This is a genomic window from Kitasatospora sp. NBC_01250 (assembly GCF_036226465.1).
Taxonomy (GTDB): Bacteria; Actinomycetota; Actinomycetes; order Streptomycetales; family Streptomycetaceae; genus Kitasatospora.
In genome coordinates this window covers 4,855,690-4,911,493 of record NZ_CP108476.1, presented here as the reverse complement: position 1 = coordinate 4,911,493, position 55,804 = coordinate 4,855,690, and the positions used below count along the sequence as shown (strand labels likewise).

The following is a 55,804-nucleotide window of genomic DNA, read 5'->3' as shown; positions in this document are numbered from 1 at the left end:
GGCGCCGACCTGAGCATCACCGTGGCGGCCTGGCGGATCTGGGACGGCGCCCGCACCCTGTCGCCCCTCGCCCTGCTGCTGCCGACGGCCCTCGGGCTGGCCGTGGTGCTGGTGGTGGCGATCAGCAGCGGCCAGCAAGGCAGCCGGAGCCCGGCGAGGGAGGCCGCGGGAGTCGCCGACGTCACCGGGGCCGAGGCCCGCAGCGGCAGGCCGGCGGTGGTGCACCGGGACGACGACCGGTACTGGCGCCTCGGCGGCCTGTGCTACGTCAACCGCGCCGACTCCGCCGCCTTCGTGCCCAGGCGCTTCGGCATCGGCTGGACGATCAACCTGGGCAGCCCGTACGGGATCCTCTTCCTCGCGCTGACCATCGCGCTCGCGGTCGGGCTGCCGCTGCTGACCGGCTGACCGGCTGACCGGCTGACCGGTCGACCGGCAGCCGCTGCTCACCGGCTGACGTCCTGGATCAGGAGCCGAACCAGCCCGCCACGTCCAGCCGGAAGAACTCCGGCGACGCCATGGTCCGCAGGTCCTGCTCCAGGGCGCGCACCCGGCCCTCGCCCAGCTCAGCCGCCCAGCGGCCCCGCAGCTGCTCGAAGACGGCGGCCGAGCGGGCCAGCACGTCCAGCCCGCCCGGGGTGAGCCGGACCAGCTTGCGCCGGGCGTCGGCCGGGTCGTCCACGCGCTCCGCGTAGCCGAGCGCCTCCAGCCGGTCGATGGTCTTGCCGGCCGCCTGCTTGGTGACGCCCAGCCGCCGGCCCACCTCGCTCGCGCTCGCGCCCCGCACGCCGATGGCCTGGAGCGCGAAGCCGTGCGCCGGGCGCACCTGCGGGTGGCCCTGGCGGGCCAGTTCGGTGTGCAGCTCGTCGATGATCGAGCGGAAGCCGGCGAAGAGCAGCAGCGGCAGCTCGAAGCCGTACCCCGCCCGGTCGCCCGCGCCGTCGTTCGTCCGGTCGCCCGTCCCGTCGCCCGCGCCGCCGTCCGCCCCGCCGTTCAGGTGCTCAGCCATCGCTTCTCGCTCCGTCCTTGCCAAGATAGACAACCTGGTTTACGTTTTTAGTCAACCACGTTGTCCATTTTACGACGCACGAGGAGACCGATCCATCATGTCCTGCGAGCACTTCCCCACCCACACCCCCGAGACCGCCCCGGCCGCCGCCCGGCCCGCCATGGCCGCGACCGCCAGCCACCTCGGCTACCTGCCCACCCCGGTGCGCACGATGGCCGAGTCCCCGGAGCTGCTCTCCGGCTTCCTGGAGCTCAACAAGCGCTTCGAGAGCAGCACCCTGGACGCACTCGCCCGCGAGGTGCTCGTCCTGACCATCGCCACCCGCAACGCCTGCCACGTCTGCGTCGCCATGCACACCGGCCGGCTGACCGGCATGGGCGCCGACCAGTCGCTGATCACCGCCCTGCGCGCGGGCGCCGCGCTGGACGAGCCCCGACTGGAGGCGGTCCGGCTCTTCACCCTGGAGCTCCTGGCCACCTCGGGCGCCGCATCCCCCGAAGCGCTGGACGCCTTCCTCTCCCACGGCTACACCCCGCGCAACGCCCTGGAGGTGGTGCTCGGCATCGGCACCTACACCCTCTCCACCCTCGCCAACCGCCTCACCGACGCCGAACTGGACGAGCAGCTCGCCCCGTTCGCCTGGGCGTAGGAGCCGGAAGACCCTAGGGACTGTCCGGCGGATCTTGCCGGACGGTCCCTAAGCCGACCCGGGCCCGCGCCTCACAGCCGTGCCGACCAACGCGCCCGGGTACCACGGCGGTTCGGGCCCGGCTCGTGCCAGGCGTCGCCGCCCAGGTGCTCGGCGCGGCGGCGCAGATTGGCCAGCCCGCTGCGCCGCCCGCCCGCCGGGATGCCGACGCCGTCGTCGGTGACGGTCAGCAGCACGCCCGGACGGCCCGCGCGGTCCGGGACCTCGGGATCACCGGAGACGGGGTGGCCCTGGTCGTCCAGGTGGACGGTGGCGTCCAGTTCGACCCCGACCCGCGAGGCGCGCGCATGACGTGCCGTATTGGAGAGCATCTCCCTCAGCGCGGCGAGGAGTTGACGGGCCGTCGCATCGCCGACCAGGTTCTCCACCGGCCCCATGAAGGTGATCGACGGCTTGAAGCCGAGCGCAGCCGCCGCCTGGCTGCCCTCGCGCAGCACCCGGGTGCGCAGGGTGTCCGGCTCGTCGCCGTGGTCGTCGTGCTGGAGGGCGTAGATGGTGGTGCGGACCTCCTGGATGGTGGCGTCCAGCTCGTCCACCGCGTGTCCGAGCCGGTCCACCTCCTCGGGTACCTGCGCCTTGCGGGCCGCGCTCTCCAGCATCATGCCGGTGGCGAAGAGCCGCTGGATCACCAGGTCGTGCAGGTCCCGGGCGATCCGGTCACGGTCCTGGAAGACCGCCAGCCGCTGCTGGTCCCGCTGCCCCTCGGCCAGCCGCAGGGCCAGCGCGGCCTGGGAGGCGAAGGTGGCCGCCAGCTCCTTCTCGCTCTGGCTGAACGGCCGCGCCCCGTGCCCGCGCCAGACCACCAGCCCGCCCAGCACCCGGCCTGCCGCGACCATCGGCAGCGCCATCGAGGGGCCGTAGCTGCGGGCCAGGCGCATCACCAGCTTCGGGTCCTTGGACATGTCGTCGATGAAGATGCTCTCCCCGTCGCGCAGCCTGGCCGCGTACCCCGACCCCGGCACCAGCTCGCCGACCACGTACTCCGCGTCCGCACCGGAGGCGTGCGAGACCCGCATGCTGCCGTCACTGGTCGGCAGCATGATCATCCCGAGCTCGGCGTCGGCCAGCTCCCGCACCTGCTCGGCCGCCACCGACAGCGCCGAGTGCGCCTCGTCGGTGGAGAGCAGTGCGGTGGTCACGGCGGCGGCCCCCGCGATCCACCGCTCCCGGCGCCGGCCCGCCTCGTACAGCCGGGCGTTCTCGATCGCCACCCCGGCGGCCACCGCCAGCGCGTGCACCACCTGGGCGTCCTCGGGCGTGAACCCGCCGCCGCCGCGCTTCTCGGTCAGATAGAGGTTGCCGAACACCTCCCCGCGCACCCGGATCGGCTCCCCGAGGAAGGAGCTCATCGGCGGATGCTGCGGCGGGAACCCGGCCGACCGCGGGTCCCGGCTCAGATCGTCGAGCAGCAGCGGCTCAGGATGGTCGATCAGCACCCCGAGGATCCCCCGCCCCTGCGGCAGATCACCGATCCCGGCGGCCGTCGCGTCGTCGATGCCCACGTGGATGAAGTCGCTCAGCCCCTGCCCGAACGGCGAGACCACCCCGAGCGCCGCGTACCGCGCGTCCACCAGCTCGGCCGCCCCCGCCGCGATCCGCTCCAGCGTGGCGTGCAGGTCCAGCCCCGCCCCGACCGAGACCACCGCCTCCAGCAACCGCTGCATCCGGTCCGCGGCCACCTGCAACCGCTCGGCCACCTCGGTCACCAGCTCGTCCAGCCCGAGCGAGGAGATCTCGGGCACGCGATGGGGGGTCGCTTCGGTGACGGGGACGGCGGTGGCGTCGGGCTCGGGGGTGCTCGGCATGCTTCGAGCGTAGGCGGTGGGCAGCGGAAGCGACGGGAGGAACTCAGCGTCACCACGGGCCACCACAGAGCGTGACTCGCCCCTCCCGGTGCCGTTAAGCAGATCATGAACACTCACATCAACACTCGACGCATCACGACCGCACTGGCCGCCCTGGTCGGCGCCGCCCTCCTCTCGGCGGCCGTACCCGCGGCCGGCTACGCCGCGGTGGCCGGCTCGACCCCGGCGGCCACCGCCGGCACCCGCGCCCCGGCAGAGACCCGGAACCCGAAGACGATCAAGCCCGCCGACTACAACCAGGCCCGGAGCATCCTGGCCAACGCCGGAAGCCAGACGGCAGCCAAGTCGCACCCCGTCCACGGCAAGGACGACGTGCCGGTCAACTACGGAACGAACCTGCTCACCGCGGCCCGCGACGAGTTCCGCCAGGCCGACCGGGGCCTGCCGGCCAAGGACAAGAAGTCCGACATGTCGATCCCGCACTACAACGCCGTCCACTCCGCCGCGAAGGCGATGGGCATCGACCGCTGGTGACCGCCTGACCACCACCCCGGCGAGCCCCGACCACCCCACGTCGCGGCTCGCCACACCCCCGGAGCCCGCCATGAGTACCGTCCTGTGGATCAGCACCGAGACCTGTGCGCTCGGCCCCTACCGTGCCGACCTCGTCGAGACGTACTGGCGCTGGGAGCAGGACCCGGCCCTGCTGGTCGGCTACGGCCGCCAGAGCCCGGAGTCCCTGGAGGCGCGCACCGAGGGGATGGCGCACCAACTCCGGGGCGGGAACCTCCGGTTCACCGTCTACGGGTTGGGTACGGGTGAGCCCGTCCCGGTGGGAGTCACCACCCTGCTGCCCGACCACGCCGTGCGGACCGCCGAGTACGTGGTCATGCTCGCCCCCGAAGCCCGCGGCCACGGCCTCGGCACCCAGGCCACCCGCCTCACTCTCGACTACGCGTTCCACATCACCAACCTGCGCATGGTCTGGCTCAAGGTCCTCGCCCCGAACAGGGCCGCCGTCCGCGCCTACGAGAAGGCGGGGTTCCGGCAGGTTGGCACCCTGCGCGAGGCCGGCTACTGGCTCGGCGAGGTCTGCGACGAGGTCCTGATGGACGCGCTGGCCGCCGACTTCACCGGCCCCTCGGTGATCACACCGCTGGTGCCGCCCGGAGTTGAGTAGGAGTACTCAGGCCCGCCGCCCGATTCACGATCACCCTTGACCCATGGAGAACCACCCCTGGGGCCAGGGCACCCCCGTCAGCCGCCGAGCCCGCACGACGGCCGCAGCCTCACACCTGTCGCTCCCGCCTCGCTGGTGGCTGCCCTTCGGGCGAACGGCCCTCTGGGCCGCTGCGGCCGCCCTCGGCGCCCTGCTGGCAGGTGCCGTGCTGCTCGGGGTCTCGGGGCTCTGGATCTTCATCGGTTGGATGTACGTCGGCGACTGAGCGAAGCGCCGAGGCCAACTGCCCGAGATCCCGGGCCACCTGCTCGGTGATGCACTCATGGAGTGCACGCATCGAGGCGAGCACGTCGGCCAGGGTGCTGATCGAGGCCCCTTGGGCGGCGGCCTGGTCGAGCCGCCGGCCGAGGGAGCGGAGTTCGGCGTGTGCCGCGTTCATCGCGGGGCCTGTGGAACGGCGAGGGCGTAGCGGGTGCTGGTGGTGGTCCAGGTGGTGAGGGCGTGGCGGAAGCGCTCGAGGGCGCGGGCGAACTGGCGCGTGGCAGTGGCGAGTTCGTCGTCGCGGACGGCTGTGCAGAGCCACCAGAAGCGGCGCTCCTCGGCGTCGAGCAGCGCCCGTACGTGCGCGTGGGCCTGGGGCGGGGGCAGTGGGTGGCTGGCGCGTAGGGCGTCGACGGCGGTGAAGGTGTCGGCGGCGTCGGCGGCGAGGCCGTTGGCCAGGCACCCGATGGTCGAGAAGCTGTGCAGCAGGGACTGCACCAGGGCGTCGTTCCAGTCGGGCGTGACACACCGCCCGGCGAGTTCGCACCACATGGCGGCGAGCAGCATCCCGCCGTCGGTCGGCCGGATCGTCAGGTACTGGCGGAGAGTTGGCGTGCGGTGCGGCTGGACGAAGTCGAGCAGCTTGGCGGAGGCGGCATGGACCCACTCCTCCAGGTGCGTCAGATACCGCTGCCACCAGAGGGCAGGCATCATCGCCCGGGTGTCCGCCGCCAGATCCGCGAGGGCGCGCACGGCGGGGTGATCGCCCGGCGCGGGCCGGGCACTGCCACCGGCAACCAGGAGCAGGGTGAGCGTGAACTCACCCACCACCTGCGGGGATTCGCCCAGCAGCTCCGCGTCGAACACGTCGTCGACGATCCACGTCCACAACGCCCAACGGGTAGCGAGATCCAGTTCGGCGCCGCACGCGGTCGGCCACCCGGCCAGACAGAGATCCACGTACCCGTGCGCGAGGTAGCCCGCCGGGTCGGGATGGAGACCGTACTGGGTGAGGAAGGTGGCGGCTGAGACGTAGAGGTCGGTGTGGCGGGCATCGGTCCCCATCAGGCCACCGCCCCCGCGCGCCGCTTCTTGCAGTGGCACGCAGTGCAGCGGCGGACGCGCTCGTCCCGCACCACGCCGTCGGCCACCCTGGACGTCCGGACCTCCCCACGGTGTGGAGCGTTCGATAATCCGCAGTCGGCGCAATGCTGCTGAGTGTCAGTCAGGACATCGTCCACGGACGGCAGCTTAACGAGGGGCTGTGGCACGGACTCCGCAAGATCTGCCATGACAAGGACGGTAGGGACGGCGTGCAACGAACCTCTACCGTCTTGCGTGTTCTTGCGCGCGCGTCACCCGAGGGCGTGAATCGCGGCCTGGATCAATGCTCTTGCCGTTTGTCCGTAGACCGCCATGTGGCCCAACTCGATGAATGCACGCTGATAGAGGCGGATTTCCGTCGGAACCGTAATGCTGATCTCGGCAGACAATGATTCAATGCTCACACGCTCGTCGTCGAAGATGTACATGGCTTCCAGCGGCCACATGGCGAGCCGGTCAGCGGTGAACGGAATGACGCCAAGCGCCACGGAGGGGAGACCGATCACCTCCAGAAGGCAGCCGAGTTGGCCTCTCATCACATCGACTCCACCGATCCGGTACCGGAGAACAGACTCTTCCAACAGCACAACGAACCTGCGCCCCCCGGAATAGAGCGCCCGCCGGCGCTTCAGACGCTCCCGCACAGACTCCTCGACATCGTCCGGAGTCCCTTGGAAGCAAGTGATCGCCGAGAGCAAGGCGGTTGCGTACTCCGCCGTTTGAAGGAAGCCAGGGATCACGTTCGAGCAGTACACGCGCTGTACGTGCGCCCTCTCCACGAGCGACAGGATGTCCTGCTGCTTGAGCAGGAGACCGCTGCGGTTCAGTTTGCGCCACTCGGTATAGAGCTGATCGGCCTGTCGGTTCGCGGCGATCAGGTCCTCTGCATCATCAGGGACCCCGCACGCAACGCACCAGGCACGGATATCAGAATCGGATGGAGCCGCCAACGCGTGCTGCAGCCGCGATGTCTTCGACGGGCTCCAGCCACATCGCTCGGACAGCTCCTGACTTGTGATTCCCGCATCGAGGACAAGATCACGAAGCTTTCCTGCCACACGCTTACGGGCCGCCTGAGCACTGGAAGATGGAGACTGAGCCATGATCTGCGGTCACTGGGAGATATTTGGTCAGCGAATGTCGTAGTCCTGGTGCGGGATCGCACGCTGCCACACAACCTCAAATGCTTCCTGGCAAAGCTTGATCACCGCTTGTTCGGTGCGAGTCTCGGTGCCATGGCTGGACCATTCGCCGTCTCCGGTGAAGTGATTGAAGACGACCATGGAGCCATCGAACAACCAAAAGTCGTTGCCGGGTAGTGCGATATCGGAGGCGCGCGAACGCGGTAGCCAGCGGACCTGCTCGCCCACAGCAAGGTTCACGCTCGTACCTGCGTGCTCGTAACGGATGTACTCCGTGACTGGCTCTGAGACGATACGTGCCCGACGCATGACGACGCCACGGGCGACCAGATCGCGGACGACGCTGGTCCAGGGCCGCCACATGTCCGAGTCAGGGTCGACATCCGCTTCCCCGGTCTCCCGCCACGTGTCGAACGGCCCGGACTCGTTGCCGACCGCGTAATGGTCGCGCATCTCCAAGTGGACCGCCGAGACGCGAGCTGCGCGGAACGGTTCAATCCAGTCGCTCTGCGACATCACACGCCTTCCGTAGTGCCGGCACCATGCGGGCCGGAATCCTGACGAGCTCCTCGCCATCCGGGATTCCTGCAACGTGGCCAGGGGCCGGTGTCGCAGTGACCTGGCGCCGAAGCTCCTGGCTTGCGACCCAACCTTGGATGACCAGCTCTCTGGTGTCTTCGTCTACCCAAACGGTCGGCGATCCATAGCCGTTGGTCTCAGGGTCGATACCGATGAACCGTAGCTTCATGATGATCTCCCACGTCAAGTGAGTTGCGCGAGCTTGCATGACCTTCACTCAGGCGGACAGTGCAGTCAAGAGCGCGATGGTGTGCGGTGGTGTCGCAGTTCGCCACCCGTGCGCTCCCGCACGTAGGCGACCGGGGACCTCCCCAGTCGGCGTGGCTGGGAGTGAAGCTGCACGATCGAGTTGGAGCGAGTGCATTCCCGAGGCCGAGTGGCTATCGCTTTGTCCGTTGTTTCGTTTCGCGGATGAGGGTGCGGGACAGGTCCGCCCAGGCGCGGATGCGTGTGGTGGGGGTTCCGTTTGGTTCTTGGACGCTGCATCTGCCGCTGTGCGACATTCGGCAGGTCGGGCATTCCGGCATAGGCTCCGGCTCTGGGGGGATGCGGTCGATCAATCGCTTGCGGGTGAAGGCTCCGGCGCACTGGATGGTGGTGGGGAGGCCGTTCGTCATCGCGTAGCGGAACTGTTCGACCGTCACGTTGCGGGCGAACCACGCGGCCGCCAGGGGCTCCAACTCCTCGCACTCGTTGGCGGAGAGCATCATCCGCTTGTCCGCCGCGCCGAGGGAGGCGAGGGCGCGGTAGGCGATGGAGTGCGCAGGGGGCGCGGGGGTGGTGTCCGCGCTACCGCTGGTGCGGCGGTCGGCGAGGAAGCGTTGCCACCACACCACCGGGCGGGCGGTGCGGGAGAAGTAGGTGCGGGAGACCCAGCGGGTGAGGCCCTCGCCGGCGCGTTCGCGGATGCGCAGGAGGTGGCCGAGGTCGGCGAGTTTGCGCAGGGCGGAGCGGACGGCCTGCTGGCCGTAGCGGGGTTGCTCGCGGGCGAGGGTCTTGGTGTCGATCGCCGCGCCGTCGGGCAGACGGTCGATGTAGGCGGCGAGATAGGCCTCGCGTTCGGGAAGGTGGGAGAAGTCACTCTGGGTGCGCGGACTTTGGGACGGCGCGGAACGCTTGCCGTAGCCGGGCGCAGCGGTAGGGTGGCAGGCAGCCACTGGATCGACCTCGATCTCGATCAATGTTGGTCAGACCCCCGTTCGGTGTTGTCAGCACCGGCGGGGGTTGTTTATTTGCGCGAACCGTACACCGTAATTGCCGAGCGCCGTCAAGTTATGACGATAAGTCATATTCATTGACCGGCAAGGCCATTGGGTGGGTGGGCGGGATCTGGTTCCCCACCGTTCCTCAGAGAGAACGCTCGAATCCCGACGCCCGAAGCTCGGGTTCGCGCGCCCTCGGCCATTCGGGTGAGGCGCTTGTGGGCGACGAAGGTCAGCACCCGCCCGTCGCCCCCATGGAAATGGTCCAGGGCATCCCCGGGCACAGCCTGAACCTCGCGCCGGGTCCAGGCCGATCTGGACCCGCAGCGCCGGACCCGGGCGCAGGCCAGCGGGGCGGCCGGACAGGAGTTCTCGCACAGCCACCGGTAGCGACGGGCGTCCGGGCCTAGGCTTGTCCTCAGGTACAGGCCTGCGGGTCGTGAGACAGAGGAGCTGATCATGAGCACCGCCCCGAATCTGCCACGCTCGCCCCATCGGCCCGAGGAGCCTCATCCGCTGCGGACGATCCGGGAGATCCGGGATTCGTTGCCCAAGGATCAGGTCGAACACTTCGATGCCGAACTGGCCGACACTGATATCGACGCCCTTCCGGCCATACTGCACCGCTGGGCGACGCTCGGAAGTGATGGGTTTCTGGATCACCTGCTGACAACGCCGTTCGATGGGTTGGAGTTCGGGGCGCGGTCATACGACGATGCGGCGGACGACGAGTGATCTTCCTTCTCGATACCAATGTGATCGCTGAGCGAGTGCCGGGGCAGGCATTGATCCGCCGGACGCGCTGATCGCGGCGACGGCCATCGCGAACGGCTGGACCGTGGTCAGCCGCAACATCAAGCACCTCCACCGAACCGGTGCGCTCGTGCTCAATCCTTGGGAGTACCAGGCATAGCGCTGCCCTGACTCGCCACCCCGGCCTACACCCCCACCAGCTCGTCCGCCGCGCGCTCCAGCTCCCACAGGGCGCGTAGTCGGCCGCCCTCGCGGGACGCCAGCTCCGTCCAGTTCCCCCGCTCGACGACCCTGCCCGCGTCCAGGACCACGATCTCGTCCACGTCCGCCGTCGTCAGGCCGGCCAGGCGGTGGGTGATCAGGAGGGTCGCGCGGCCTGAGGTGGCGGTCAGCAGGTCGGCGGTGAGGGCGTCCGCCGTCGGGAGGTCGAGGTGTTCGGCGGGCTCGTCGAGGATGAGCAGGGGGAAGTCGGCGAGCAGGGCGCGGGCCAGGGCCAGGCGCTGGCGCTGGCCGCCGGAGAGGCGGGCGCCGTGTTCGCCGACCATGGTGTCCAGGCCCTCGGGGAGGGTGTCCACCCAGTCGAGCAGGCGGGCGGCGGCGAGGGCGGCACGCAGGTCGGATTCGAGGGCATCGGGCCGGGCCAGGCGCAGGTTCTCGCGCAGCGAGCTGTCGAAGACGTGCGCGTCCTGGGCGCAGAGGCCGATCGCCGTGCGCACCGCGTCGCCGTCCAGCGCGCGGCTGTCCACAGCCTGTGGACAGCCGGCGCCGAGCACCACCGAACCGTCGCTCGGGTCGAGCAGCCGCAGCAGCACCTGCGCCAGCGTGGTCTTGCCCGAGCCCGACGGGCCGACCACCGCGATCCGGCGCCCGGCGGCCAGGTCCAGGTCCACGCCGTCCAGGGCGTGGGCCTCCTGTCCGGGCCAGCGGGCCCGCAGGCCGCGCACCGCGAGCGGGAACGGGTCGGCGGGCAGCGGCGCGGGGTCGGCGGGCTCGCGCACCGGGTCCGGGGTGTCGAAGACCTCGGTGAGCCGGCCGGCCGCGGCCCGGCTGCGTTCGCGCACCTGGACGGCGCCGGGCAGCCCGGTCACCGCTTCGAAGGCGGCGAGCGGGGTGAGGATGACGACGGCGAGGCAGAGGCCCGAGAGGCTGCCGGAGCGCACGCCGAGCACGCCCACCACCGCGCAGCCGACCACGGTGAGCCCGGTGAGCAGCGCCATCAATCCGGCGCCGAGCGCGGTGGTGCCGGCCGAGCGGGCGGCGAGCGCGGTCAGCCGGGCGTCGACGGCCCGCACCGCGCCGAGCCGGTCGGGCAGCGCACCGGCCACCGTCAGCTCGGCGGCGCCGGTGCAGGTGTCGACCACGGCAGCGGCCAACTCGCCGCGAGCCGGAGCCTGTTGACGCTCGGTACGGCCGGAGGTCCGGGCCGTCAGCAGCGGCAGCGCCAGGCCCGCCAGCAGCAGGCCGAGCGCAAGCGTCAGCCCGGCGCCGGGAAGCAGCAGTGCCAGGCCCGCGGAGGCGAGCAGCGAGACGGTGACCCCGACGGCGGCGGGCAGCCGCCAGCGCAGGTACCAGTCCTGCACCGCGTCGACGTCCGCGACCAGCCGCGACAGCAGGTCGCCGCGCCGGAAGGCGGGCAGCGCGGTGGGCGCCAGCCGCTCCAGGCGGCGGTAGACGGTGACCCGCAGACTGCCCAGGGTGCGCAGCACCGCGTCGTGCGAGATCAGGCGCTCGCAGTAGCGGAAGAAGCTGCGGCCGACGCCGAAGGCGCGCACCGAGGTGACGGCCATCATCAGGTAGAGCACGGGCGGCTGTTGCGAGGCCTTGGAGATCAGCCACCCGGAGGTGGCGAGCAGCGCGACGGCGCAGCCGAGCGCGAGGCTGCCGAGCAGCACGGCGAGCGCGAACCGGCGGCGCGGGCGGCCGGCCTCGGCGGCGGCGAAGAGCGCGGCGACCCGGCGCAGCGGGGCGCCGGTGGCGGGGACGAGGACAGGCGCGGCAGGAACGGCAGGCGCGGCAGCGGCGACCGGGGTCGCAGGTGCGGAAAGAGCGGAGACGCCGGCCGAAGCAGCGCCAGCAGCGGCAGGCCCCGCCGCAGGAGCCGCCAGCGCCACCCGCCGGTCGGCCACCGCGAGCAGCGCCGGCCGGTGCGCCACCAGCAGGACGGTGCGCGCCGGGTCCTCGGCCAGCGTCCGGACGGCGGCCACGATCGCCGCCTCGCTCTGCGCGTCCAGGTTGGCGGTCGGCTCGTCGAGCAGCAGCAGCGGACGGTCCGTCAGCAGCGCGCGGGCCAGGGCGAGCCGCTGCCGCTGCCCGGCGGACAGGCCGGTGCCGCCCTCGCCGAGGGGGGTGTGCAGGCCCTGGGGCAGCCGCTCCACGAAGTCCAGCGCGTGCGCGGCGGCCAGCGCGGCCCGCACCGCGTCCTCGGGGGCGTCCGGGCGGGCGAGGCGGACGTTGTCGGCGACCGTGCCGGCGAACAGGTGCGGGTGCTGCGGCACCCAGGCGATCTGCGCGCGCCAGGACTCGGGCGACAGCTCCGCCAGGTCGTGGGCGCGCCCGTCGGCGGCGGTGACCGTGACGCCGCCCGCGTCGGGGCGGACGAAACCGAGCAGCACGGCGAGCAGCGTGCTCTTGCCCGCGCCGCTGGGCCCGGTGAGCGCGGTGGTGGTGCCGGGGGCGAGCTCCAGGCGGGTGCCGGCGAGCGCGGGGGCGGTGCGGCCCGGGTGGGTGACGGTGAGCGGGCCCAGGGTCACGGTGGCGCCCGCGAGCGCGGGGGCGGGGACGGTGCCGGCGGCGGGCAGCGGGGTCTCCAGCACGGCGAAGACCTCCTCGGCCGCCGCCAGGCCCTCGGCGCTGGAGTGGTAGAGCGCGCCGACCTGGCGCAGCGGGAGGTAGACCTCGGGGGCCAGGACCAGCACCAGCAGCCCGGTCTCCAGCGGGAGGCTGCCGTCCACCAGCCGGAAGCCGATCGAGACGGCGACCAGGGCGACCGAGATGGTGCTCAGCAGCTCCAGCGCGAAGGAGGAGACGAAGGCGATCCGCAGCGTGCGCAGGGTGGCCCGGCGGTACTCGTCGGTGACCCGCCGGATCGCCTCGGCCTGGGCCTTGGCCCGGTTGAAGACCTTGAGCGTGGGCAGTCCGCCGACCACGTCCAGGAAGTGGTGCGAGAGCCGGGCCAGCGCGCGCCACTGGCGGTCCATCCGGTCCTTGGTGGCCCAGCCGATCAGCACCATGAAGAGCGGGATCAGCGGCAGCGTGCCGGCGATGACCGCCGCGCTCTCCCAGTCGGCGCCCGCGATCCGGGCCAGCAGCACCACCGGCACCACGACGGCCAGCGCGAGCTGCGGCAGGTAGCGGGCGAAGTAGTCGTCCAGCGCGTCGACGCCCCGGGTGGCGAGCGTGGTCAGCTCGCCGGTGCGCCGGCCCGCCAGGTAGCCGGGGCCGAGCGCGGTGGCGTGCTCCAGCAGCCGGCCGCGCAGCTGCGACTTGACCCGGGCCACCGAGCGGTGGGCGGTCAGCTCGGTGAGCCAGGCGACCAGCGCCCGGCCCACCGCGACGGCCGCCAGCAGTACCAGAGGGGTGGCCAACTGGCCCAGGCCCTGGCCGCGTTGGAAGCAGCGGACGATGATCTCGGCGATCAGCGTGGCCTGGGCGAGCAGCAGCAGCGCGCCGGTGCCGCCGAGCAGCACCGAGCCGGCCAGGAAGACCCGGGTGGTGCGGGCCTGGGCGAGCAGCCGGGGGTCGACGGGCTTCATGGCTCAGGCCTCGGCAGCCGGCAGGGCGTGGTCGGCGGCCGGGATGTGCTGGACACCGATCCGCTTGCGGAACACCCAGTACGTCCAGCCCTGGTAGAGCAGCACCAGCGGGGTGAAGACCGCGGCCACCACGCTCATCACTTTGAGGGTGTAGGCGGAGGAGGCGGCGCTGCTGACCGTCAGGCTGTAGGCCGGGTTGAGCGTGGAGGGCATCACGTTCGGGAAGAGCGCCAGGAAGAGCATCGCCACCGCGGCCACCACGGTCAGCCCGGAGAGGCTGAACGCCCAGCCCTCGCGGGCCAGTTGGTTGGCCACCAGGGCGCCCAGCAGGGCGAGCACCGCGACGGCGAACGCCACCAGGCTCCAGCCGGTGCCCTGGTGCGCCTGGGTCCAGCCGAGGAAGGCCACCGCCAGCACCGCCGTCACCAGGCCCAGCCACCGCGCCATCGCGCGGGCCCGGCCGCGGATCTCGCCGACCGTCTTGAGCGCGGCGAAGACCGCGCCGTGGAAGGTGAACAGCGCCAGCGTGACCAGCCCGCCGAGCAGCGCGTAGGGCTTGAACAGGTCGCCGACCGAGCCGACGTAGTTCTTCTGCTGGTCGATCGCCACGCCGTGCACGATGTTGGCGAAGACCACGCCCCACAGGAAGGCGGGCAGCAGCGAGGTCCAGAAGATCGCCAGTTCCCAGCCGCGCTGCCAGCGCTCCTCGCCGCGCTTGTGCCGGTACTCGAAGGCCACGCCGCGCACGATCAGGCAGACCAGGATCGCCAGCAGCGGCAGGTAGAAGCCGCTGAACAGGGTGGCGTACCAGTCGGGGAAGGCTGCGAAGGTGCCGCCGGCCGCGGTGAGCAGCCAGACCTCGTTGCCGTCCCAGACCGGGCCGATGGTGTTGATCAGGACCCGCCGCTCGGCCCGGTCCCGGGCGAGCAGCCTGGTCAGCACGCCGATGCCGAAGTCGAAGCCTTCGAGGAAGAAGTAGCCGGTCCACAGGACCGCGATCAGGACGAACCAGACGTCGTGCAGGTGCATGTCTCTTCTCTCCCCGGCTCAGTAGGCGAAGGCGAGCGGCTTGTCGGCGTCCTCGTCCGAGGCGGGGCCGCGCAGCGTGGGGTCCTTGGCGGGCGGGCGCTCGTCGACGTCCGGGCCGGCCTTGGCGTACTTGTGCAGCAGCCGGACCTCGACCACGGCGAGGACCGCGTAGAGCGCGGTGAAGGTGCTGAACGCGATCACCTGGGTGGTCACGCTGACGTTGGGGGAGACGGCGTCGGCGGTGGTCATCAGGCCGAAGACCGCCCAGGGCTGACGGCCCATCTCGGTGAAGATCCAGCCGAAGCTGTTGGCGATCAGTGGGAAGCCCATGGTCAGGATGCCGATCCGCCAGCTCCACTTGGTCAGCTGCGGGCCGAGCTCGCGGTTCTTCGTGAGCATCAGGCGCGGCGGCTCGTCCTCGCCGGTGCGGAACTCCGGCGCCAGGAAGAACTTCTTGCGGGTGGTCCAGAGCCCGATCGCGCCGGCCACGAAGGAGGTCATCCCGAAGCCCATCATGAGGCGGAAGCCCCAGTAGGTCACGAAGATGTTGGGGATGTAGTCGGTGGGCTTGCCGCCGTACTTGGCCGCCTCGGCGGCGGCGGTGTCGTTGATGCCGGGCACCGGGGAGCTGAAGTCGCTGTGGGCCAGGAAGGAGAGTATCCCCGGGACCTCCAACTCCACCGAGTTGTGGCCCGCGTTGACGTTGCCGATCGCGAAGATGGAGAACGGCGCGGGCGCCTGGGTGTCCCACAGCGCCTCGGCGGAGGCCATCTTCATCGGCTGCTGCTCGAACATCACCTTGCCCAGCGTGTCGCCGCTGATCGCGGTGCCGAGGCCGGCGACCACCGCCATCACCAGGCCCAGCCGCAGCGAGACGCGCATCGAGGCGGTCCTGCGGGTGTCGGCCCCTTCCGGGCGGCGCTTGGTCTTCCACAGGTGGTACGAGGCGATGCCGACCATGAAGGCGGCGCCGGTCAGGAAGGCCGCGGTGAGCGTGTGGAAGGCCACCACCAGCGAGGTGTCCTGGAAGAGCACCTTGGTGATGTCGGTGAGCTGGGCCTTGTGGGTCACCGGGTCGATCGTGTAGCCGGCGGGGTGCTGCATCCAGGAGTTGGCCGCCAGGATGAAGTAGGCGGAGAGCACGGTGCCCAGCGCCACCAGCCAGATGCAGGCGCAGTGGATCTTCTTCGGCAGCTTGTCCCAGCCGAAGATCCACAGCCCGATGAAGGTGGACTCGAAGAAGAAGGCGATCAGCGCCTCCATCGCCAGCGGCGCCCCGAAGACGTCGCCGACGAAGCGTGAGTAGTCCGACCAGTTCATCCCGAACTGGAACTCCTGCACGATCCCGGTCACCACGCCCATGGCGATGTTGATCAGGAAGAGCTTGCCCCAGAACTTGGTGGCGTGGAAGTACTTGTCCTTCCCCGTGCGCACCCAGGCCGTCTCCAGTCCGGCGACCGTCGCCGCCAGACTGATCGTCAGCGGGACGAAGAGGAAGTGGTAGACGGTGGTGACGCCGAACTGCCATCGCGCGATGGTCTCGTGAGCGATCGCTAGCTGCACTTCGCCCTCTTCCTTCGATCCGTTGTCCGGTCCGCCCTGGTTTCACCCAGGATCTTGCCCCACACAACCGGACAAAGGCACCGTTCAGCACGAACCGCACCAATGCCGGTCAAGCTTGCGAGCTTGTGAACGTGAACACTTTCACAAGCGCCGCACTGAGGACAGTATGCCGCACACCTGTGCGGCTGCGAGTGGCGGGGGGTGGGGTGAAGTGCAGGTGAAGACGGCGTAAGGACGCAGGCGGCGGGGTCGCCCGCGCTACTCGCCGCTCGACCGGGGCAGGGTGAGGCGGAAGGTGGCCCCGACGCCGGGGGTGGTGTCCAGCGCGAGGGCGCCGCCATGGGCGCGGGCGAAGGCGGCGGCGATGGCCAGCCCCAGACCCGCGCCGCCGCCCTCGTGGCGGCTGCGGGAGGCGTCGACGCGGTAGAAGCGCTCGAAGACACGCTCGGCCTGATCGGTCGTCAGACCTGGTCCGGAGTCGGCCACTTCGAGCACACAGCCGTCGGGCCTGGTGCCCACGCCGATCCGGACGGCGGTGCCGCGCGGGGTGTGCTTGACCGCGTTGCCGACCAGGTTGGTCACCACCTGGCGCAGCCGGGCCTCGTCGCCCAGCACGGCCGCCGCGCCGGGCGGGCCGCTGCCGCCGGGGCCGGTCAGCGCGACCGGGCGGGTGGGGTCCAGGGCGGTGAGGTCGTGCAGCGCGTCGGCGGCCAGCGTGCGCAGGTCCATCGGGGCGAGGTCGAGCGGGCGCTCCTCGTCGAGGCGGGCCAGCGTCAGCAGGTCTTCGACCAGGCCGCCCATCCGCACGGCCTCGCTCTCGATCCGGTCCATGGTGCGCTTGACGTCGGAGTCGGAGGCCAGCGCGCCCATCCGGTAGAGCTCGGCGAAGCCGCGGATGCCGGCCAGCGGGGTGCGCAGCTCGTGCGAGGCGTCCGCGACGAAGCGGCGCATCCGGGCCTCGGAGGCGGCCTGGGCGGCGAACGCGGACTCGATCTGGTCCAGCATCCCGTTCAGCGCGAGCGAGAGCCGGCCGACCTCGGTGCTCGGCGGCAGGGCCGGCATCCGGTAGGAGAGCTCACCGGCCGCGATCAGCTCGGTGCCGCGCTCGATCCGGCGCAGCGGCAGCAGGCCGGCCCGCACCGCGAAGGCGCCGAGGCCGGCTATGAGCAGCAGCACGGCGGCGCCGATCGCGAGGAAGGCCTGGGCGAGCTTGCTGGCGCTGGTGTCCACGTCGTCGAGGTTGACCGCGACCAGGACGTAGGAAGAGGGGCCGGAATTCGGGTCCGCCGTGCTGCCCTGCGGTGACGGGCCCTGCGACGACTGGCCCTGGGGGGACTGGCCCTGGGCGGTCGAGTCCGCGCGGGCGGGGCCGGAGCGCTGGATCGGCATGATCCGGACCAGCCACCGTCCGCCGTCCTCGCCGTGGACGACGAAGGCCCGGTTCAGATGCGCGGCCAGGGCCGGGCCGGTCAGCGGGGGCAGCACCGGCTCCGGGTCGCTGGGCGCGATCGGCTGCCGGTAGGTCCGCCGCACGCTTCCGTCGGCGTTGAGCATCCGCATCTCGTACATGCTGGGCAGCTCGGACTGGCTCGGCGGCCGGATCTGCTTGTCCCCGGCGGAGGCGTCGGGGCCGGGCGAACTCTGCGCACCGGGCGAACTCGGCGCACCCGGCGCACCCTGCGGACTCTGCGCACCCGGCGAACTCTGCGCACCGGTCGAGCCCTGCGGACCCTGCGCCCCCTGGCCGCCGTCGGCGGTGGAGCCCGAACCGGACCGGTGCCAGCTGCGCTGCGCCTGCGCGTTGCCGAACTGCTGGAGCTGCTGGTCGAGCCGGCGGGTCAGCTGCGAGCGCACCACGCCCAGCACCATCAGGTCGCTGGCCACCAGCCCCGTGGTGACCAGCACCAGGGTGAGCGCCAGCAGCCGGGCCCGCAGCGACAGACGCCCGGTGCCGCGCAGCAGCGCGAGCGGGCGCAGCACCCGGCAGCGCGCCAGCAGACGGCGCGGGAAAGGCGCCTGACGATCCGTCAGGTCGCTTTCCGGGTGCCGTCGCCGCCGCACCGCCGGTCAGTCCTGCGGCTGCTGCGGCGGCCGGCGCAGCGCGTAGCCGATGCCGCGCACGGTGTGGATCAGCTTCGGCCCGTGGTCGGGGCCGGAGTCGAGCTTGCGGCGCAGGTAGGAGATGTAGGACTCGACGATGCTCAGGTCGCCGCCGAAGTCGTAGGCCCAGACGTGGTCCAGGATCTGCGCCTTGGAGACCACCCGGCCGACGTTGGCCATCAGGTAGTGCAGCAGCTTGAACTCGGTCGGCGAGAGCGAGATCGGGCGGCCGTCCCGGGTGACCTCGTGGGCCAGCGGGTCGAGGGTGAGGTCGGCCACGGTGAGCCGGCCGTCCTCGGCCGGACCGCCGGCCCGGCGCAGGATCGCCCGGATCCGGGCGATCAGCTCCTCCAGGCTGAACGGCTTGGTCACGTAGTCGTCGGCGCCGGAGGCCAGACCGTGCACCTTGTCCTCGGTGCCGTCCTTGGCGGTGAGGAAGAGCACCGGCAGGTGGTCGGCGGGGCGCGGGCGGCCCGGGCGGGCGGCCAGGCCCGCGGGGTTGGCGATCTGCTGGCGGCGGGTCTGCTCGCGCAGCCGCTCGACCACGGTGAAGCCATCCAGGTCCGGGAGCATCACGTCGAGCACCACGAGGTCGGGGCACTCGACGGCGATCGCGGCCAGCGCCTCCTCGCCGGTGGCCGCCGACTCCACCCGGAAGCCGGAGAAGCGCAGCGAGGCGGAGAGCAGCTCGCGGATGTTGGGCTCGTCGTCGACGACGAGGAGGAAGGCCTCACCGGAGGTGCGGCCGATCGCCGCCGAGCCGGCACCGCTGAGCTGCGTCATCGCACCGGAGCCGGGCGGAGCCGTCGGGGGAGCCATCGAGGGGGCCATCGAGCTGGGCACCGCGCCTGTGGTCACAGTCCCTGTAATCGTCACGGGGTCCGCCTCCCGGGTTCTGGGTTTGTCGGCCGATCAGATGATGGTCCCGGGAGGCTACGCGCGCTAGATGAGAGACGTATGAAGGCTGTGTGCCCCCTTCATCCGCGGGGCACACGGACCTCAGGCCGCTGCCGCACCCTCCGGGGCCACGGGCGCACCGGCCGCGCGGCCACGGGCCTGGGCCCGGCGGGCATAGCTCATCGTCCAGAAGACCAGCCCGGCGGTGAACGCGTACGGAAGGATGTTGTTGACAGTGACGGCCTGCCCGTTGGAGAGCGAGTAGACGCAGACCACCCGCACCGCGGCCTCGACCAGGTAGCCGGTGCCCCAGCCGATCGTCAGGTTGCGCTGCACCCGGCGGAAGCCCTCGAACTGCCACAGGCCGTTCCACCAGGCCACCTGCTCCGGGGTGCCGTCGGTGGCGAACTTGCGGCCGAAGTAGAACATCAGCGGCCGGGCGGCGGCCAGCGAGGCCAGGCAGACCAGCCCGAACAGGCCGGTCACCAGCGAGTCCTTGGCCAGCAGCAGCTTGGCGTCGTGCGGGCCGACCAGGGCGGCGATGCCGCTGAGCGCCAGGAAGATCAGCGAGACGATCGCGAACTCGTCGGCCCGGCGGTGCCAGGCCAGGTAGACGGCGATGTCGACGAGCGGGCCCAGGCCGGAGAGCAGGATCGCGGTGAAGTCGCCGGCGCCGTGGGCGTGCGCCTGGTTGTAGATCAGGATCGGCGCCACGACGTTGAGACCGATGCTGAGCAGCCAGCCGACGGCCGCGGCCTTCTGCTTGCGGGCAGGGGCGGGCGGCGAAGTGGTACTGGACACGTGTGTTCCCCCGGGTACGAGCTACGGCGGCCCGGTGATCAACATCCGGGCCGCCGGACATTCTGGCTGATCACCGGGGGCTCCGCCTATCCCCCGGCAGCGCTGGGCTGCGGCCGCAACGCCGACGGCCCGGCCGGGAGCGCTCTCCCGGCCGGGCCGTGCACCGCGGTGGTCACCGACGCGCGGCCCGGCCGCGGGCGGCTCACCCGCCCTGGGCCGCACCGCCACCGGCACCGCCGCCTGCACCGCCACCGCCGAAGCCGCCACCGAAACCGCCGCCACCGGCACCGCCCGCCGCGCCGCCCTCGGTCAGCTGGGTGGCCGCGTAGCCGCCGTTGCCGTCCGGGGTGCCGACCACGGTCACGCTCTGGCCGGGCTGCAGCTGGCCGACCTGGCCGTCCTGGGTCACCGAGACCTTGGTGGAGCTGCCGGTGGTCACCTTCACGATGTTGCCGCTGGCGTCGGTCAGGTAGACGGTGCTGCCGTCCACCAGCTTGACCGTGCCCCGGGTGAAGCCGGCCCCGCCGGCCGCGCCGCCGCCACCGCCCGCACCGCCCGCACCGCCCGCGGCGCCACCGCCGCCCGCACTCGCGCCCCGGCGGCCGGCCGCACCGCTCTGGCCGGCCTTCTGGATGGCCGCGGTGATCGCACGGCTGGTGCTGGTGGTGTTGTTGCCGTGGTTCTTCTGGTACCAGGCGCCCCCGGTGAAGGCCGCCGCCGCGAGCACCCCGCCGGCCAGCAGCAGGGTCACCCAGGGCAGCTTGCGCCGCGGCGGGGCCGCCAGCTCCGCCGTGATGTCGCGCGCGTCGGGTGCGGTGGCGAGCAGCTCGGCGTGCGCCGCGGCCTCGCCGGCGAGGGCGCCGCCGGCGCCGGCCGAGGGGGCTGCCGAGGGCACCGCGGCGGGCAGCCGGACCGTATCGTCGGCCCGGACCAGGTCACTGTTGTTGGTAGGCATGGGCTCTACTGCTCCCGGTCGTGTCGCTGGGTGATCATGACGGATCCGTCTGGACCGATGTCCATCGCGGGCTCACTCGTGCCGCAGGGCGTCGATGGGGCGCAGCGAGGCGGCCCGGTTGGCCGGGTAGCTGCCGAAGAACAGGCCGATCGCCACGGCGATGCCGAAGGCGCCCAGCACCGAGGAGGGGATCACCACCGGCTTGATCCCGACCACGCTGAAGTGCGAGCCGAACAGGCCCACCGCCACCCCGAGCCCGGCACCCAGCACCGAGAGCAGGGTCGACTCGGCGAGGAACTGGCCCAGGATCACGGCCTTGGGCGCGCCCAGGGCCTTGCGGATGCCGATCTCCCGGGTCCGCTCGGTCACCGTGACCAGCATGATGTTGGTGATCCCGATCCCGCCGACCAGCAGCGAGATCGCGGCCACCGCACCGAGCAGCACGGTGAAGGTCTGGCTGGTGCTCTCCCGGGCGGTGAGCAGCGAGGTCTGGTTGCTCACCCGGAAGTCGAGCTTGGTGGGGTCGGTCAGCGAGTGCGTCCCCATCAGGATCTGGGTGATCTCGCTCTGCGCCTGGGTGGTGGTGTCGGCCGAGGTGGCCTGCACCAGGATCTGGCTGACCGAGCTGAAGCCGGTGAAGGCGTTCTGCACGGTCGGCAGCGGCGCGATCACCACGTCGTCCGGGTCGGTGAACCCGGTGGCGCCCTTGGTCTGCAGCACGCCGACCACGGTCAGCGGGGTGCCGCCGAGGGTGATCGTCCTGCCGACCGGGTTCACGTTGTCGAACAGCTGCTGCGCGGTGGTGGAGCCGATCACCGCGACCTTGCTCGAGTTGAGCACGTCGTCGTTGCTGAAGTAGTCGCCGGAGGCGATCTTCTCGTTGGCGGTCTCGAAGTACGCCGGGTAGGTGCCGATCACCGAGCCCGGGGTGTACGAGATGTCGCCGTAGTCGGCGGTGGCGGTGGTGGTGACCACCGGGGCGACCGACTTGATGTCGGGCGCCGCGCTCGGGTCGGCCAGCGCGCGGGCGTCGTCCACGGTGAGCTTCTTGACCGTGCCCGCGGTCCGGGCACCGCCGCTGGTGCCCGAGGTGACGGTCAGCGAGTTGGTGCCGAGCGAGGTGATCGAGTTCTTCACCGCGGCCGAGGAGCCGTTGCCGACCGCGAGCAGCAGGATCACCGAGGCGACACCGATCAGCACGCCGAGCATGGTGAGCGCGGAGCGCACCTTGTTGGCGGCCAGGCCCGCGCAGGCGAAGCGAATCATCTGCCAGACGATCACGGCCGGCCTCCGATCAGCGCGGCCGGGCCGCTGTGGCCGCCGCCGGGATGCCCGGCGACGGAGCGGCCGGCGAGCTGGCGGGCCAGCACCGGCGGCGGACCGACCACCGGGCCCTGCCGCACGTCGGAGATGATCTGGCCGTCCACCAGGCGCAGGACGCGCTTGGCGTGCTCGGCCACCTCGTCCTCGTGGGTGATCAGCACGACCGTCCGGCCGGTGGCGTTCAGTCCGTCGATGATGGTCAGTACCTCTTCGGTGGAGCGGCTGTCCAGGTTGCCGGTGGGCTCGTCGGCCAGCAGCATCGCCGGCGCGGTGACCAGCGCGCGGGCCACGGCCACACGCTGCTGCTGACCGCCGGACAACTGGTTGGGCTTGTGGTCGGCCCGGCCGGACAGGCCCACCAGGGCGAGTGCGGCCAGCGCGCGCTTGCGCCGCTCGGAGGCCTTCACGCCCGCGTAGGCGAGCGGGAGTTCGACCTGGGCCAGCGCGGTGGTGCGCGGCACCAGGTTGAACGACTGGAAGATGAAGCCGATCTTGCGGTTGCGGACCAGCGAGAGCTGGTTCTCGTCCAGGTGGCCGACGTCGGTGCCGTCCAGCAGGTAGCGCCCGCCGGTCGGGATGTCCAGGCAGCCGAGGATGTTCATCAGGGTCGACTTGCCGGAGCCCGAACTGCCCATCACCGCGACGAAGTCACCCTGGTCGATGTCCAGGCTGACCCCGGCCGGCTGCCCGGTCTGCGGGTCGTCGGGGCCGCGCAGGGCGTGCACCGTCGCGTCGCCGTGGCCGTAGGACTTGGTGAGGTGACGGACCTGGATGACCGGGGGCGGCGCCTGCGGGCCCGCCCCGGCTGCGGCGTCCCCGCCGGCCGGTGCCTGCGCACCGGCGGCGTGGGAGCGAGAACGGCGACCCATCAGGCACCGCCCCGGGCGCCGCCGCCACCGCCGCCGAAGCCGCCGGCGCCACCGCCGAGGCCCCCGCCACCGCCACCGCGGGTGCCGCCGCCGGCACCGCCCGGGAAGGAGCCGCTCGGGAAGCCGTTGCTGCCGCCGCTGGTCGCGGAGGCCAGCTGCACCTTGTCGCCCGCGTTGAGGCCGGAGAGCACCTGCACGGTGGAGTCGCCCACCACGCCGACCGTCACGGAGACCCGCGAGGTGGTGCCGTCCGGCTTGACCACCGTCGCGGTGCGCGTGGTGCCGGTGCCGGAGAGCGCCGCGGCCGGCACCGAGAGCGCGCTGTCCGCCTCACCGGTGACCACTGCGACGGTGGCGCTCATGCCGGTGCGCAGCGAGCTGGTGTCGCCGTCGATCTGCAGCACCGCGGCGTACTGGACCGCGCTGCCGGCCGCGCCGGAGCTGCTGCCGCTCGAGACCGGGAGCGAACTGACCGACAGCACCGAGGCGTTGAGGACGGTGGAGGACTGCGCGTTGAGCGTGACCGTGGCCCCCTCGCCCTTCTTCAGCTTCAGCGAGTCGAGCTCGGAGAAGTCGGCGGTGACCTGCATGCCGGTCGGGTTGGTGATGACGATGAAGCCGCTGGGTCCCGAACTGGTCGAGGTGGAGCTGGTCTTGCTGCTGCTCGATCCGGAGCTGGACGAGCCGCCCGCGCCACCGCTGGAGTCGGTGCTCGCACCGGTGCCCGAGACGGTGTCGCCGACCTTGTTGGAGATCGAGGCGACCGTGCCGCCGACCGAGGCGGTCAGCGTGGTGCCGGACAGCGCCGTCTGCGCGTTGGTGACGTTGATCTGCGCGGTGGCCACCTGCTGCTGGGCCTGGGTGACCTGCTGCTGGGCCTGGGCCACGGCGGCGGGGTCGACCTTGGTGGTGGTGATGGTGGTGGTCTGCGGGGCCGGGACGCGGGAGTTGCCGCTGCTGTCGCCGGAGCCGCCGCTGCCGGAGTTGCTGCCACCGGAGTTGCCGCCGCCACCGGAGTTGTCCGTGCTGCCGCCGCCGGAGGCGCCCGTGTTGCCGGTGCCGGAGTTGTCCGTGCTGCTGATCGGCGAGGCCGGGACCGCGGTCGAGCCGCTGTGGCCGCCGCTGCCGTGCGAGGCGGAGGTGCTGGGGGCCGCGCTCGGCGACGGGGTCGCCGCCGGGCTGCCGGAGGCCGAGGCGCTCGGAACCGCCTGGATCCACGCGGACTGGAGGGCGGCGCCGGTGCTGCCGACCGGCACGGTGGTGGTCGTGGTGGTCCCCGCCTGGGCCTTCGTCAGGTTGGCCTGGGCCGAGGCCAGCGCGGCCTGCGCCTCGGTCAGCGCGCCGTTCGCGGCGTCCAGCGCCTGCTGGGCGGCCGTGGTGTCGACGGTGGCCAGCACCTCGCCCTGGGTCACCGTGTCGCCGACCGACACCTTGACCGCGGTCAGCCTGCCCCCGGTGACGAAGTTCTCGCCGGCGTCGGTGGGCGAGGAGAGGCTGCCGGATCCGGACACCGTGGCCAGGACCGTTCCCTTGGTCACGGTGGCCGTCCTGGCAGCGGGCTTGCCGGCCGCGGCGCTGCTGGAGCTGTTCACGGTGGTGTACGCCAGGGCGCCCCCCGCCAGGAGGGCCACACCGAGCACTGAGTTGACGAGGACGGCGCCACGCCGTCGCGGGAGGACCTTCATGACGCACAAGCGTCGCCGGGTGCTCTTGCGAAGGACTGGGCGCCACCTGGGGGGACGCTGGGGCAGGCGTGCCCGGCGATCACGTCAGACAGCGACAAAAGGGGCATAAGGCAGGGCATTCTCAGATCGCCCTCAATGCAATCCCCAGGAACTTCCCAGCCATCTCGGGCGGCGCGTTCACGCCGCCCCGGCCGCGCGCCCACCGCGGCCCACTGCGTTCCGCAGCGACCCGATGACAGGACGCTAGCAGACCTCGAACGCCCGTGGCCCGGGCGGCGAGTTGACGGTCTGCCATGATGACGGGCAGCCCCCGTCGGCGAACAGGAGCCCGCCTTGTCATCCCTCGTCCGCAGCATCACCTTCGACTGCGCCGACCCCGCGGCCGTGGCCGCCTTCTGGCAGCAGGTGACCGGCCGGCCGGTGGTCAACGACGGCACCGAGAGCGAGCCGGAGTACCTGCTGGCGCCGCTCGACGGGACGGACGCGGGCAACCTGCTCTTCCTGCCCGTCCCCGAAGGCAAGACCGTGAAGAACCGGATCCACCTGGACCTGCAGCCCACGGACCGCAGCCGCGACGAGGAGGTCGCCCGCCTGCTCGCCCTCGGCGCCACCCTGCTCGACGACCGCCGCAACCCCGACGGCACCGGCTGGGCCGTGCTGGCCGACCCCGAGGGCAACGAGCTGTGCGTCCTGCGCAGCGCGGCCGAGCGGGCGGCCACCGGGCACTGAGCACCCGCGACGAAGGAGGGCCGCGATGTCCTGGCAGCTCGCACTGACCCTCGACCGCGACTGCGGGCGCCCGCTGGCCGCCCAGGTGCGCGACGGGATCCGGCAGGCGATCAGTGACGGCACGCTGCGCCCGGGAACCCGGCTGCCGTCCAGCCGCAGCCTCTGCGCCGACCTCGGCGTCTCGCGCAGCGTCCTGGTGGAGGCCTACGCGCAGCTGACCGCCGAGGGCTACCTGACCACCCGCCAGGGCTCCGGCAGCCGGGTCGCCGCACCGCCCCGGCAACTGCGGGCCGAGACCCGCTCCGCGCTCACCGCTCCCGGCCCGCCACCGGCGGCCGATCCGGCCCTGTGCGACCTGCGCACCGGCACCGGCGCGGTGCGCTCCTTCCCGCACCGGGACTGGCTGCGCTGCGCCGCCGCGGTGATCCGGCAGGCGGACGCGAGCGGGCTCGGCTACGGGCCGACAGCGGGCCACCCGCTGCTGCGCCAGGTCCTGGCGGGCCACCTGGGCCGGGTGCGCGGGGTGCGGGTGGCGGCGACGGACGTGATGGTGACCAGCGGTTTCGCCCAGGGGCTCGCGCTGCTCTGCCAGGTGCTGAAGGCGCGCGGCCTGGACCGCGTCGCGGTGGAGGACCCGAGCCACCCCGGCCAGCGCGACTTCATCCGCAGCTCGGGACTGGCCGTGCTGGGCATCCCGGTGGACGGCGAGGGCCTGCGGGTGGACGCGCTGGCGCGCAGCGGCGCCCGGGCGGTGCTGGTCACGCCCGGCAACCAGTTCCCCACCGCCGTCCCGCTGAGCGACCGGCGCCGGGCCGAGCTCGTCGACTGGGCCGCACGGGCCGGCGGCCTGGTGATCGAGGACGACTTCGACGGCGCCTTCCAACCCGCCGGACGGCGCCGCCCGGCGCTCCAGTCGCTGGACCCGGACCGGGTGGTCCACGCGGGCACCACCAGCAAGACGCTGGCCCCGGCGCTGCGGCTGGGCTGGCTGGCCGGGCCGCCGCAGCTGATGGGCGAGCTGGAGGGCGTCCGGGTGGGCTGGGACCTGGGCTGCTCGGGGCTGGAACAGCTGACCCTGGCCCGGTTCCTGGACACCGGCGGCCTGGACCGGCACCTGCGCCGGCTCGGCACGGAACTGGCCGAGCGGCGGACGCTGGTGCGCGAGGCGTTCGCGGGGCTCGGCGGGCTCACCGGCGCCGGGGCGGGCGAAGGCGGGCTGCAGGCCTACCTGCGGCTGCCGGCGGGCGTGGACGAGCAGGCGCTGGTGCGCGAGGCGGCCCGGCGCCGGGTGCTGGTGCGCGGCGGGCGGCACTCGGCGCGCAGGAGGCGGCGCTGCGGGTGGACCCGGCACCGGCCGCCCCCGCGCTGGTGGTCAGCTACGCCACCCCCGGCCGGTCCGCGCTGGCCGACGGCCTCGCGGTGCTGGCGGAGCTGCTGCGGGGCTGACCGGCGCGCCGGCCGGCCCCGCAGCCCGGGGGCTCGGCGGGGCCTCAGCCCGCGAGCAGCTCCTTGCGGAACGCCTCCGCCGCCGCGAGGAACAGGTCGTTGCCCGCCACCTCGCCGATCGTCACCCGCACGCCCTCGCCCGGGAACGGCCGCACGATCACGCCGGCCGCCGCGCAGGTCGCGGCGAAGTCCAGGGTCTGCTCGCCCAGGCGCAGCCAGACGAAGTTGGCCTGCGAGTCCACCACCGGCCAGCCCTGGGCGGTCAGCGCCGCCAGCACCCGGGTGCGCTCGCCGACCAGCGCCTCGACCCGCACCATCAGCGCGTCCTCGGCGCGCAGCGAGGCGACCGCCGCGTCCTGGGCGAGCTGGCTGACACCGAACGGCAGGGCGGTCTTGCGCAGCGCGGTGGCCACGTCCTCGTGCGCGATGGCGAAGCCGACCCGCAGGCCGGCCAGGCCGTACGCCTTGGAGAAGGTGCGCAGCACCGCGACGTTGGGCCGCTCCCGGTAGAGCTCGACGCCGTCCGGGATCCGCTCGTCGCGGATGAACTCGCGGTAGGCCTCGTCGATCACGACCAGGATGTCGCTCGGCACGGCGTCCAGGAACCGCTCCAGCTCGGCGGTGTGGATCGCGGCGCCGGTCGGGTTGTTCGGGTTGCAGACGAAGATCAGCCGGGTCCGCGGGGTGATCGCGGCGAGCATCGCGTCGAGGTCGTGCTCCTCGGTGGCGGTCAGCGGGACCGGCACCGGGGTGGCCCCGGCCACCTGGACGATGATCGGGTAGGCCTCGAAGGAGCGCCAGGCGAAGATCACCTCGTCGCCGGGGCCGGCCGTGGCCGAGACCAGCGACTGGGCCACGCCCACCGAGCCGGGGCCGGTGGAAATGTGCTCGGCGGGCACGTCGAAGCGCTGCGCCAGCTCGCCGGTCAGCTCGGTGACGGCCATGTCGGGGTAGCGGTTGAACGAGCCGGCGGCGGCCAGCGCGGCCTCCAGCACGCCGGGCAGCGGCTCGTAGGGGTTCTCGTTGGAGGACAGCTTGAACGCGTCGGCGCCGGCGGGCTTGCCGGGCTTGTAGGTGGGGATACCGTCGAGGCTCGGCCGAAGCCGCGGGCCCTGCGCTGCCGTACCGCTCACGGTGGTGCTCTCCTTCGTCACTGTCCGGGACTGCCTGGTGGGGCACGCCCGTCGCCGCCCGCGCGCCCCCGGCGCTCGGTTGCGCGCCGGTCGCGTGCGCGGACTCCTGTCCCCGGTCGGGTGCCCAGAACGATACCGAGCGCGCTCACCCGTGCGGGTGAGTTGTCCGGCCAGGTCACCACTGCGGATCAGCCATTGTGCCTCGTTCCTATGGCACATGTCAGAGGTAATCGGCCGAAATCAGACCACTGATCCAAGGAGTGAGACGAGCGGCGGACATGGAGAAACGTATCTTCTGACCGCTCCGGCGAGCCGATCCGCCGTGGTTCAGCGACGAGCTGACGCACCATACGATCGGTCCGCCATGACAGCAGCAGCCAATCAGAGCGGTCGGCGACCCCCTACCTCACGACGTCTGGAACGGGCCGGCATCCGGGATGTGGCAGCAGCCGCCGGAGTGTCGATCACCACCGTCTCGGACGCCCTGAACGGGAAGGGCCGTCTGCCCGACGAAACCCGCAGCCGGGTGCGCGAGGTCGCCGAGCGCCTCGGCTACCGGCCGTCCGCCGCCGCCCGCACGCTGCGCACCGGCCGGTCCGGCCTGATCGGCCTGACCGTCACCACCTACGGCGAGGAACCCTTCACCTTCACCGAGTTCGCCTACTTCGCCGAGATGGCCAGGGCCGCCACCAGCGCCGCCCTCGGCCGCGGCTACGCGCTGGTGGTGCTGCCCGCCTCCTCCCGGCACGACGTGTGGAGCAACGTGGCGCTGGACGGCACCGTGGTGATCGACCCCGCCGACCAGGATCCGCTGGTCAGCGAGCTCTACCGGTCCGGCGTCCCGGTGGTGAGCGACGGCAAGCCGGGCAACTGCCCGGTCACCGCCTGGGTGGACAACGACCACGAGGCCGCCGTGCTGGGCATCCTGGACCACCTCAGCGAGGCGGGCGCGCGCCGGATCGGCCTGCTCACCGGCACCAGCACCGACACCTACACCCGGCTCTCCACCGACGCCTACCTCGGCTGGTGCGACCGGGTCGGCCAGGAGCCGGTCTACGAGACCTACCCCGCGCACGACCCGGCCGCCGGGGCGGTGGCCGCCGACCGGCTGCTGGCCCGCCCCGACCGCCCGGACGCCGTCTACGGGCTCTTCGACCCCAACGGCACCGACCTGCTGGCCGCCGCCCGCCGCTACGGCCTGCGGGTGCCCGAGGACCTGCTGCTGGTCTGCTGCAGCGAGAGCGACGTCTACGCGGGCACCGAGCCGCCGATCACCACCCTGTCGCTCAAGCCGCGCCGGATCGGCACCACCGTCGTCAACCTGCTGATCGACGCGATCGAGGGGGTCGACTCGGGCACCGGCGTCGACATCGCCCGGCTCTTCCCGCCCCGCTACCGCACCGCCGGCACCGGACCGCCGCCGGGCACCCTGATGCCCACCGAGTTGATCGTGCGGGCCTCCTCGCAACGGCGCAGTCCCCGAACGACCGTCAGCCCGCCGCGCGCGCCCGGCGAGGTCTGAACCCGGTCGGCCGGCACCCCGATGGCGGCGACGGCAGCCGCCTGCGCGAGGATTGGATACCGACCGGGTGAGGACGACGGGAGAGGGCTCTTCCTATGATGGGCGGATGACACCCGAGGACCGCTTCCCCGGGCCTGAGCTGCCCCAGTCAGGCCCCCGCCCGCAGCAGGACCTCGACGTGCTGCCGTACGGCTCGTACTTCGAGCCCAACCCCCCCGCGGAGTACCAGGATTCGCCCGGTGAACCGAGCCCGGGCGGGCCGGACGCCACGTACAGCGGGTACGGCGGTGCGCGCTACCTGGAGCAGCACTGGCCGGTGTCGGGCCACGGCGAGGGACCGGGCGGCGGGCAGGGACCGGCCTACGCCGCCTTCATGGCCGCCGAGCGGGGTGGCGAGGCGGCGCACGCCCCCGCCCAGGACGACCCGCCGACCATCGAGCTGGGGCCGCCGATCACCGAGGAGAACCCGTACGCGACGCCGTACCAGCCCCCGGCCGCCGACCCGGGCCCGATCGGCCCGCTCTACGTGGTCGGCGACGTGCACGGGTACCTGGACGAGCTGCTCGCGGCGCTGCACCAGCAGGGCCTGGTGGACGCGGACGGCCACTGGTCGGCCGGGCGCTCGCGGGTCTGGTTCCTCGGCGACTTCACCGACCGCGGCCCCGACGGCATCGGCGTGATCGACCTGGTCATGCAGCTGGCCGCCGAGGCGGCCGCGGCCGGCGGCTACTGCCGGGCCCTGATGGGCAATCACGAACTGCTCTTCCTGGGCGCCCACCGCTACGGCGACGAGCCGGTGCAGTCCACCGCCGGCACCGCCTCGTTCCGCGCCGCCTGGCTGCTCAACGGCGGCCAGCAGCACGACCTGGAGCGGCTGCAGGGCCACCACATCAGCTGGCTCTCCCGGCTGCCGGCGATCGCGCTGGAGGACGGCCACCTGCTGCTGCACTCGGACACCACCGCGTACCTGGAGTTCGGCAACTCGATCGACGAGGTGAACGACGCCGTCCACGACCTGCTCGCGGACGAGGGCGCGGACGAGTGGTGGGACGCCTTCCGCCGGTTCACCAAGCGGTTCGCCTTCCGCGGCCCGGGCGGCCCGCTGGCGGCCGGCGAGCTGCTGGGCACCTACGGCGGCCACCGGGTGGTGCACGGGCACAGCCCGATCCCGTACCTGACCGGCGAGGCGAACTCGGACAGCGGCGAGCGGCCGTACGTGCCCGGGCCCTACATCTACGCGGACGAGCTGGCCGTGGCGATGGACGGCGGGGTGACCATGGAGGGCCGGCTGCTGGTGGCCCGGCTGCCGGTGGACTGACCTCCCGTCAGTTCCGCTTGTCCAGCTTCCCGATCCACTCGGAGCTGCGCCGGTCGGCCGTGGCCAGCGCCGTGTTCGCCAGCGCGAGCAGGGCGAAGGCCAGGCCCCACGGCCGGCCGGCCACCACTGCCAGGGCCGCCGCCCCGCAGGCGAAGACCAGCGCCTTGACCGCCAGCACGCCCGGCAGCGGCAGCTTCACCGCGGCCCTGGGGGCGGCGTAGCGGCCCCACAGGACGGCCGCCAGCAGCGGGGCGCCGATGGCCAGCAGCAGGTGCACGGCGAGGTTCGGCCCCGTCCGGGCGCCCCACCAGGCGAGCGAGCCGAGGGCGAGCAGCTCGATCAGGAACGCCAGGGTCTCGTTGGCGGCACGCGCGGGAGTCGGCAGCTGCATGCGCGTACCCTAGGGCCCTTCGCACGGATCCGGCCAGGCGCGCGACGCCGCCGGTCAGAGCTCGTGGGCGAAGTGGAAGGCCACGATCGACATCCGCCGCCCGTGGTAGAAGCGGTGCGCGCCGTGGTTGGCCACCCCCGAGTCCAGCTCCAGGCGCACGCAGCCGGCCTGTTTGGCCCGCTCCGCCAGCTGGGCCAGCAGGTGCGACCCGACCCCGCCGGAGCGCACGTCCGGGTCGGTGACCAGGTCGTCCACGAAGAGCAGCCGCCCCCGGCTGGTGGCCAGCACCCGGTGCGCCGCCACCGCCAGGCAGCGCCCGCGCTGGTCGTAGGCGGCCGTGAAGACCAGGCCCTGGGCGTGCGCCTCCGCGGCGTAGGCGGCGAACTCCCCGCGCCCGAGGCCGGGGCGCAGCAGCCGGATCAGCGGCGCGACGTCCCGCTCCAGCTCCACCTGACCGGGCGCCACATCACAGACGATCAACTCCATGGCACACCAGCCTACGCACGGGCGCGCCGGCGGCAGCCATCGAGCACGTCCTGGCGCAGCAGCAGCCCGAAGCCGGCCGCCTCCAGCCGCAGCCCGAGCGCCGCTTCGCCGATGCCGAGCGCCTTCGCCGCCGTCGGCAGGTGTCAGTCGTGAGCCGCCGGCAGGCCCAGCAGGTGGCCGCGCCGGGTCGCACCACAGGCCCGCGGCCGGGCCGTCGGCCTCGACCGTGACAGAGCGCCCGGACGACGGTCCGCCGGTTTTCTTCCGGTGGTGGGATGCCTCTTTGGTGACACGGATATCGCTACGAATGGGGCATGTGGGGTGGGGGCATTCTGACTACCGTGTGCTCCGGTCGAGCTACCCACCGCTGCTCCCCGAGAGGAATTGCCATGCGCGCCATCGTCCAGCACCGCTTCGGCGGCCCCGAGGTCCTCGAACTCGCCGAGGTGCCGAAGCCCACGCCGCTGCCCACCGAGATCGTGGTCGAGGTCAAGGCGGCCGGGGTCAACCCGGTGGAGACCATCATCCGCTCCGGCGGCTTCGCGCTGCTCGGCCAGCCGCCGTTCACGCTGGGCTGGGACGTCTCCGGCGTAGTCACCGAGGTGGTCCCCGGCGTGAACCGGTTCAAGGTCGGCGACGAGGTCTACGGCATGCCGTTCTTCCCGCGTGCCGCCAACGCCTACGCGGAGTACGTCGCCGCCCCCTCACGGCACTTCGCGCTCAAGCCGCCGAGCCTGAGCCACGTGGAGGCCGCCGCCGTCCCGCTGGCCGGCCTGACCGCCTGGCAGGGCCTGGTGGACGTGGCCGACGTGCAGCCCGGCGACCGGGTGCTGATCCACGGGATCGCCGGCGGCGTCGGCCTGTTCGCGCTGCAGATCGCCAAGGCCCGTGGCGCGTACGTGATCGGCACCGCGAGCGCGCCCAAGCACGCGCTGCTGCGCGAGTTCGGCGCCGACGAGCTGATCGACTACCGCACCGAGGACTTCGCCGAGCGGGTCAAGGACGTCGACCTGGTCTACGAGACCATCGGCGGCGACTACCCCTACCGCTCGCTGCGCACCCTGCGCCCCGGCGGCCTGCTCTTCTCCGCCGTCGGCCGCGGCGACCGCGCCCTCGAAGCGGCGGCCGAGCAGGACGGCAAGCGCTTCACCGGCATCTCCGTCGAGCCGGACCCGGTGGGCCTGGAGGCGCTCGCCGACCTGGTCGAGCGCGGCCTGCTGCGCAGCCACGTGGAGCACGCGCTGCCACTGGAACAGGCCTGGCGCGCGCACGAGTTGGTCGCGACGGGGCACACCACCGGGAAGATCGTCCTGGTGCCCTGAGCGCCGTGCCGCGTTGAGCACCGCCCCCTTGGCGGGAACGACGAAGGGCCTGCCCCACCGGGATGGTGGGCCAGGCCCTTCGGTGCCGGTGATGCTCAGTCGGCGACCGCCGTCCGCCGCCCGATCACCGCCTCCACCAGGCTGATCACCAGCGCCACGCCCGCCAGGCCCGCGCCCACCGCGCAGACGCCGTCCCAGCCCCAGAGCGCGTAGGCCGTGCCGGAGGCGGCCGAACCCGCCGCGCCGCCGAGGAAGTAGATGGTCATGTAGGCGGTGGTCAGCCGGGAGCGGACCTCGGGACGCAGCCGGTAGATGATCGCCAGGTTCATCACCTGCATGCCCTGCACGCCGAAGTCGAGCAGCACCACGCCCGCGACGAGCGCCCAGAGCCAGCCGCCGCCGTGCAGCGCCATCAGGCCCCAGCTGATCAGCACCAGGGCCAGCAGGCCCGCCGTGGCGGGCCGGTCGAGCCGGCGGTCGGCGGCGCGTCCGGTGATCCGGGCGGCGATCGCGCCCACCGCGCCCACCAGGCCGAACAGGCCGATCAGCGCGGTGCCGTAGTGGTACGGGGCACCGGCCAGCAGGAACGCGATCGAGGTCCACAGGGCGTTGAAGCCGGCCAGCGAGACGAAGCCGAAGGCGCTGCGCAGCCGCAGGGTGGGCTCCTCGACGAGCAGCTTCGGCACCGAGGCGAGCAGCTTGGGGTAGCTGATCTGCGCCTCGCCGCGGGCGATCGGCAGCACCCGCCGGAGCAGCACGGCCAGACCGAGCACCAGCACCGCCGAGACCAGGTAGACCGAGCGCCAGCCGGCCGCGCTGGAGAGCAGACCGCCCGCGGTACGGGCGAGCAGGATGCCGATCAGCACGCCGCTCATCACCTTGCCGGTCACCCGACCCCGGTCCTCGGGGGCCGACAGCGTCGCGGCGAAGGCGACCATCAGCGGGGAGACCACCGAGGCGGTGGCCACCACCAGGGCGGCGCCGATCAGCACCGCCAGCGAGGGGGCGCCCGCGGCGACCAGCTGGAAGAGGGCGACGATCGACAGCAGGGTGACGGCCAGGCGCCGGCGGTCCATCAGATCGCCGAGCGGGACGAGGGTGGCCATGCCGAGGGTGAAGCCGACCGTGCCGGCCGTGACCACCAGGGAGACGGCGGCGCTGCCGACGTGGAAGGTCGAGCCGATCGCGGTCAGCAGCGGCTGGGCGTAGTAGATGTTGGCGGCCGAGAAGCCGGCTGTCACCGCGCAGATGGTGGCGAGCCGCGAGGATATTCCGCCGCCGGCCGCCGGGACCGCCGCAGCGGGCCGCACTGTTTCCTGAGTGATGGTCATGCCGTGAAATTAGCCCCGCGCCCCTCTTTCCGGCATCGCTCCACGGGGGCAGCAGGGGTGGCACCTCGGAGGCAGCGCCATACCCCCATGGAGGTATCCGGGCGCTCCCTTGGGCCGATTGTTCGCGGCTTCCTGGAATTCCGTGCCTACCGTGGACGCATTCCACTCCGCACGGCCCGTAAAAGGGCCCGTTCGCCATGAGGAGAGCCATGACCACGGCAGCCCCCGAAACCGCCCCTCAGGAGCAGATCGCCGACGCCGCCGCCGAGGTGTTCGCCCGCCTCGCCGCACCGGGGGTCGCGGCGCCCTGGGAGTCGCTGGCCGACTTCGCCCCCGCGCTCGGTGCGCACATCCAGCACGGGCTCGGCACCCTGATGAGCCGCCCGGCGCTGGACCTGCGCACCCGGGAACTGACCACGATCAGCATGCTGGCCGCGCTTGGCAACGCCGAGCCGCAGCTGGCCTTCCACACGGCCGGCGCGATCCGGGCCGGCGCCACCGTCGCCGAGGTGCTGGAGGCGCTGATGCAGGTCGCCCTCTACGCCGGTGTCCCGCGCACCCTCAACGCGCTCGCGGTGGCCCGCAGGGCGCTGGTCGAGGCCGGCGCGCTGCCCGGCTGAGAACGGGGCCGCGGCCCCGAGGCCGAGAGGCAGTTCGATACTCCTTTCGGACTCGGCGGCCGACCCCCAAGGGGAATTCCAGACCCCGGGCGAACGGCCTAATGTTGGAAACACGAAAGCGAGAGAGCGAAACGGCAGGAAGCAAAGACAAGAAGCAGGACGACAAGCAGGACAAGAAAGCGCAAGAAAAAAGCACCACAGCAAAAGGAAAATCCTCCACGGAACCACCCAACGGGAAAGCGAACTGACACCATGACCGATCTGATGTCCCCCCTCCAGCTCAGCTCTTCGATCGACGATCTGCTCGGCCCGTCCGAGAGCCGGTTCTTCGGCAGCGGCTACCGGCGCGTCGGACAGCGGATCAGCCGGCTGTCCTGGGACGAGGAGCACCAGATGCTGAACGCCGTGGCCGGCGTGCTCTACCCGGTCGACTGGTCGGTGAAGCAGCAGGCCGCCAAGCTGGCCCCGCACCTGAGCACCATCGACGCGCTGCTCTTCGCCGCCCAGCTGGCCGAGGCCGCGCTCACCGCCCGCCACGGGCTGACCGCCGGGCAGCGCCGCGCCGCCTGGCTGCGCAAGGTCGAGATCCGGGCCGGCGCCGCCCCGCAGGAGCAGGGCCTGACCTCCTTCCCGGTCAGCGCCGAGCTCAAGGAGAGCCCGGTGGCGCCGCAGGACGCGGCGGCCCTGGTCTCGCTGGTGATCTGCCGGATCGGCCAGATGACGGTGCGCTGCACGGTGGAGCACGCCGCCGGCACCGGCGCGGGCGCCGCGGTGGACGACGACATGCTCGGCCCGGTCGGACAGCGGCCCTACGGCACCGGCTACCGCGCCTACCGCCAGTCGATGACCGACCTGCGGGTGGACGCCCACGGCCTGGTCCCCACCGTCGCCGGACAGGTGGCCGTCCGGCCGGCCCTGGGCGAGGCGATCGGCTCCGACGGCCTGGAGGGCGCCTACCAGCCGGGGATGACCCTGGTGGACGCCTTCGTGATCGCCCTGCAGTTCGGGCAGGTGCTGCTCTACGAGCTGGACTCGGTGGCCCGCGCCGACTCCAACACCCTGTGGATGCGCCGGACGGTGCTGGAGAGCAGCCGCCCCGACCGTCCGGCCGCCGTGGCCGCGCCGGTGACCGCGATCCTCGACAACGCCAAGATCGTGCAGGCCCAGGGCGCCGACTGGCGCAACGCCGACATCGTCGCCGAGACCGGCGGGGTGCGGGTGCTCTGCTCGGTGACCCACAAGCTGCCCGAGCACCGGACGAACCCGGCCGCCGCGACCCAGGACCCGGCGCTGCTCCGGGCCGCCGCGTGACACCGGCCCCCCGCACGGACCAGGAAGACCGCTACTTCGCCGAGGCGACCGCCGCCGACCTCTTCCAACTGATCGTCACGCACGGCGCCCGGCTCGCTCCACCCCAGACGCAGAAGAACCGCAGCTCGGCCCGCACGTACCCGTACCGAACGTCCGCCGGCAGCCGCCGGCCCACTCTGGAAGGCACGTCATGAAGCTCGGCATCTCCGGCACCTACTCCTCCGGCAAGACCCTCACCTCGATCGCCCTGTCCCACTACACCGGCGTCCCGCGCACCATGGCCCGCACCATGCGCGAGATCCTGCCCGAGGCCGCTCCCGGCAAGACGCTGGAGGAGTGCACCGCGGCCGAGCTGCTGCAGATGATCGTGGTGCGGCACACCGAGCGGGTGGCCCACGAGCGCGCGCTGAGCCTGGGCAGCTTCATCTCCGACGGCTCCTCGCTGCAGGAGTGGATCTACGGCGCGATCCGGGTCCAGGTCGGCATCAACCCCAACGCCTCGATCCACCTGGGCGAGCAGGACGTCGACAAGACCGCGGAGCTGAAGTTCTTCGAGGAGGTCATGGAGCGGCTGGGGGTCTCCCTCAAGCTCCACGTCCAGCAGTCCTTCGACGCCTTCGTCCACCTCAAGAACGAGCTGCCGCTGGCCAAGGACGGCCACCGCCCGGTGAACGAGCGGTTCCGCACGCTGGCCGACGAGACCCTGCTGCGCACCCTGGACGAGCTGGGCATGCCGGTCCACATCATCGGCGGCGACATCGAGGAGCGGCTGGAGACGATCGCCGACCGGTTCGGCTTCACCCCGGTGATGACGCCCCGTCAGGCCATCGACAAGGCCCGCTCCGAGTACAAGGGCATCGACATCCGCGACGAGAAGGAGCGGGCGCTGGCCGCCGCCTGAGCACCGAGGGCGAGCGCGCGATCACTGCTCCGGCGCCTGATCACTGAGTGCCGATCCGAACCTGACCACAAGTGCCCCGCCCATGCCCCGGCCGGTGTCCGCCTGTTGGCGCCGGGTACCGACCGGGGGCCCGGGGCGCTCCCAGACGAAAGGCCCGACCTGATGTCCATACCCAAGAGTTCGGCAGGTATCCGATGAGCCGTGCAGCCGTTCTGGCCGGTCTGGGCGCCGTGGTTCCGCCCAGGGAGATCACCAATCAGATGCTCTCCGAGCGACTGGACACCACCGATGCCTGGATCAGAACCCGCACCGGGATCCTGAAACGCCACGCCGTCGAGCCGGGCGGCGCCACCAGCGACCTGGCGGTCGCGGCCGGTGAGAAGGCCCTCAAGTCCGCGGGCCTGGCCACCGTCGACCTGGTGGTGCTGGCCACCGCCACCCCGGACCACCCGCTGCCGGGCACCGCCCCGGCGGTGGCCGCCCGGCTCGGCCTCGGCCACATCCCGGCCTTCGACGTCGCCGCGGTCTGCGCCGGCTTCGTCTACGCCCTGTCGGTCGGCGCCGGCGCGATCGCCGCCCGGACCGCCGAGACGGTCCTGGTGATCGGCGCGGAGGCGTTCACCTCGATCCTCAACCCGCAGGACCGGGGCACCGCGATCCTGTTCGGCGACGGCGCCGGCGCGGTGGTGCTGCGGGCCGACGAGGACGACGAGCCGGGCGCGCTGGCCGGCTTCGACCTCGGCAGCGACGGCAGCCTCGCCGAGCTGATCTCGATCCCGGGCGGCGGCTCCCGCCAGCGCTCCGGCGGCCTGCCGCCGGACCAGGACGACTCCTGGTTCACCATGCAGGGCCGCGAGGTCTTCACCCAGGCCGTGACCCACATGTCCAGGTCCACCAAGGCCGTGCTGGAGAAGGTCGGCTGGCCGGTCGCGACGGTGGACCGGATCGTCGGCCACCAGGCCAACGTCCGCATCCTGCACTCGGTCTCCGAGCTGCTCGGGATCGACAAGGAGCGGGCCGTGGTCCACCTGGACCAGGTCGGCAACACCTCGGCCGCCTCCATCCCGCTGGCCCTGGCCGCCGCCGCCGAGCGCGGCGAGCTGCTGGCCGGGCACCGGGTGGCGCTGACCGCCTTCGGCGGCGGACTGGCCTGGGGCTCCGCGGCGCTGGTCTGGCCGGAGCTCGCCACCGGCTGACGCCGGCCCCGCAGACATCGCTCAACTCCCCTGCACCACACCACACATACCTCAAGGAGAACCCGCATCATGTCCACCACCCAGATCGTCGAGAAGGTCATCGAGCTGCTCCAGGTCAAGTACGGCTACGGCACGGACGAGGTGACCGCGACCACCGACTTCGAGGAGCTCGGGTTCGACTCCCTGGTCTTCGTGGAGCTCGCGGTGGCACTGGAGAGCGACTACGGCGTCCCGCTGAGCGAGGCCGAGGTCGCCGAGACCACCACCGTGCAGGAGCTGGCCGAGCTGATCGAGGCCAAGACGGCCGGCCACCCGGTGACCGTCTGATCCCCGACTCCGCTGCCGCGGGCGGGCGGTCCCCCACTCCGCCCGCCGCCCCACCCACGGCGCCCACCCGCCCCGCGCCCTCCCACCGAGCGACGAAGGAGACCGTGATGTCCGAACTCCCCACCAGCGCCGCGTTCTTCGACGTCGACGGGACGCTCACCCGGCGCACCACGCTGTTCGGCTTCCTGCGCCACGACATGGCCTCGCGCGGCCTGCCCCATCAGGCCTACCTCGCCCAGCGCGAACGGCTGCACGCCATGACCCTGGCCGGCGCCCCGCGGCGGGCCACCAACCGCGCCTACTTCCGGCTGCTGGCCGGCCGTTCGGCCGGCGAGCTGGCCGAGGCGGGCCGCCGCTGGTACGCCGAGGAGCGGGCGGCGGACGGTGCGGGCTTCTTCCGCCCCGAGGCGCTGGCCGCCCTCGCCGCGCACCGGGCGGCGGGCCGGCTGGTGGTGCTGGTCTCCGGCTCCTTCGCGCCCTGCCTGGATCCGCTGGCCGCGGAGCTGGGCGCCGACGCGGTGCTCTGCACCGCCCCGCGGATCGTCCGGGGCCGCTACACCGGCGAGGTCGAGCACCCGATGCTGGACGCCCGCAAGGCGCTGGCCGCCGCCGGCTTCGCCGCCCGCCGCGGCCTCGACCTCACCGACTGCCACGCCTACGGCGACCACCACTCCGACCTGCCGCTGCTGCGCCTGGTCGGCCACCCGGTGGTGGTGGGCGAGGACGAGGTCCTGCACCGCACGGCCGCCGAGCACGGCTGGCCGCTGCTGCGCCCCACGCGCGACACCCCCACAGCCCTGAGCACGACCGCTTTGCCGAGCGCGACAACTACCCATGGAATTGGAGAGGCACAGTGAACCGGAACACGCCCGACCCGTCCGCCCCCGCCGTGCTGGTGATCGGCGCCGGCCCGGTGGGCATGGTGATCACCAGTGAACTCCTGCAGCAGGGCGTGGACGTCCGCCTGATCGACCGTCAAGCGGTGCTGGACGAGAGCGACCCGCACTCGAAGGGCATCCTGCTGTGGCCGCGCAGCCTGGAGCTGCTGCGCCGGATCGGGGTCAGCGAGCAGCTGGTGGCGGCCGGCCACCGCAGCGACGCCGTCGGCTACTTCTCCGACGGCCGCCACCTGGGCAGCGCCCACCTGGACCGGCACCCCGACTCCCCGTACAACTTCGTCCTGACCCTGCCGCAGCGCGAGACCGAGCGGATCCTGCGGGCCAGGCTGGCGGAGCTGGGCGGCGTGATCGAGCGCGGCGTCAGCATGGAGGACATCAGGGACGTGGAGACCGCTCCGGTGGTCACCCTGCGCCACCAGGACGGCCGGCTGGAGACCGTCCGACCGTCCTACGTGGTCGGCGCCGACGGCCCCGGCAGCACCACCCGCAACCTGCTCGGCATCAGCTTCGAGGGCGAGCCGATCGACGTCAGCTACGCGATCGGCGACGCCCCGATCCACGGCGACGCCCCCAAGGACACCGCCTACTACTACTCCCCGGACGGCGTGGTGGCGCTGGTCCCGCTGGCCGGCGGCCACTACCGGATCGCGGCCAACATCCCGCACCGCACCGAGGGCGAGGGCAACCCGCCCCGGGAGCTGCTGGAGGAGGTGATCCGGCGCCGCGCGAAGATCGACATCACGGTCGGCGAGCCGCTGTGGACCCGCTCCTTCCGGCCCCGGCTCGGCATGGCGGCCGGCTTCCGGCGCGGCCGGGCCTTCCTGGCGGGCGACTCCGGGCACGCGATCAGCCCGGCCGGCGGCCAGGGCATGAACGTCGGCTTCCAGGACGCGGCCAACCTGGCCTGGAAGCTGGCCGGTGTGGTCACCGGGCGGCTGGACGCATCGGTCCTGGACAGCTACGAGCCCGAACGCCTGAGCAGCGCCCAGCGGATGTCCGCCACCTCCGCCGCCCAGGCCAGGTTCGCGATGCAGAAGAGCCCGGCGCGCCGGCTGCGCCGGGACGCGGTCTTCGTCGCGGGCCGGCTGGCCGGCGTGCTCCAGCGGGTGCTGGTGCCGCTGCTCAGCCAGACCGACACCAACTACGGCGACCTGGACAACCGCCCGCTGGTGCTGCGCCGCCAGGGCCTGGCCAAGCCGGGGGAGCGGCTGCCGCTCTTCGCCGGCCCCGCGCTGGCCGACGGCACGCCCGCGCTCGACGCCTACCGGCACACCGTGCTGCTCTGGCCGGGCCGCACCGCCACCAGCGCCGACTGGGCCGCCCAGGTGGGCGACGCCCGGGAGCGGTTCGCCGGCACGGCCGAGGTGCTCGACCTCGGCGGGCTGACCGGCCGCGCCGCCCGCAAGCTGCGCCGGCACCTGGGCCGCAACCCCGTCCTGGCGCTGGTCCGCCCGGACGGCCACCTGCTCGCCACCGCCGCCGTGGAGCGACCCGAGCCGCTGCAGCTGCGCCTGGAGAACCTCGCCCCGGCCCGCACCGCCCCGGCCGTCCAGCCGGTCTCGGCCTGAACCGCCCACCTCTCGAAGCTTTCTGACGTTCCATCAATGACAAGTCCCAGAAAGGGATCCCCATGACCACCGAACAGAGTGTCCGCACCACCGCCGAGACGCTGAACGAGTTCTTCACCCGCTTCGGCGGCGGCGACCGCAAGGGCGTGCTGGAGCTGTTCACCGAGACCACCGACTGGAACGTCCCCGGCTCCCCGGTGGTGCCGTGGACCGGCCGGCGCAGCACCCGCGAGGAGATCGACACCTTCATCGGCCACGCCTACGAGCTGGTCAGCACCGAGGCGTTCGCGGTCGAGCAGGTCGTCGTGGACGGCGAGCACGCGATCGCGCTCGGCAGCTTCACCCACCTGGTGAAGGCCACCGGCAAGCGCTTCGTCTCGGACTTCGCGCTGCACGTCCGGGTCGTGGACGGCACGCTGCGGCTCTACCACATGTTCGAGGACAGCGCGGCCGCCGCCGAGGCGTTCACCGCCTGATCCGACCGCACCACAGCCCAGGTCCGCGGCGGCGGGACGGCGAACCCCGTCCCGCCGCCGCTGCCACGTCGGGCCGGCACGGCGGTCTCCGGCTTCGGGCACATCAGCGCCGTGGTCGCCTACATGGTCACCGGCACCTCCGGGCTGCCGCACGGCGAGCAGGGCCTGGCCACCGGCCTGACCACGCTCACCCAGCTGGTCGGCCTGACCCTGGGCATCCCGGTGCTCAGCACCATCGTCACCGCCCGGGTGAACGCCCTGCAGGCCACCCACAGCGCGGCGGACTCGGTGCTGGCGGGCGTGCGGGTGGCGCTGCTGGCCAACGGCGGAGTGCTGGTGGTGGGGGCGGTGGCCCTCGCGCTCTTCTTCGCCCGCGGCACCAGCCGCCGGGCCGCCGCCGCGGCCTGAACCCGCCGCCTCCCCGGGTGGACCGCCGCTACGCCTTTGGAGGCAGCGGCGGTCCACCTAGGGGGAACCGATCTTCCGTCGGCGACCACCGCGACCTACCGTGGTGTCACCGACCCCGAAGGACCCGGTCGCCCCCAACTCCCTTGAAAGGCCCAGCTGATGCGCACTGTCGCGGTAACGGAACCCGGTGGCCCGAGCGCCGCCCGGCTGCTGGAGACCGAGCGGCCCGAGGTCGGCGCCGGCCGGCTGCGGATCAAGGTCGCCGCGGCGGCCGTCCACCCGGCCGACCTGCTCGCCCGCTCCGGCGCGCTGGCCGAGCTGCTGCCGAAGCGGCCCCACCACCGGCTCGGCTGGGACCTGGCCGGCACCGTCGAGGCGGTCGGCGCCGAGGTCACCGGCTGGTCGCGCTGGTCGACCAGGGCGAGCTGACGCTCCGGGCACCCCGCACCCTGCCGGTCGGCGAGGTCGCCGCCGCCCACGAACTGCTCGCCGCCGGCGGCCGGCGCGGCGGCGTCGTGCTCACCTTCTGAAACCCCCGCCCCCGCCCGGATCCCCCCACTTCCCGCTTCCCTGCGCCACCCCCAGGAGGCACTGCGATGAGCCATTCCCCCACCCGCGTGGCCGTCCTGGCCGGCGCCGGCAACGACATCGGCCTTGCCGTCGCCCGTGAACTCGCCCGGCACGGCCACCGGATCGCCCTGGTCGACCGCAAGGAGGCGCTCTGCTACCGCGCCCTGGAGGCCGTCTCCGCGGTCGGCGGCGAGGCCCGGGTCTTCGCCGGCGACGTCCGGTTGGTCCACGAGGCCGAGGCGGTGATGACCCGGATCGCCGAGGAGCTGGGCGAGCCCGCCGTCCTGATCAACAACACCTCGCAGCCGGCCGACTTCGCCCCGAGCGCGCTGCCGGCCGGCGAGGAGGACTGGGACGACACGCTGCGCTCGGGCCTGCGGGCCCCCTACCTGCTCAGCGCGGCGATCCGGCGCTACCTGGTCGGCGAGGGCTGGGGGCGGATCATCACCATCGGCCGGCCCCGGCAGGACGGCGAGCGCGGCGACATCGCCGCCAGTGCCGCCGCCGACGGCGTGCGCGGACTGACCCGGGCGCTGGCGCTGGACCTGGGCCCGCACGGGGTGACGGTCAACGCCGTGCTGCCCGGCCTGATCGCCACCGAGTCGGCCCGCACCGCCGCCGGCTGCCTCGGGGTCGGCTTCGAGGACGCCCGCAAGGAGACGCTGGAGCGGATCGCCCTCGGCCGCCCCGGCTCGCCGCAGGACGTGGCGGGCGCCGTGCGGTTCTTCGCCTCCGAGGAGGCCGACTTCGTCTCCGGCCAGGTGCTGCACGTGGCCGGCGGCCCGGTCGGCTGACCGGGCCGGGCCCGCCCCTGCTGGTCAGCGGCGTCCGTAACCCGCGCCGCCACCACGGTGGTTGACCGGTTCGATGAGGTCGCGCTCAACCGCCTTGTTGACCGCGTCGATCCGCGAGACCGCGTCCAACTTGCCGAAGATGTTGCGCAGATGGCGCTTGACCGTGCCCTCGGTGATGCCGAGCCGGCCGGCGATCTGCCGGTTGCTCAGCGCCTGCGCGGCCCAGCCGAGCACCTCCACCTCGCGGCTGGAGAGCCCTCCTTGCTCCCCGGGCTCGCCGCCCGCCGGGCGGCGCAGGCTCTCCGGCGAGACCGAGACCGTGACGGTGCGCCGCCCACTGTCCTCGCGCTGGCGGATGGTGGAGACCAGCGTCTCGCGGCTGACGCTCTTGTGCAGGTAGCCGCGCACCCCGAGCGAGAGCAACTCCTGGACCAGGCGCTGCCCGTCGTCCATGCTCAGCACGATGATGCGGGTCTCCGGATCCCGGTCCAGGATCCGGCGCACCGTCACCGGCGGGTCGTTCTCCGGCATCTCGATGTCCAGCAGCACCACGTCCGGGCGGTGCTGCCCGGCCATCCGGATCGCCTCGGTGCCGGTGCCGGCCTGCGCGACCACCTCGAAGCCCGGCTCGGTCTCCAGCAGGTCGCAGAGCGCGCCGCGCAGCAGTGTGTGGTCGTCGGCGACCAGGATCCGCACCGCCCCGGTCTCGGCCGGCACGGGCTGGACCTCGACCGGTTCGCCGGTCATTCGCCCGCCTGCCCCTCGATCGGTATCCAGATCCGCACCTGGGTGCCCTTGCCGGGCGTGGAGGCGATGTCCACCGTCCCGTGCAGCAGTTGGACCCGCTCGCGCATCCCGTCCAGGCCGTTGGAGGTGCCCTTGCCGCGCACCGTGCCCGGGTCGAAGCCGCGGCCGTCGTCCAGCACCTCGGCCTGCACCTCGTGCGGGGCGATGTCGACGTGCACCACGATGTTGCCGGCCTCCGCGTGCCGCAGCGCGTTGCGCAGGCACTCGCGGACGATGATGAACAGCTCCTCGGAGATCTGCCCCGGCACCCAGTCGTCCGAGCCCTTGACCCAGATCTGCACCTTGCCGGCGGCCTCCGCCATCGAGGCGGCGAAGCCCTTGAGCGCCGTCTCCAGCGAGCCGGAGACGTTGGAGCGGCGCAGCTCGGTGACCAGTTGGCGGGTGGTGTCCATGGCCTCCAGGACCGCCGCCTTGGCCGCCTTGACGTGCGGCGAGATGTCGTCGCCCGCGCGCAGCTCGTGCAGCTCCAGCTGGCGCATCGCCAGGCTCAGCGAGTTGCCGAGCTGGTCGTGGATCTCCCGGGCGAGCTTGCGCCGGCCCAGCTCGTGCAGCTCGCGCACCCGGCCGAGCAGGAAGGTGTCGTAGCCCACCGACCCGATCTCCAGGCGCCGGCTGACGCCCTCCTGCAACGAGCGCAGCGCGGCGGTGTAGTTCTCGTCGCGGGCGTGCGAGTGCGTCACCGCGGTCTCCAGCTCCTCGGCCCAGCGGGCCGGCGCGCCGCAGTCCACGCAGACCTCCGCGGGGTCGCGCGGGCGGCGCACGGCAGCCACCGCGTCCGCCTCGCCGGCCTCGGCGACCGCGGTGGCGAGGGCGGCCAGCACGATGTCCAGCAGCAGCATCCCGGCCCTTATCGAGTGGGTCAGGTGCAGCCCCTGGCGCAGCCGCTCACCGCCCAGGTTGACCACCTCGGCGATCTCGGTCCCGGTGACGGTGGCCCGGCCCTCGGCCAGGCTCACCGCACAGTCCATCAGGATCCGCCGGGCCTGGACGACGCACTGCTCCCAGGCCTCGGGATCGGCGACCAGCGGGCTGTTGATCTCCTGCAGGCCCGCCAGGTAGCGGGCCAGCACCTCCGGCTCCTGGCGGAGCAACCGCTGGGCCGGACCGTCCTCGTGCCCCAACCGGGCGCGGTGGGCCGGCGCGGGCAGTACCGCCAGCACCTCCGGCACCGGTCTTACAGGCGTCGAGCCCTTGTCTTCGACGTTCACTTGGCCGCCTTTCCCCCGAGGCCCCTGGAGTTCACTGCGTCAGTTCATCTCGTCGTCGGATCCGCTGCGGAGTTCATACCGCTTGGTGGGCTGCTCCTTCGCGGCCCAGCCGCTCGGGTTCAGCCTATTCGGGCACCCGGTCAATGCCAGCGATCCCGACCACTGATCGGTCACCTCGGGACCCAGCCCGCCGTACTGTGGCAAGTCGCCGGACCCGCTGTCCGGCCTGATCACCCGGTTAGGCTCCCGGTATGGCTATTCCTCCCTTCCTCGCGGAGCTCCGTGCCCTGGTCGGCACCCGTCCGCTGTGGCTCACCGCCGTCTGCACCGTCGTCCTGGACGACCAGGACCGGGTGCTGCTCGGCCGCCGCTCGGACACCGGCGCGTGGGCGCTCGTCGGCGGCATCGTCGATCCGGGCGAGCAGCCCGCCGACGCGGCGGTGCGCGAGTGCTACGAAGAGACCGGCGTGCACGCGGTCCCCGAGCTGCTCACCTCGGTCACCGTGTCGCCGCTGATCACCTACCCCAACGGCGACCAGACCCAGTACCTGGAAGTCACCTTCCGCTGCCGCGCGGTGGGCGGCGAGGCCCGGGTCAACGACGAGGAGTCGCTGGAGGTGGCCTGGTTCGCGCAGGACGCGCTGCCCGAGCTGGACGCCTCCAACCAGGAGCGGCTGAAGCTCGCACTGGAGTGCACGGGCCGTACTGCGTTCACTCCGCCCGGCGCAATCGGCTGACGCAGCGTCAATCTCTGCTCGGGTAACGGTTGCCGTCCCGACGACCTGCGCGTTTGACTGCTCGTCATATCAGCCGGATAGAGTACTGATTCATTATGAAGCAGTTACACAACGCAGCCGAGCAGCCCACCCACGGTCTGGCACAGGACGCCGACGACTGCCTCTACGACCCCCGGATCCGCACCGTCCTCTCCGAGTTCACCCTCGGCAACGACACCCTCGCCCTGGAGGCCGCGGCCGCCGTGCGGGCCGCCTCGCACTCCGTGGAGCGGCTGCGCAGCCGCGGCGCCCAGGGCCGGGGCCTGAGCTCCGGCGCGCTGGACATCCTGATCCGGCTCGGCGCCACCACCGGCGAGGCGCTGAGCATCGGCGACCTGGCCCGCTCCGCCGACGTCAGCTCGCGCAACGTCACCGGGCTGGTCGACACCCTGGAGCGTGAGGGCCTGGCCGAGCGGGTGCCCGACCCGCACGACCGCCGCTCGGTGCTCACCCGGATCACCCCGGCCGGGCGCGGCTGGCTGGACACCTTCCGCGAGCCGGTCCAGCGCGCCATGGCGGGGGTGTTCCACGGCTTCACCCCCGCCGACCTCACCCAGCTGCGCCACCTGTGCCTGCGCGTGGTGGAGAACCAGCAGCGGCTGGAGCACTACCTCGCGCAGACCGAGGACGTCCTGCGCTGACCGCGCCGCCGGACGGGCCGGGGCTACAGCCCCGCGAGGTTGTCCGTCAGGTCGTCCAGCCCGAACGAGCCCTGCGAAATGGCCGCCATGTGCCAGGACTTGAGGTCGAAGGCGGCACCGCGGCGCTGCTGGGCGGCCGCCCGCCCGGCCAGCCAGGCGCGCTCGCCCAGCTTGTAGCCGATCGCCTGGCCCGGCAGACCGAGGTAGCGGGTCACCTCGCCCAGCTGGCGGGCCGGCGTGCTGCCCTCGTAGGCGGCCATGAACGCCAGGCCCAGCTCCGGCGTCCACTGCTCGCCGGGGTGGAAGGGGGAGTCGGCCGGGATCGCCAGCCGCAGGTGCATGCCGATGTCGATGATCACCCGGATGATCCGCAGCATCTGCTTGCCGAGGTAGCCGAGGTAGCGGCCCGGGTCGGCGAGGAAGCCCAGTTCGTGCATCAGCCGCTCGGCGTACAGCGCCCAACCCTCCACGTTGGCGCTGACCTTGCCGAGGGTGACCTGGTAGCGGCTGAGCTCGTCCTGCCGGGTCACCCACTGGGCGAGCTGGAGGTGGTGGCCCGGCACGCCCTCGTGGTACCAGGTGCTGACCAGCCGCCAGGTCGGGAAGCTCTGCTGGCCGAGGGTCGGCAGGTAGGTCCGGCCCGGCCGGCCGAAGTCCATGCTGGGGCCGGAGTAGTGCGGCGCCACCGAGCTGCCGGGCGGCGCGATCAGGGTCTCCACCCGGCGCAGCGGGCCCGCGATGTCGAAGTGGGTGCCGTCCAGCGCCTCGATCGCCTCCTCGATCAACTCCTGGAGCCAGGACCGGATGCCCTCCTCGCCCTCGATCCGGTGGCCGTGCTCGTTCAGGTGGGTCACGGCCTCGGCCAGGCTCGCCCCCGGCAGCACCCGGCGCGCCGCGTCCTCCATCTCGGCCAGCGTCCGGTGGAACTCGGACCAGCCCCACGCGTACGCCTCGGCGAGGTCCACGTCGGCCCCGGTCGAGCGCCGGGCCGAGCGCAGGTAGCGCTCCCGGCCGACCGCGTCCGGCACCCCGACGGCCGCCGGCGCGTAGTCGGAGCGCAGCCAGTCGCGGAACTCCGCGATCGCGGCGGTGGCCCGCAGCGCCGCCTCGTCCAGCTCGGCGCGCTGCCGCTCGGGACCGTCCGCCACGAAGCCGGTGAACCAGCTCGCCGTGCCGCTCTCCTCGCCGGTCCAGGCGGTCAACTGCTCGATCACGCCGTCGACCTGGCGCGGCGCGGAGAGCAGGCCGCGCGAGATGCCCTCGCTCAGGGTGGTCCGGAAGCCGTCCAGTGCGTCGGGCAGCGCGCGCAGCCGGTTCGCCACGTGCGACCAGTCGTCCGCGGTCCCGGTGTCCATCAGGGTGAAGATCCGGCGCAGCTGCTGCACCGGCGTGTGCAGCGTGCGCAGCCCGATGAAGTGGTCGCCCGCGTCGTGGCAGGCCAGCTCCGCCGTCAGCCGCTCGCGCAGCAGCCGCGCGCAGGCCGCCTCGACGGGGCCCTCGCCGGCCGGGGCAGCGTCCAGCAGGGCCAGCGTCCCGCGGTCCAGTTCGGCCTTGGCCTCGTAGCCCTCCGGCGACAGGTCCGGCAGCCGGTCCAGCCCGACCGGATCCCCCAACCACTGTGCGGTCGCCGGGTCCTGGGCGGCCACCTGTTCGACGTAGGCATCGGCGATCCGGCGCGGGGTGAGCTTCGTATCTGGCATGCGCCCATCCTGTCCCAGCGAAGGCAGCGCTGTCAGCACACCAACGAGGTGTCCGCGGCCGGGCCGGCTGGCATACGATCATGATCGTTGACAGACTCCGACACCGATCCGGGACGGCAGCCGTGCGCACCCCCCTCGCCGAGGCGTGCCATCGCGGACAGCCGCACCTGCCGCCACGAGCCGACCGGCCCGACCACGCCGATCACCCCCGCAGCGCAGTTCGCCGGCTTCAGCAAAGGCACCACCAGGATGAGTTGCGGTCGGTCTATGGGCGGATCGAGGCGAACACCTCGACCTCGCACTTTGCCGCACCGCTGCGTTTGATCCTCGCGTCACTGGTGATCAGCGGTGCGCCGAGGGCTTCCGCCAGCGCGACGTACTGGGCGTCGTAGGCGCTGAGGTTGGCGTGCAGCGTCTTCACCCGGTCCCAGAACGGCAGCGTCTCCCGTTTGGCGATGGGAAGCATGCGGTATGCGGCGACCGCCCGCTCCACTTCCTTCCCGGCCAGCTTGCCGCCACGCCGCATGCCGAGGAGGGCCGACTGGATCTCGTAGTCCAGGAGAGTGGGAGCGTAGACGTCCCCAGCCTCGGCCACCCGGCTCCGGATGAGCTCTCCGTCGGGACTGTGGGCCGTGAGGACCAGGACGAGCGCGGAGCAGTCGATGACGATCAACGCCCGGCTCGCCCCTCGTCGATGGCAGCGAGGATATCGGCGGCGCTGACGTCGGCGGTGGTCTCCCGGTTCAGCCGCTCCATCATCTCCGCCATGGTGGGCTTGGACGCTTCCCTGGCGATCAGATCCTGCATGAATGCCTGGAGCGACTTGCCGGCCTGGGCGGCGCGAACCTTCAGGGTCTGGATCTGATCGTCCGGGACATCCCGGATGGTGAGCGCTGTCATATCTGCACTCTAGCGCCACTAGCTGCAAAGTGCAGATAGCGGCGAGCCCTCCCCTGACGTCCAGGAGAGGGCTCGCCCATGGTGCGGGTCATGCCCTCCACCTGCTGGCAACGGTCGAGGGGAGACCCGTCTCTGGCGGTCTCCGGTCGAGGCAGGGACCATACCGCAGCCGTGGCCGGTCGGGACTACTCGCCGAACTCGTCGAACACGTCGTTGAGGTCCCTGGCCACTGCCTGGGCATCACGCCCCTCGATACGGTGGCGCGGCATGAAGTACACCAGCTCGCCATCCTTGAACACCGCGAACGACGGCTCGGACGGCGGGATGTCCGCGAAATACGAGCGCATCCGCGCGGTGGCTTCCAGGTCCTGCTCGGCAAAGACCGTCAGCAGCCGGTTCGGGCGCTTGGAGGTGTTCTCCAGGGCGATGCGGGCGCCGGGGCGGGCCATGCCAGCCGCACAGCCGTAGACCGCGTTGATGGCCACGAGAGTCAGGCCACTCTCCGCTTCCTTCATCGCGGCGTCCACGTCGTCGGTGGTCAGCAGTTCCTTGAAGCCGATCGACGTCAGCTCCTCTTTCATGGGCTTGATCAGCAGCGGCGAGTACGGCATACCAGCTCCTCACTGAGGGAGATCGGACCAACGCTCAGCGTAGTACGCAGGATGTGCCCGCGTCCGAAGTCCGGACAAGTGTGTTGCCCTCCGCCTTCCGTGCACGGACACGCTGCCGCCCCGGCAAGCGTCGAAGCTCACCGGGGCGGCAGCGAGGTGCAGTTGGACGTCAGTCCGCCAGCGGCAGGTACACCCGGTTGCCGTGCTCCGCGAACTCGGCCGACTTCTCGGCCATGCCCGCCAGCGCCGCCGCGTCGAAGTCGGTGCTGACCGCCGTCGAGCCGTCGCCGTGCTCGTCGCGGATCTTCTGGCTGATCTTCATCGAGCAGAACTTCGGCCCGCACATCGAGCAGAAGTGCGCCGTCTTCGCGGGTTCGGCCGGCAGCGTCTCGTCGTGGAAGGCGCGGGCGGTCTCCGGGTCGAGGGCCAGGTTGAACTGGTCCTCCCAGCGGAACTCGAAGCGGGCGTCGGAGAGCGCGTCGTCCCAGGCCTGGGCGCCGGGGTGGCCCTTGGCCAGGTCGGCCGCGTGGGCGGCGATCTTGTAGGTGATCACGCCGGTCTTGACGTCGTCGCGGTTGGGCAGGCCCAGGTGCTCCTTGGGCGTGACGTAGCAGAGCATCGCGGTGCCCCACCAGGCGATCATGGCGGCGCCGATGCCGGAGGTGATGTGGTCGTAGCCGGGCGCGACGTCGGTGGTGAGCGGGCCCAGGGTGTAGAAGGGGGCCTCGTCGCAGATCTCCTTCTGGAGGTCCATGTTCTCCCGGATCTTGTTCATCGGGACGTGGCCCGGGCCCTCGATCATCACCTGCACGTCGCGCTCGCGGGCGATCCGGCCGAGCTCGCCGAGCGTCTGCAGCTCGGCGAACTGCGCCTCGTCGTTGGCGTCCGCGATCGAGCCCGGGCGCAGGCCGTCGCCGAGCGAGAACGTGACGTCGTAGGCGCGCAGGATGTCGCAGAGTTCCTCGAAGTTGGTGTAGAGGAAGTTCTCCTGGTGGTGCGCCAGGCACCAGGCGGCCATGATCGAGCCGCCGCGCGAGACGATGCCGGTCTTGCGGCGGGCGGTCATCGGGACGTAGCGCAGCAGCACGCCGGCGTGCACCGTCATGTAGTCGACGCCCTGCTCGCACTGCTCGATGATGGTGTCGCGGTAGACCTCCCAGCTCAGCTCCTCGGCCTTGCCGTCCACCTTCTCCAGCGCCTGGTAGAGCGGCACGGTGCCGATCGGCACCGGGGAGTTGCGCAGGATCCACTCGCGGGTGGTGTGGATGTTGCGGCCGGTGGAGAGGTCCATCACCGTGTCGGCGCCCCAGCGGGTGGCCCAGGTCATCTTCTCCACCTCCTCCTCGATGGAGGAAGTGACCGCGCTGTTGCCGATGTTGGCGTTGATCTTCACCAGGAAGTTGGTGCCGATGATGGCCGGCTCGACCTCGGGGTGGTTCACGTTCAGCGGGATGACGGCCCGGCCGCGCGCCACCTCCTCGCGGACGAACTCCGCCGCGAGACCCTCGCGCAGTGCGATGAACTCCATCTCGGGGGTGATGATGCCCCGCTTGGCGTAGGCGAGTTGGGTGACGGCGACGCCGTCGCGGGCGCGCAGCGGGCGGCGCGGGCGGCCGGGGAAGACCGCGTCCAGGTTGCGCAGGTTGCCGCCGCGCGGGGAGGTGTGCTTGATCCCGTCGTCCTCGGGGCGGGCCTCGCGGCCGTCGTACTCCTCGACGTCGCCGCGCTGGCGGATCCACGGGTCGCGCAGCGCGGGCAGGCCGCGGCGCACGTCCGGCTCGAAGGCGGCGTCGGTGTACGGGCCGGAGGTGTCGTACAGCGGGACGGTGCGGCCGTTGGTCAGCTGCACCTCGCGGTAGGGGACCCGCAGGTCGGGGCGGGAGCCCTCGCGGTAGGCCTTGCGCCAGGCCGGCGTGGGGTACCCGGTGGACGCGCTGCGCACCCCGCTGTTGGCGGTCGCGGCGCTCTCGTCGGCGCCCGGATGTGCGTCATCAAAAACGGTCATCAGACCCTCTACTCCCTACGCCGGCATTACCCGGTCAGGTTCCTGCGGTCGACGCAGCGGTCGGTCCACGGCCGGTGTTCTACGGCCCTGGGCCCTTCAGCGCCCTCTCAGCCCGGTGCTCCGAGCTCCCGTGGGCAGGCGGACTTGCCTGCCCGAAGCGTCCTCACGGTAACCGGGGCGCAGCACCGCGGTCCAGTAGGGGTCCGGCCACCGATACCCGCGCCGGCCGGCGACCGGCCCCGCCCGGCGCACCCGCCACCGCCGGGCCGTCCGACCCGTGGGCCACACTGGTGGCGCAAACCGCGCGCACCGGGCGGTGGTTGGCGTTCATGGGCTTCAGAGGGGGCGAGTCGGATGATCGGCTACACGGGGCGGGTGACCGGCAAGGTGGGAGCGGGGCTGGTCGGCGAGGTGATGCTGGCGGTGCCGGAGCGGCAGAGCAGCGAGGCCTTCCTCGCCTACCTGGCGCTGCCGGGCGAGGCGCTGCCCGTCGGCACCCCGGTGGTGGTGGTCGAGTACCAGCCGCCGCGCACCGTCTACGTCGCCCCGGCCATGGGCTGAACCCTGGCGGCGCCCCCGGGGCCGGGGCAGCGGATCCCACCCGGTACGGGGCGCCCGTCACGGCAACTCGCGCCCCGTACTGCGTCGCGTTCGGTGATCGTCGAGCACGGCCGGTGACGGGTTGTCACAGTGGTGCGGGACACGCCGGAGCTGACTTCCCATGAGATCGAAAGAGGCGCACAATCTCGACTCGCCACCGCGTTCCGCGCAATCCTGCACAACCGAGCGCAGCCACGGAGCGGTGTGCCCTGAAGGGGGAAAAGGCCGATGTTGATCGGCACCATCGCGGGGATCGTCGCCGCGGCAGTCGTGATCGTGATCGTGCTCTTCAAGATGTGCTGGCGCGTCGCCGAGCCCAATGAAGCACTGATCATCTCCGGTTCGAAGCACCGCACCGAAGGCCTCGCCGAGGGCCTGGGCTTCCGGGTGGTGACCGGGCGCGGGACGCTGGTCACCCCCGGCATCCAGACCGTGCGCAAGCTCTCGCTCGACCTCAACGAGGCCGACCTGGACGTCGAGTGCGTGACCTCGCAGGGGATCCCGGTCCAGGTCAAGGGCGTGGTGATCTTCAAGGTCGGCGACGACACCGTCTCGATCGCCAACGCCGCGCGCCGCTTCCTGGACCAGCAGAAGATGATGGGCCAGCGGGTCCACAACGTCTTCGCCGGACACCTGCGCTCGATCGTCGGCGGGCTGACCGTCGAGGAGATGATCCGCGACCGCGAGCGGCTGACCGGGGAGACCCGGGCGGCCTCCGGGACCGAGATGGAGAAGCTCGGTCTGATCATCGACTCGCTGCAGATCCAGGAGATCCTGGACCCGACCGGCTACATCAAGAACCTGGCCGCCCCGCACGCCGCCGCCGTCCAGCGCGACGCGCGCATCGCGGCCGCCGCGGCCGACCGCGAGGCCACCGAGGCCGAGCAGGAGGCCTTCGCCCGCAAGGCCGAGGCGACCCGCAACTCGGGGATCCAGCAGGCCGGCTACCAGGCCGAGATGGACACCGCGGCGGCCCGCGCCCTGCAGGCCGGCCCGCTGGCCCAGGCCGCCTCCCGCCAGGAGGTCGTGGTCCAGGAGACCAAGGTCGCCGAGCTGGAGGGTCACCGCAAGGAGCAGCAGCTGCAGGCCGAGGTCCGCAAGCCGGCCGACGCCCGCGCCTACGAGACCCGCACCAAGGCCGAGGCCGACCGCGACGCGCGGATCTCCGCCGCCGAGGCGCAGGCCCGGGAGACCGAGCTGAAGGCCGCGGCCGAGGCGAACCGGGTGAAGATCGCCGCGCAGGCCGAGGCCGAGGCCACCAAGGCCCGCGGCCTGGCCTCCGCCGAGTCCACCCGCGCCACCGGGCAGGCCGAGGCCGCCGCGGCCGAGGCCAAGGGTCTGGCCGCCGCCGAGGCGGCCCGCGCCCTCGGTCTGGCCGAGGCCGAGGCGATCAAGGCCCGTGCGGCCGCCCTCGCCGAGAACCAGGAGGCGGTGGTCGCCCAGCAGCTCGCCGAGCACTGGCCGGAGATCGTCCGGGCCGGCGCCGAGGCCTTCGGCAACGTCGAGCACATGGTGCTGCTCAACGGCGCGGAGGGGATGGGCGAGATGTTCGCCAAGGCGCTCACCATGGGCGGCACCGGCCTCGGCCTGGCCCGCCAGCTGCTGAGCTCCATGAACGGCACGGACGCCCCCGCGGCGGCCGAGCACGACGTCACGGGCAGCGGTACCCACCGGGGCGGCACCCAGACGATCCCGGTCCAGGGCGAACCGACCGCCTGATCGTCCGTCACCAGCATGACCTGAGTGGCCCGTTCCGCCCCCCGCGCGGAACGGGCCACTCGTCTGTGGGGGTCAGTCGCGGTAGGCCTCGGCCAGGGCCGCGAAGACCCGCTTCGGGCGCCGGCCCGGGCGCTCCCCGGCACCGTCGAGCCCGTCGGCCGGCAGCACCGCGACCACGCCGTACGAGCCGAGGTCGAGGTCGAACCGCTGCTCCGGGCGGTGCGGCGCCCGGTAGTGGGCGAAGGTGAACCAGAACGCCGAGTCCACCCCGGCCTCCTCGAACTCGGCCAGCAGCTCCCCGAGGTAGCGGACCTGTTCGTCCTCGTCCCGGACCAGCGGTTCGGTGACGTACTCGACGCCGTCCGGCCCGTACTCCGTCACCGCCCAGCCCATCCCGCCGCGCGCCCCGGCGCCCTGGTAGGCGCAGCAGCCGAACTCGGTGACCACCACCGGCTTGCCGTGCCGGAAGTGGGCGCGCAACTGCTCCTGGTAGCGCGGGGCGTTGCCGGCGTCCCGGTAGGCGTCCACACCGACCAGGTCGAAGGGCGTCCAGTCGACGTGCTCCCAGATGCCCGAGGCGTAGCTGAGCCGGCCGTGGAACTGCTCGCGGGCGGTGGCGGCGGCCCGGGCCAGGAAGGCGTTCAGCCGGGCACCGGCGTCCTTGAGGCCCGCGCGCGCCGCGGGGTCGGTGCTGGTCAGGTTCGCCAGCCGGGCCGGGAAGTCCTCGCCCGGCAGGAACCCGGCGGCGAAGAGGCTGAGTTCGCAGCCCAGCACCAGCACCACCTCGGCGCCCAGCGAGCGGATCCGCTCGGCCCGCCGGGCGCAGTCGGCGAAGAGCGGCAGCAGCTGCTCCTGGGCCAGGTCGCAGGGGAACGGCGCGAACCAGACCTGGAGGCCGTACGCCGCGGCGAACTCGGCCGCCAGCTCGATCCGCTGCGGATCGGCGCCGGAGATCCGCACCGCGGTGCAGTGCAACTCCTCGGCGATCACCCGCATTTCCTCGCGCACCACGGCGGGCTCGAAGGAGCTCCGGGAGATCTCGCCGACCGGGGCGAAGCCGGTGTCGTAGTTGATGCCCTTGCCGCGCATGGCCGTTCTTCTCTCTCGCTACGGGTCGGTGGGGGTGGATCGGGGCTGTTCAGGCCTGGTCGGCGAGCATCTTCTTGAGCAGCTCGGCGGACGGACCGCTGACCAGGCCGGCCAGCGCGATCGCCCCGACCAGGAAGACGGTGGGCAGCCAGACCATCGTGGTCAGCGGCAGCGTGTAGGCCCCGACCACCCGGGCCGCGCACTCCAGCAGCAGGGCCGCGCCCCAGATCAGCGAGTGCCGCCGGGTGGCCTTCGCGAAGGCCGGCGACCCCGCGGCCAGCC

At 72.5% G+C, this 55,804-nt stretch carries 54 protein-coding genes and 1 pseudogene (2 of these 55 running past the window's edge); 26 read left to right on the top strand and 29 right to left on the bottom strand.

The genetic code is table 11. The features are described from left to right. Positions 1–408: the end of a DUF1648 domain-containing protein gene (locus tag OG500_RS20535; protein WP_329582290.1), read on the top strand. The gene continues 723 nt to the left of window position 1, outside the view; the window shows 408 of its 1,131 coding nt (coding positions 724–1,131); its start codon lies beyond the left edge, outside the window; its stop codon occupies positions 406–408. 58 nt (positions 409–466) lie between these two features. On the opposite strand, the gene OG500_RS20530 is transcribed toward OG500_RS20535, so the two are convergent. Beyond that, positions 467–1,009, bottom strand: a complete 543-nt coding sequence (locus OG500_RS20530; RefSeq protein ID WP_327068122.1) for a MarR family winged helix-turn-helix transcriptional regulator — start codon at positions 1,007–1,009, stop codon at positions 467–469. Positions 1,010–1,106: 97 nt separating this feature from the next. Between OG500_RS20530 and OG500_RS20525 the strand changes: the two genes are divergently transcribed. Continuing rightward, complete coding sequence (locus OG500_RS20525) at positions 1,107–1,658, top strand: carboxymuconolactone decarboxylase family protein (protein WP_329582286.1); 552 nt, start codon at positions 1,107–1,109, stop codon at positions 1,656–1,658. A gap of 71 nt (positions 1,659–1,729) precedes the next feature. On the opposite strand, the gene OG500_RS20520 is transcribed toward OG500_RS20525, so the two are convergent. Further along, the gene (locus tag OG500_RS20520; RefSeq protein ID WP_329582284.1) at positions 1,730–3,523 is read right to left on the bottom strand and encodes a sensor histidine kinase; all 1,794 of its coding nucleotides are present in this window, start codon (positions 3,521–3,523) and stop codon (positions 1,730–1,732) included. A gap of 105 nt (positions 3,524–3,628) precedes the next feature. Between OG500_RS20520 and OG500_RS20515 the strand changes: the two genes are divergently transcribed. The 3 genes from OG500_RS20515 (at position 3,629) to OG500_RS20505 (ending at position 4,968) form a co-directional block, all read left to right on the top strand. Continuing rightward, entirely contained in the window at positions 3,629–4,057 is a 429-nt protein-coding gene (locus OG500_RS20515) for a hypothetical protein (protein ID WP_329582282.1), read from the top strand. 70 nt (positions 4,058–4,127) lie between these two features. Further along, a complete protein-coding gene (locus tag OG500_RS20510) occupies positions 4,128–4,703 on the top strand; it encodes a GNAT family N-acetyltransferase (protein WP_327068118.1) in 576 nt (191 codons plus the stop codon). Between the two features lie 43 nt (positions 4,704–4,746). Then, positions 4,747–4,968: a hypothetical protein gene (locus OG500_RS20505; protein ID WP_327068117.1), complete on the top strand. Its 222-nt coding sequence runs from the start codon at positions 4,747–4,749 to the stop codon at positions 4,966–4,968. A gap of 170 nt (positions 4,969–5,138) precedes the next feature. Here the strand turns inward: OG500_RS20505 and OG500_RS20500 are convergent, their stop codons facing one another. The 4 genes from OG500_RS20500 to OG500_RS20485 form a co-directional block, all read right to left on the bottom strand. After that, positions 5,139–6,029, bottom strand: a complete 891-nt coding sequence (locus OG500_RS20500) for a terpene synthase family protein (protein ID WP_327068116.1) — start codon at positions 6,027–6,029, stop codon at positions 5,139–5,141. A gap of 290 nt (positions 6,030–6,319) precedes the next feature. Further along, positions 6,320–7,171: a helix-turn-helix domain-containing protein gene (locus OG500_RS20495; RefSeq protein WP_329582276.1), complete on the bottom strand. Its 852-nt coding sequence runs from the start codon at positions 7,169–7,171 to the stop codon at positions 6,320–6,322. Positions 7,172–7,198: 27 nt separating this feature from the next. Then, on the bottom strand, positions 7,199–7,726 hold the full coding sequence (locus tag OG500_RS20490; protein WP_329582273.1) for a DUF6879 family protein: 528 nt from the start codon (positions 7,724–7,726) through the stop codon (positions 7,199–7,201). Between the two features lie 443 nt (positions 7,727–8,169). Then, the gene (locus tag OG500_RS20485) at positions 8,170–8,970 is read right to left on the bottom strand and encodes a hypothetical protein (protein ID WP_329582270.1); all 801 of its coding nucleotides are present in this window, start codon (positions 8,968–8,970) and stop codon (positions 8,170–8,172) included. 480 nt (positions 8,971–9,450) lie between these two features. On the opposite strand from OG500_RS20485, the gene OG500_RS20480 reads away from it, so the two are divergent. Then, entirely contained in the window at positions 9,451–9,726 is a 276-nt protein-coding gene (locus OG500_RS20480) for a hypothetical protein (protein ID WP_327068109.1), read from the top strand. 203 nt (positions 9,727–9,929) lie between these two features. Here OG500_RS20480 and cydD read toward each other — a convergent pair whose 3' ends face one another. From cydD to OG500_RS20430, 10 genes are all read right to left on the bottom strand, one after another. Continuing rightward, a complete protein-coding gene (gene cydD, locus OG500_RS20475) occupies positions 9,930–13,496 on the bottom strand; it encodes a thiol reductant ABC exporter subunit CydD (RefSeq protein ID WP_329582265.1) in 3,567 nt (1,188 codons plus the stop codon). Between the two features lie 3 nt (positions 13,497–13,499). Beyond that, positions 13,500–14,525 carry a cytochrome d ubiquinol oxidase subunit II gene (gene cydB / locus OG500_RS20470; RefSeq protein WP_329582262.1) on the bottom strand — a complete coding sequence of 342 codons (1,026 nt, stop codon included), beginning with the start codon at positions 14,523–14,525 and terminating at the stop codon, positions 13,500–13,502. A gap of 18 nt (positions 14,526–14,543) precedes the next feature. After that, entirely contained in the window at positions 14,544–16,088 is a 1,545-nt protein-coding gene (locus tag OG500_RS20465; protein ID WP_327068106.1) for a cytochrome ubiquinol oxidase subunit I, read from the bottom strand. A 258-nt stretch (positions 16,089–16,346) separates the two neighbouring features. Then, entirely contained in the window at positions 16,347–18,068 is a 1,722-nt protein-coding gene (locus OG500_RS20460; protein ID WP_327068105.1) for a sensor histidine kinase, read from the bottom strand. Between the two features lie 87 nt (positions 18,069–18,155). Beyond that, complete coding sequence (locus tag OG500_RS20455) at positions 18,156–18,971, bottom strand: response regulator transcription factor (RefSeq protein WP_327071617.1); 816 nt, start codon at positions 18,969–18,971, stop codon at positions 18,156–18,158. A gap of 216 nt (positions 18,972–19,187) precedes the next feature. Beyond that, positions 19,188–19,886, bottom strand: coding sequence for a VC0807 family protein (locus OG500_RS20450; protein ID WP_327068104.1), 699 nt, complete (start codon positions 19,884–19,886; stop codon positions 19,188–19,190). 202 nt (positions 19,887–20,088) lie between these two features. After that, positions 20,089–20,841 carry a hypothetical protein gene (locus OG500_RS20445; protein ID WP_329582259.1) on the bottom strand — a complete coding sequence of 251 codons (753 nt, stop codon included), beginning with the start codon at positions 20,839–20,841 and terminating at the stop codon, positions 20,089–20,091. 72 nt (positions 20,842–20,913) lie between these two features. Then, on the bottom strand, positions 20,914–22,107 hold the full coding sequence (locus OG500_RS20440) for an ABC transporter permease (protein WP_327068101.1): 1,194 nt from the start codon (positions 22,105–22,107) through the stop codon (positions 20,914–20,916). A gap of 11 nt (positions 22,108–22,118) precedes the next feature. Continuing rightward, the gene (locus OG500_RS20435) at positions 22,119–23,033 is read right to left on the bottom strand and encodes an ABC transporter ATP-binding protein (RefSeq protein ID WP_327068100.1); all 915 of its coding nucleotides are present in this window, start codon (positions 23,031–23,033) and stop codon (positions 22,119–22,121) included. After that, entirely contained in the window at positions 23,033–24,718 is a 1,686-nt protein-coding gene (locus tag OG500_RS20430; protein ID WP_329582255.1) for a biotin/lipoyl-binding protein, read from the bottom strand. Before OG500_RS20430 ends, OG500_RS20435 begins: the two co-directional genes overlap by 1 nt. Positions 24,719–25,051: 333 nt before the next feature. On the opposite strand from OG500_RS20430, the gene OG500_RS20425 reads away from it, so the two are divergent. Then, entirely contained in the window at positions 25,052–25,447 is a 396-nt protein-coding gene (locus OG500_RS20425) for a VOC family protein (RefSeq protein ID WP_327068098.1), read from the top strand. 25 nt (positions 25,448–25,472) lie between these two features. After that, positions 25,473–26,708 (top strand): annotated as a pseudogene (pdxR, locus tag OG500_RS38210) (MocR-like pyridoxine biosynthesis transcription factor PdxR); the annotation flags it as partial. A gap of 229 nt (positions 26,709–26,937) precedes the next feature. Here pdxR and hisC read toward each other — a convergent pair. Beyond that, a complete protein-coding gene (hisC, locus tag OG500_RS20415; protein ID WP_327068096.1) occupies positions 26,938–28,026 on the bottom strand; it encodes a histidinol-phosphate transaminase in 1,089 nt (362 codons plus the stop codon). A 364-nt stretch (positions 28,027–28,390) separates the two neighbouring features. Here hisC and OG500_RS20410 point away from each other — a divergent pair, with 364 nt between their 5' ends. Continuing rightward, entirely contained in the window at positions 28,391–29,548 is a 1,158-nt protein-coding gene (locus tag OG500_RS20410) for a LacI family DNA-binding transcriptional regulator (protein WP_327068095.1), read from the top strand. Between the two features lie 106 nt (positions 29,549–29,654). Then, positions 29,655–30,866, top strand: coding sequence for a metallophosphoesterase (locus tag OG500_RS20405; RefSeq protein ID WP_327068094.1), 1,212 nt, complete (start codon positions 29,655–29,657; stop codon positions 30,864–30,866). Positions 30,867–30,873: 7 nt separating this feature from the next. Here the strand turns inward: OG500_RS20405 and OG500_RS20400 are convergent, their stop codons facing one another. Both OG500_RS20400 and OG500_RS20395 read right to left on the bottom strand, forming a co-directional pair. Continuing rightward, positions 30,874–31,257, bottom strand: a complete 384-nt coding sequence (locus OG500_RS20400; protein ID WP_329582247.1) for a YrdB family protein — start codon at positions 31,255–31,257, stop codon at positions 30,874–30,876. Between the two features lie 54 nt (positions 31,258–31,311). After that, positions 31,312–31,743: a GNAT family N-acetyltransferase gene (locus tag OG500_RS20395; protein ID WP_327068092.1), complete on the bottom strand. Its 432-nt coding sequence runs from the start codon at positions 31,741–31,743 to the stop codon at positions 31,312–31,314. A gap of 389 nt (positions 31,744–32,132) precedes the next feature. On the opposite strand from OG500_RS20395, the gene OG500_RS20390 reads away from it, so the two are divergent. Continuing rightward, positions 32,133–33,065, top strand: a complete 933-nt coding sequence (locus OG500_RS20390) for an NADP-dependent oxidoreductase (RefSeq protein ID WP_327068090.1) — start codon at positions 32,133–32,135, stop codon at positions 33,063–33,065. A gap of 95 nt (positions 33,066–33,160) precedes the next feature. Here OG500_RS20390 and OG500_RS20385 read toward each other — a convergent pair whose 3' ends face one another. Further along, positions 33,161–34,396: an MFS transporter gene (locus OG500_RS20385; RefSeq protein WP_329582244.1), complete on the bottom strand. Its 1,236-nt coding sequence runs from the start codon at positions 34,394–34,396 to the stop codon at positions 33,161–33,163. 209 nt (positions 34,397–34,605) lie between these two features. On the opposite strand from OG500_RS20385, the gene OG500_RS20380 reads away from it, so the two are divergent. From OG500_RS20380 to OG500_RS20330, 11 genes are all read left to right on the top strand, one after another. Beyond that, a complete protein-coding gene (locus OG500_RS20380; protein WP_327068088.1) occupies positions 34,606–35,016 on the top strand; it encodes a carboxymuconolactone decarboxylase family protein in 411 nt (136 codons plus the stop codon). A 252-nt stretch (positions 35,017–35,268) separates the two neighbouring features. Further along, entirely contained in the window at positions 35,269–36,327 is a 1,059-nt protein-coding gene (locus OG500_RS20375; RefSeq protein WP_329582242.1) for an AvrD family protein, read from the top strand. A gap of 190 nt (positions 36,328–36,517) precedes the next feature. Continuing rightward, the gene (locus OG500_RS20370) at positions 36,518–37,228 is read left to right on the top strand and encodes an AAA family ATPase (RefSeq protein ID WP_327068086.1); all 711 of its coding nucleotides are present in this window, start codon (positions 36,518–36,520) and stop codon (positions 37,226–37,228) included. A 194-nt stretch (positions 37,229–37,422) separates the two neighbouring features. Next, complete coding sequence (locus OG500_RS20365) at positions 37,423–38,424, top strand: beta-ketoacyl-ACP synthase III (RefSeq protein ID WP_329582238.1); 1,002 nt, start codon at positions 37,423–37,425, stop codon at positions 38,422–38,424. A 69-nt stretch (positions 38,425–38,493) separates the two neighbouring features. After that, positions 38,494–38,751 carry an acyl carrier protein gene (locus OG500_RS20360; protein WP_327068084.1) on the top strand — a complete coding sequence of 86 codons (258 nt, stop codon included), beginning with the start codon at positions 38,494–38,496 and terminating at the stop codon, positions 38,749–38,751. 107 nt (positions 38,752–38,858) lie between these two features. Further along, positions 38,859–39,608 (top strand): HAD family hydrolase, encoded by a 750-nt coding sequence (locus OG500_RS20355; protein ID WP_329582235.1) that lies wholly within the window; start codon positions 38,859–38,861, stop codon positions 39,606–39,608. Beyond that, a complete protein-coding gene (locus tag OG500_RS20350) occupies positions 39,605–41,218 on the top strand; it encodes an FAD-dependent monooxygenase (protein WP_329582232.1) in 1,614 nt (537 codons plus the stop codon). The genes OG500_RS20355 and OG500_RS20350 overlap by 4 nt, the downstream gene beginning before the upstream one ends. Before the next feature lie 62 nt (positions 41,219–41,280). Next, on the top strand, positions 41,281–41,694 hold the full coding sequence (locus tag OG500_RS20345) for a nuclear transport factor 2 family protein (RefSeq protein WP_327068081.1): 414 nt from the start codon (positions 41,281–41,283) through the stop codon (positions 41,692–41,694). A gap of 111 nt (positions 41,695–41,805) precedes the next feature. After that, entirely contained in the window at positions 41,806–42,102 is a 297-nt protein-coding gene (locus tag OG500_RS20340; RefSeq protein ID WP_329582227.1) for a hypothetical protein, read from the top strand. 159 nt (positions 42,103–42,261) lie between these two features. Continuing rightward, positions 42,262–42,531, top strand: coding sequence for an alcohol dehydrogenase catalytic domain-containing protein (locus OG500_RS20335; RefSeq protein ID WP_329582224.1), 270 nt, complete (start codon positions 42,262–42,264; stop codon positions 42,529–42,531). A 167-nt stretch (positions 42,532–42,698) separates the two neighbouring features. Further along, positions 42,699–43,466, top strand: coding sequence for an SDR family NAD(P)-dependent oxidoreductase (locus OG500_RS20330; RefSeq protein WP_327068078.1), 768 nt, complete (start codon positions 42,699–42,701; stop codon positions 43,464–43,466). 24 nt (positions 43,467–43,490) lie between these two features. Here OG500_RS20330 and OG500_RS20325 read toward each other — a convergent pair whose 3' ends face one another. Both OG500_RS20325 and OG500_RS20320 read right to left on the bottom strand, forming a co-directional pair. Further along, entirely contained in the window at positions 43,491–44,213 is a 723-nt protein-coding gene (locus tag OG500_RS20325) for a response regulator transcription factor (protein WP_329582220.1), read from the bottom strand. Beyond that, complete coding sequence (locus OG500_RS20320; RefSeq protein ID WP_329582218.1) at positions 44,210–45,481, bottom strand: sensor histidine kinase; 1,272 nt, start codon at positions 45,479–45,481, stop codon at positions 44,210–44,212. Before OG500_RS20320 ends, OG500_RS20325 begins: the two co-directional genes overlap by 4 nt. Before the next feature lie 251 nt (positions 45,482–45,732). Between OG500_RS20320 and OG500_RS20315 the strand changes: the two genes are divergently transcribed. Both OG500_RS20315 and OG500_RS20310 read left to right on the top strand, forming a co-directional pair. Then, positions 45,733–46,218, top strand: coding sequence for an NUDIX hydrolase (locus tag OG500_RS20315; RefSeq protein ID WP_327068075.1), 486 nt, complete (start codon positions 45,733–45,735; stop codon positions 46,216–46,218). A 95-nt stretch (positions 46,219–46,313) separates the two neighbouring features. Next, the gene (locus OG500_RS20310) at positions 46,314–46,898 is read left to right on the top strand and encodes a MarR family winged helix-turn-helix transcriptional regulator (protein ID WP_329582215.1); all 585 of its coding nucleotides are present in this window, start codon (positions 46,314–46,316) and stop codon (positions 46,896–46,898) included. Positions 46,899–46,921: 23 nt separating this feature from the next. Here the strand turns inward: OG500_RS20310 and OG500_RS20305 are convergent, their stop codons facing one another. The 5 genes from OG500_RS20305 to thiC form a co-directional block, all read right to left on the bottom strand. Further along, positions 46,922–48,598, bottom strand: coding sequence for a DUF885 domain-containing protein (locus OG500_RS20305; protein WP_327068073.1), 1,677 nt, complete (start codon positions 48,596–48,598; stop codon positions 46,922–46,924). A 265-nt stretch (positions 48,599–48,863) separates the two neighbouring features. After that, on the bottom strand, positions 48,864–49,271 hold the full coding sequence (locus OG500_RS20300; protein ID WP_327068072.1) for a type II toxin-antitoxin system VapC family toxin: 408 nt from the start codon (positions 49,269–49,271) through the stop codon (positions 48,864–48,866). Beyond that, on the bottom strand, positions 49,268–49,498 hold the full coding sequence (locus OG500_RS20295) for a FitA-like ribbon-helix-helix domain-containing protein (RefSeq protein WP_327068071.1): 231 nt from the start codon (positions 49,496–49,498) through the stop codon (positions 49,268–49,270). Before OG500_RS20295 ends, OG500_RS20300 begins: the two co-directional genes overlap by 4 nt. Before the next feature lie 185 nt (positions 49,499–49,683). Next, on the bottom strand, positions 49,684–50,109 hold the full coding sequence (locus tag OG500_RS20290) for a BrxA/BrxB family bacilliredoxin (RefSeq protein ID WP_329582211.1): 426 nt from the start codon (positions 50,107–50,109) through the stop codon (positions 49,684–49,686). Positions 50,110–50,278: 169 nt separating this feature from the next. After that, positions 50,279–52,114 (bottom strand): phosphomethylpyrimidine synthase ThiC, encoded by a 1,836-nt coding sequence (gene thiC / locus OG500_RS20285; RefSeq protein WP_329582208.1) that lies wholly within the window; start codon positions 52,112–52,114, stop codon positions 50,279–50,281. A gap of 354 nt (positions 52,115–52,468) precedes the next feature. On the opposite strand from thiC, the gene OG500_RS20280 reads away from it, so the two are divergent. Further along, on the top strand, positions 52,469–52,675 hold the full coding sequence (locus OG500_RS20280) for a hypothetical protein (RefSeq protein WP_327068068.1): 207 nt from the start codon (positions 52,469–52,471) through the stop codon (positions 52,673–52,675). A gap of 267 nt (positions 52,676–52,942) precedes the next feature. Then, a complete protein-coding gene (locus OG500_RS20275; RefSeq protein WP_327068067.1) occupies positions 52,943–54,433 on the top strand; it encodes an SPFH domain-containing protein in 1,491 nt (496 codons plus the stop codon). A 72-nt stretch (positions 54,434–54,505) separates the two neighbouring features. Here the strand turns inward: OG500_RS20275 and OG500_RS20270 are convergent, their stop codons facing one another. Next, positions 54,506–55,522, bottom strand: coding sequence for a hypothetical protein (locus OG500_RS20270; protein WP_329582205.1), 1,017 nt, complete (start codon positions 55,520–55,522; stop codon positions 54,506–54,508). A 49-nt stretch (positions 55,523–55,571) separates the two neighbouring features. Beyond that, positions 55,572–55,804, bottom strand: partial view of a VC0807 family protein gene (locus OG500_RS20265; protein ID WP_329582203.1) — the 3' portion only. Its footprint extends 472 nt past the window's final position; 233 of the gene's 705 nt are visible here — the last part of the coding sequence; the start codon falls outside the window, past its right edge — the gene reads right to left on this strand; it ends in the stop codon at positions 55,572–55,574.

Coding starts and splice junctions, on each gene's coding strand:
- OG500_RS20530 (WP_327068122.1), bottom strand. CDS start 1,009: ATGGCTGAGCACCTGAACGGCGGGGCGGACGGCGGCGCGGGCGACGGG.
- OG500_RS20525 (WP_329582286.1), top strand. CDS start 1,107: ATGTCCTGCGAGCACTTCCCCACCCACACCCCCGAGACCGCCCCGGCC.
- OG500_RS20520 (WP_329582284.1), bottom strand. CDS start 3,523: ATGCCGAGCACCCCCGAGCCCGACGCCACCGCCGTCCCCGTCACCGAA.
- OG500_RS20515 (WP_329582282.1), top strand. CDS start 3,629: ATGAACACTCACATCAACACTCGACGCATCACGACCGCACTGGCCGCC.
- OG500_RS20510 (WP_327068118.1), top strand. CDS start 4,128: ATGAGTACCGTCCTGTGGATCAGCACCGAGACCTGTGCGCTCGGCCCC.
- OG500_RS20505 (WP_327068117.1), top strand. CDS start 4,747: ATGGAGAACCACCCCTGGGGCCAGGGCACCCCCGTCAGCCGCCGAGCC.
- OG500_RS20500 (WP_327068116.1), bottom strand. CDS start 6,029: ATGGGGACCGATGCCCGCCACACCGACCTCTACGTCTCAGCCGCCACC.
- OG500_RS20495 (WP_329582276.1), bottom strand. CDS start 7,171: ATGGCTCAGTCTCCATCTTCCAGTGCTCAGGCGGCCCGTAAGCGTGTG.
- OG500_RS20490 (WP_329582273.1), bottom strand. CDS start 7,726: ATGTCGCAGAGCGACTGGATTGAACCGTTCCGCGCAGCTCGCGTCTCG.
- OG500_RS20480 (WP_327068109.1), top strand. CDS start 9,451: ATGAGCACCGCCCCGAATCTGCCACGCTCGCCCCATCGGCCCGAGGAG.
- cydD (WP_329582265.1), bottom strand. CDS start 13,496: ATGAAGCCCGTCGACCCCCGGCTGCTCGCCCAGGCCCGCACCACCCGG.
- cydB (WP_329582262.1), bottom strand. CDS start 14,525: ATGCACCTGCACGACGTCTGGTTCGTCCTGATCGCGGTCCTGTGGACC.
- OG500_RS20455 (WP_327071617.1), bottom strand. CDS start 18,971: ATGACGCAGCTCAGCGGTGCCGGCTCGGCGGCGATCGGCCGCACCTCC.
- OG500_RS20445 (WP_329582259.1), bottom strand. CDS start 20,841: ATGCCTACCAACAACAGTGACCTGGTCCGGGCCGACGATACGGTCCGG.
- OG500_RS20440 (WP_327068101.1), bottom strand. CDS start 22,107: ATGATTCGCTTCGCCTGCGCGGGCCTGGCCGCCAACAAGGTGCGCTCC.
- OG500_RS20435 (WP_327068100.1), bottom strand. CDS start 23,033: ATGGGTCGCCGTTCTCGCTCCCACGCCGCCGGTGCGCAGGCACCGGCC.
- OG500_RS20430 (WP_329582255.1), bottom strand. CDS start 24,718: ATGAAGGTCCTCCCGCGACGGCGTGGCGCCGTCCTCGTCAACTCAGTG.
- OG500_RS20410 (WP_327068095.1), top strand. CDS start 28,391: ATGACAGCAGCAGCCAATCAGAGCGGTCGGCGACCCCCTACCTCACGA.
- OG500_RS20405 (WP_327068094.1), top strand. CDS start 29,655: ATGACACCCGAGGACCGCTTCCCCGGGCCTGAGCTGCCCCAGTCAGGC.
- OG500_RS20400 (WP_329582247.1), bottom strand. CDS start 31,257: ATGCAGCTGCCGACTCCCGCGCGTGCCGCCAACGAGACCCTGGCGTTC.
- OG500_RS20395 (WP_327068092.1), bottom strand. CDS start 31,743: ATGGAGTTGATCGTCTGTGATGTGGCGCCCGGTCAGGTGGAGCTGGAG.
- OG500_RS20390 (WP_327068090.1), top strand. CDS start 32,133: ATGCGCGCCATCGTCCAGCACCGCTTCGGCGGCCCCGAGGTCCTCGAA.
- OG500_RS20385 (WP_329582244.1), bottom strand. CDS start 34,396: ATGACCATCACTCAGGAAACAGTGCGGCCCGCTGCGGCGGTCCCGGCG.
- OG500_RS20380 (WP_327068088.1), top strand. CDS start 34,606: ATGACCACGGCAGCCCCCGAAACCGCCCCTCAGGAGCAGATCGCCGAC.
- OG500_RS20375 (WP_329582242.1), top strand. CDS start 35,269: ATGACCGATCTGATGTCCCCCCTCCAGCTCAGCTCTTCGATCGACGAT.
- OG500_RS20370 (WP_327068086.1), top strand. CDS start 36,518: ATGAAGCTCGGCATCTCCGGCACCTACTCCTCCGGCAAGACCCTCACC.
- OG500_RS20365 (WP_329582238.1), top strand. CDS start 37,423: ATGAGCCGTGCAGCCGTTCTGGCCGGTCTGGGCGCCGTGGTTCCGCCC.
- OG500_RS20360 (WP_327068084.1), top strand. CDS start 38,494: ATGTCCACCACCCAGATCGTCGAGAAGGTCATCGAGCTGCTCCAGGTC.
- OG500_RS20355 (WP_329582235.1), top strand. CDS start 38,859: ATGTCCGAACTCCCCACCAGCGCCGCGTTCTTCGACGTCGACGGGACG.
- OG500_RS20345 (WP_327068081.1), top strand. CDS start 41,281: ATGACCACCGAACAGAGTGTCCGCACCACCGCCGAGACGCTGAACGAG.
- OG500_RS20335 (WP_329582224.1), top strand. CDS start 42,262: ATGCGCACTGTCGCGGTAACGGAACCCGGTGGCCCGAGCGCCGCCCGG.
- OG500_RS20330 (WP_327068078.1), top strand. CDS start 42,699: ATGAGCCATTCCCCCACCCGCGTGGCCGTCCTGGCCGGCGCCGGCAAC.
- OG500_RS20325 (WP_329582220.1), bottom strand. CDS start 44,213: ATGACCGGCGAACCGGTCGAGGTCCAGCCCGTGCCGGCCGAGACCGGG.
- OG500_RS20315 (WP_327068075.1), top strand. CDS start 45,733: ATGGCTATTCCTCCCTTCCTCGCGGAGCTCCGTGCCCTGGTCGGCACC.
- OG500_RS20310 (WP_329582215.1), top strand. CDS start 46,314: ATGAAGCAGTTACACAACGCAGCCGAGCAGCCCACCCACGGTCTGGCA.
- OG500_RS20305 (WP_327068073.1), bottom strand. CDS start 48,598: ATGCCAGATACGAAGCTCACCCCGCGCCGGATCGCCGATGCCTACGTC.
- OG500_RS20295 (WP_327068071.1), bottom strand. CDS start 49,498: ATGACAGCGCTCACCATCCGGGATGTCCCGGACGATCAGATCCAGACC.
- OG500_RS20290 (WP_329582211.1), bottom strand. CDS start 50,109: ATGCCGTACTCGCCGCTGCTGATCAAGCCCATGAAAGAGGAGCTGACG.
- thiC (WP_329582208.1), bottom strand. CDS start 52,114: ATGACCGTTTTTGATGACGCACATCCGGGCGCCGACGAGAGCGCCGCG.
- OG500_RS20280 (WP_327068068.1), top strand. CDS start 52,469: ATGATCGGCTACACGGGGCGGGTGACCGGCAAGGTGGGAGCGGGGCTG.
- OG500_RS20275 (WP_327068067.1), top strand. CDS start 52,943: ATGTTGATCGGCACCATCGCGGGGATCGTCGCCGCGGCAGTCGTGATC.
- OG500_RS20270 (WP_329582205.1), bottom strand. CDS start 55,522: ATGCGCGGCAAGGGCATCAACTACGACACCGGCTTCGCCCCGGTCGGC.